Source organism: Nostoc sp. NZL, from assembly GCF_015714705.1.
GTDB lineage: Bacteria > Cyanobacteriota > Cyanobacteriia > Cyanobacteriales > Nostocaceae > Nostoc > Nostoc foliaceum_A.
Window position 1 is genome coordinate 1 of record NZ_WBKL01000001.1, and the last position, 57,671, is coordinate 57,671.

Below are 57,671 nucleotides of genomic sequence, written 5' to 3' on the forward strand. Positions count from 1 at the left end.
CCTTTCATGAGGATGAGTCCCGAATTCGTTCTCTGCACAGCCCACAAAACTTTGCTTTACTACGTCGTATTGCCCTGAATGCATTAGAGCGAGAATCATCTTTTCGTCGCAGTATTCGCCAAAAATCACGACGAGCAGCTATGAACGATCGCTATATGCTTTCTGTGTTGGCTGCGGCTCTCTCAAACTCAGTACCTCTGCCATAATCCCCCTGTCAATAGGGTTTGAGACGCGCTAACCCTGCTTGCTATTGGAGGTGAAAAATACTCTTGATGTAGAGATTGGTGGAGTAATAAGTGACGGACAGCAGTTAATTCGTAAAGCTGTTGAAGTCGCATTACCGGGAATTGCTCATGGTTTATGCCACTTTCACTATTTGAAGGAAGCAGCTAAGGTTATTTATGAAGCAGATAGGCACGCAAAAAAGGAATTAAAAAAGCAGGTTCGGGGCATACGCCAGATTGAGCGTAGTATTAGTGAGTGTGACCAAGCTACGTCTGAAGTTCTACGTGGATATTGTTTAGCTGTACGTGCTTCCTTGACCAATGATGGTCGTCCACCGCTAGATGCTTCTGGATTAAAACTACAAGAACGTCTAAGTTTAATTGAAGCAAGTCTAGAACGGGTGGCTAAAAAAGGGGCTTACCAAAACCCTTGATCAAGCTCAAACAAATTTTGAACAAAGGGCTTGAACAAACAGCATCTTTATTCACTCCAATTACTGTTGCTTATCACTGGGTTCATCAAGCCGCTGAGATTCTTGACAACAAAACAGGTCTTGATGCAATTGAAGTTAAACGAAGTTTCCAAACTTTGATTGATTTAATGTCACATAAGAAACATGAAGCTTACAAACGTAGTCTCCGACAAAAAATGAAACGGACTGGTATGGATAACGATTACATGATTCGAATTCTCATGGTATGGATAACGATTACATGATTCGAATTCTCAGTTCCGGTTTCATTGACTCTACATTAAATTCCTCTCAGCCCTTATGTCAAGCCTAATTGAGATGCTCTTACCCTGTTTAATTACCCAGTCGCCCAAAAATAGTAACCTTTATCTACGAAGCTACAAGATTTTTCTCCAGAATCTTAATAGGACTAAGGTACTAAAGCCCAATAAACCTAGCTCATTAGTGGGTTCAGGAACAGAGGTTAATTTAAAATTGTCAACTAAAAGTCCAGAATCAAAATCGTTATCTCCCACATCTATAACCCCAAGTCCTAAGGTGTATGTTGCTGTGGTGGGCAACTTTAAGGAAAAAGTGCCAAAACCAGTCTCTTGAAAAAAATCTGTCAGAGAAAATTCCGATGTGGTATCAGTTACATCAGATAATTCTAATAATGAACTAACTGAATTATCTGAGGAACTGATTGAAACAAAAGAGAAGTCTGAAAAAGTAACTGGTGGTAAGACCTCATTGGTCAAGAAATTCCAATCAAAGCTCAAAACATCTCCAGATTTAGCTGTGAATTGTTGTTGAATAGCGGAGCCTTTAATAACTTCTTGTTCGTCAAAATTATTCAACGAATTATCTTCTAATACTAGAAATTTTTCTATAATTGAACCATCAAATGTAGCACCACCAGTTGACAATAAAGCTTGGAAATTTCCCTCTGTTGAACCACTACCAAATGTTGTGGTTTCAATACTAGTAGATCCTAGTGTTGTCCATCCCGTAAAATTGCCACTTTCAAAGCCACTGTTGGCCAGTGTTACATTCGTTGAAGGGCTGGGAAAAGGAAATGTTTTTAATGATAATGTATATGAACCAGATTCAAAGTGGTCTCCTCTAAGGAAAATGTCTCTCAAACCAGATACGGCAAAGTTCAGGCTGCTGCTAGTGGGTATCTCTCCGGTTAGTATCGGTAGAACATTGCTATCAGATTGATCATCATTGATTACGATGATATTACCAAAATCATCCAACTGGCCTAGAAGTGGATCGAATGATTGTGAATCTACCTCTACAGTAAATAAATTTCCAGTATCCAAATTTGAAAAATTGTAAAAGTCAACGTTTTCATTTTCTAGTTGTCCTTCTACACTACTGATAGCAGATGAGAGAGTGTTTTCGGTAGTAAGATAATTATCAGTTTTGCTTAGGGATACTGCATAAACAGGTGAGACAATACCAAGAAAACAGACGGAAATAGAATAACTATTAATAGCTAGCGTGGAGAGTAATTTCATGAAATTTACCTGGAAGCTAAATGCTGTTATACATAAGAAGATATACACTTTCACAACTTTTTTCTAGAACTCTGATTCAGCATTTAAAATACGGATTAAAAACCTGGCTTTCTTGAAATTTAAGTCAGCAATTTTCGCTCTTTTTAACCACATCCGCTTGGTTTTTGGGATTGTTGAATCAGTGTTCTAGAAGCTAGTACCGCTTTGCGTAATTCTTCAGGAGTGCTGAGTGCTGTTAGCAATCTTTAGGGCGTTGAACCAGTGCGATTTTTACTGTTTTTTACTCAGCACTCTAACTGGGCACTCAGCACTATTTCGGTAATTCGCAATTTTTAATTCATGCCCCATTAAGACTTTGAGACATTTAAAATGCGTAGCTTATTTACGCCGAATTTTACTACTTGATTTTTTGAATCAGTAGTGGTCTAAGCTATTACCTCGTAAGGCAACATCATCTCATTGTCCTCATGTCCAAGCATATGGCAGTGCCAAACGTAGGTTCCAACAAACGAGTTGCCGAACGGTAAGTTCTCTGCTGCTTGAGATCCAAATGGAACGATCAGGCGGGTGACCTCATAGGGATTGACTAGTACTGTATCTTTCCATCCGGCTTCGTTTGCTGCTGGCGGTCTTGCCGGCCCGATCGCAAAAGACGTAGGATCAGGTGGTGGATAACCACCTGGCATCGTGGAGCCACCCATTCCATGACTTGAAATGACTGTACGAGGCCCGGTAGCATAGTATGCTTTGAGATACTTGGTGGGATTAATCTTTTGTCGATTCAATATCTGGAATGGGACTAGATGCAAGTGCATTGGGTGGGCAACAGGCTGAAGATTGATGATGTTCCACTGCTCCACGGTGTCCACTTTCGGCCGCTCCATGAGTTCCGGGTTTTTGAGTGGCTCATCCCAGTAGAGATAGTTCATTAACAATACAATCGGTCCATCTGGCCCTGCAATCTCTACCAGTGTCAGGAACCTTTGCCGTGTAGGTTTAACAGCAATTGGTTTTATCGGTGGCTTATACAGTCGCAGTATATTAGGGACTGGCTTGGGAGCAGCAGCACCCGCGTTCACTGTGAATTGCATAATTTCGGGCAATTCGGGACTAAATATGATGAAATTTGCCCTGCCAAATGGATATGGTGAAATGGCATCATTTTCTAGGACAATTTTGTCTCCCGGCAGACTTTTGGAGAAATCGATCAACACATCAGCCCGTTCACCAGGAGAGAGCAGCAGACGGGATAAATACACCGGAGCATTGAGCATACCCTGGTCGGTACCGATTTGGATGATTGGCTGTTTTGATGACAGCTTGAGATTGTAAGTCCGTGCGCTTGAGCCATTGACAATCCGAAATCGGTATAAGGTACGGTCTACATTCAGATTCGGCCACGCTTTACCATTGACAGTAGCGACATCAACGACATACTCTACTAACCAGGGTGGCTGATTGGGGTGAGACACGGAGCCATCGCTGTTGAAAGAACGGTCTTGTATTACCAGCGGTATTTCATAGGGAGCGCCAGCTGGCAAGCCCAGTGGTCCATTGCCACCCACAGGATCGTCAATGTCCCTGATGAAGTAAAACCCAGCAAGACCGGCTAAGACATTCAAACCAGTAATTCCCATCGCATGGTCGTGATACCACAGTGTGGCTGCTTCCTGATTGTTGTTGAAGTTGTACAGGTAAGTCTGCCCTGGTGTAAAGGTATCCTTTGGGTATCCATCGCTTTTAGCTTCAGTGTTGCTACCATGCAGATGCAACGACATTCTTGGGCTGGTTTTGTCAGACTCTAGAGTACCATGCAACCCCGTGTCAACTGCTTGCAAAAACGGATGGTCTCCAACAACATTGTTAAATACGTTGATGCTAAGGGGTGTGTTTCTTGTAACTTCGATAGTTGGTCCAAGAATAGATAAACCACCATAAGCCAAGGTTGGGCCTGCCCCTAAGTTGCTGTGGAACGAGTGCGAACTCCGGGCGATGGTCAAAGTGCTGGGTGGAGAAGCTGCGAATGGGATGGGTAGAGGTTCGGTAAACTTTGTGATCTCCGCAGGGATGCTTGCATGAGTTCTATTTCCCTTAAGCATGGTAGTAGCAAGGAATGCTGTTCCACTAGCTGCACTTGCAAAGATAAACCGTCTTCTGGTTAATATTGGTACTTTTTTTGTATGGGGATACATAATATAGGACTCAGATTTTATTTTTGAAAAAATACTAAGACTGAAAAGCCTGGTTGATCAGAGTTTCATCTGAAATCCTGTCTTCAAAATAGGGAATAGGGAAAATAAATTTTCATTGCTCCAAGTGATTGCAACTCATGGAGTCTCTTGAGGAATCATGTAGGATTCCTAAAAAATGCCATTTTCTCAATAAGGTTCTATTTTTTCGCTATAAATACTACTAATTGAGAATACATGACATGATTTTTTTACCTTCCATATACGGTTAAAAAAATAAGATGAACGAAAAATCTGATTTCTGCGTTGAACGCACATAGAATTTACGCATTGTACATAAGTAATATAGACAATTTGGTTATTTCAGCCATTTTTAGCATCCAGCGATATCTAAGACGGGCTACGCCTACGCAAATATAAATATGCGAAGAAATTAGGGTTATGCAAAGCGCTTGAACAACCAAATACCGTAATACACATTATGGTTAATTTGTACAGCGCGTAAGTCACTACACAAACAAGGACTTTTGTGGATTTAGTTTTGTTAATTTTAGATGCGTTTGCCCTGTTAAAGGAGAAAAGGCGTTTTCAGTTCGCACCTGATGTGAATTAGATTTGAATATAGTTTTCACTTTCAAAAAATTTTTGACCAGATAAGATCCTGATTTTAGGGAAAAACTTAGCAGAGATTTTCACAAGTTAGTAGCGAATTTTGGCGTTGCATCTGGACTCTGGGAGGGCAGGATGAAGCTGACAAAACAGATTCAGTAGAGGGCGTTGCTGAATTCGGGTATAAATTTATCTGATGCAGAGCAGCCACTGCCTTGAGCGGGTTAAGAAACTTTTACCCCTATGGGGAAGCAAGGTAGCAAGAGCGTCTCGCCTTTGCGCAAGCAAGTAGCGTCGCGCAGAAACACAGAGAGTAAGAGTTTGAGATATCGAATTTTGAAATTTCATACTTCAATTCGGCAGCGTCCAGTATACTGAAAAATTTTCCAGAAGCCTGAAGAGTCATTCATTTTCTCTTGGGAATACAATCCTAAGAAATCAGCTTTGAATCTGGCTTTCAAGCACCTCTGTTTTGGATGGACTTTAAACAACCTCTTAAGTTAGTCCTTAAGTTATCGATCTTGATTTCACAAAATCTTGTACGACTGTAAGACTCAGTATCAACAAACTTCAGTTTATTTATCAAAGGTTATGAATCGTATTATCCTATCTTATAAATGGTGAGTTCTACCCTTCAAAAAGGTCATTATATTCTTATATTAACGTTAACAAAACATTAATTATTCAAGGTCTGTTTGAGATTTAGTAACTTTGCAGTTAAAGATTTGTTATTTTGCAATATCTTGAACAGCATAGATTTGCTTCGCAATGACGTAGCTAAAGTTGCAAAAAAATAAAATGTTTACAACTTACTTCCAGAAATTGTAAAGTTATGATAATATCAATAAGTGAGAGAGTACAAATCACAAACAAAGTTTACATCAACTTGAATTAAAATTTTAGTAGTTAAATCTCTTATGCTTAGTCTACAAAATTTTTTCAAGGTGGGAATAATCTCCTCAAAGTCCTCCTTTAATATGAGGATCTAGGAGAATCTAAAGTTTTGGATACCTCGGTTACCACTTTTAAAATAACCTCTAACAAGATTGAAAAGCTGTCCTGAAGCTCAGCTATTAATTTGCTGATTGCTGGAACATATTCTATTTTGCTATTGCAGATCAAGTTTGGTGTTCTAGACTTACTTGCAGATATGATGGCTAGTGCTTGCGGATATAAAAATTCGGGTGTTGGTGATTAACAGTATGAATTCAGCAACACCAAAATCCTTATCAAGAATTAAAATTCGCCCGATTTTGGAGGTATCTAGGGAAAATAGAGCCATCAAAGTCTCATAGTCAGTAGTAAAGTACTTTTGGACTAAAGACTTTAAAAAAGTACTTTTGGACTTTTGGGCTAAAACCCTTAGAAAGCAGCTAAAGTACTTTTTCAACAATTTTAGAAACTACCTCACCAAGATTGGTTTTAGAGTATGTTTAAAAAGCCACAAAGTATATTACAATTCCCTCTCCAAAACTCTCACGCTAATTGTTACAACGGGCGGAAAATAGGCAACGGACTGGCTCCCACACTTCTGAGAGGCTTTGAAACCTGCATTCCTTTGTAGGTCTCATAAAGTTGATCGGATAGGTTGGTTTTGGCTTCAGTTATACAAATGTTTGAAACTAACCAAAAATGCTTGCTGGAAGTCGATTTTAGCGATTATTCAGATAATTTGCTAACAACTTGACTATTGCTGGGAATAACTTTTTTTCATCCTATCTGTAGTAACCACAACAGAGGAAGCTAATCATGCGTAATGACTTTTTAATTAATACTGAATCGGGCTGTATTCTGCTTGAGGATCTGGCGGTAAAAAGTAGCAACGGCAATAGAATCTCTCAACGTGGTTTTGTGGGAAGTGGCGATCGCACCACCTCAAACATAAGTCATGCAGACAGCATAGCTAGAACCCAGAAGCTTTTAGATCGGGCGATCGCCTATGCTTGGCACACAGTCAAGAGCGATCGCAGACCACCAAAACTGACCCCTATACGTTGGGTATGGCGAATGGCAGGTGCATACCATTCAAGCCGCCATACTACACGACTGATGGAAGAAGCGGCTAGGCGCTTTGCTGCATCTGGTCGTCAGAATTTAGCAGAGTGGGCTGCACAGAAAGCCAAAGAAGAGGCTGGTCACGACCGACTCGCGTTGCTTGATATTCAATCGATGGGATATGACGCTGAAGCTGTCGTAAAAACTCTGGTTCCATCTGCTGCAACGGCTTTTGTAGATTACTTCACCCACTGTGTGCAGGCGATCGATCCAATTGATTGCGTTGGCTGTTCATATGCGAGTGAACGTCTAGGGACATTTAAAGGGGAGAAGTATATCCAGGGTGTAGAGGCTTTGTTACCACCTGCTACTCATACCACACGCTGGCTACGTATACACAGCGGTCTTGGTGCTGAAGTAAAGCACGTAGAGGAGATAGTTGATGTTGTTGCAGAGCTTACTCATAGGGAGCATATCCGCGTGGCAAAAGCCTGTTATGAAACCACATTATTATGCTTTACCCCACCTAAAGAGGGCTACATCTCAGACGAGGAACTTCAGAATATATTGAAACCGCTAAAGTTAAATACTTCCTTACGAGTGTGAACTAATTTTCAGAAGCTAAAGAAATGAACCTGTAAGGAAGAAGGGTTTTTTTCAGGCACTCTTAACCGTATGTTCAAAAAACTTCTTGCATAAATGGTCAACAAAAGGGTGATAAGTACTAACTGACATGTAAAAACTGACTTTTGCAAGAGACTCCATGAACTGCGTTCACAAGGAACAATGAAAATTTATTTTCCCTACTCCCTACTCCCCACTCCCTACTTCCTATTTTCAAGGCAGGTCTAAACTACAAGGAGAATAAAGATGCTATCTCAGATTTTAGATTTTGGATTTTCGATTGTGGCATCGCTAGGGTTGGGTTTTTCCAATGAGGCTGTTTTTTCACAGATATTTCCAAACGGAATGAAGACTGCTGGAATTATAGAGCAGCAGTCTTTAAGTCAGGAGTTTACCAACTACTTCCTTGAAAGCAGTTTCGACATGTTGAATGACATCGAATTTGATGATTTGGAAAGTATCATAACCAATGAATTCGCACAAGGATTGCGTAGCGACACCGAGATTGGTTTCTAGATTCAGCTTATCGTCAGTTTAATGGCTTCAACTTGAAACACTTTATATTTCTGATTGTCTAGCCCTGTGAAGTCAAGAGTCAAAAAGCTTTACAGCTAGTTATACTTGACCAGCTTACTAGCTAGGCATTCAGCGATTAATATTTACAGCAGATTGCAAGTTGGTGAGGTACAGATAATCGTAGGGGCGCACAGCTGTGCGCCCCTACCCGTGTACCTCATTTACCTGAAATACGCTGTAAATAGGTTGTTTCTCGTCAGTAACTGCTCCTAATACTTTAAGCGTAGCAATAGTTGCTGTAGTTAAACCTGTAACTCCCATAATATTCATACGCTCATAGGGTTGCTCCGGTTTCATAGTTTTTAAGCACTCACTTGTTGCAGTATCCCAAAGTCTAATTGTCTCATCATCACCACTGCTGGCTAGAATCTGATTATCAGGACTAAAGACGACTGACCAAACCCTAGCTATATGTCCTTGCAAAGACCTGAGTCCTTGACCTGTACTGACATCCCACAGTTTGACTGTATTACTTTCACTGCAACTAGCTAGTCTCTGGCTATCTGGACTAAAGGCAACTGACTTTAACCAACCTGTACTTGCTTGCAGATTTCTACAGCATTCACCAGTGCTGACATACCATAATTTAATTGTTCCATCATAACTGCTACTTGCGAGCAGTTCGCCATCTGGACTAAAGGCAACCGACAAAACCCAACTAGTATGCCCCTCAAGCGTTCGTTTGCACTCACCCGTGTAGGCATCCCACAATTTGATTGTCTGGTCTAAAGCACCACTCGCCAGCATTGTTCCTTGAGGACTAAAGGCAACAGACCAAACCGCAGCACCATGTCCGTGGAAAGTTTGCAACGCTTGACCTGTATTCGCATCCCACAACCTCACCGTTTGATCGTCACTGCAACTCGCCAACAGTTGCCCATCTGAACTGAAGGCAACAGACCAAACCGCAGCACCATGTCCGTGGAAAGTTTGCAACGCTTGACCTGTATTCGCATCCCACAACCTCACCGTTTGATCGTCACTGCAACTCGCCAACAGTTGCCCATCTGAACTGAAGGCAACAGACCAAACCGCAGCACCATGTCCGTGGAAAGTTTGCAACGCTTGACCTGTATTCACATCCCATAACTTTATCGAAGAGTCATGACTACAACTCGCCAGCGTTTGCCCATCTGGACTGAAGACAACAGACCTAACCGCAGCGCAATGTCCCTGGAAGATTTTCAGGCATTGACCTGTATTGACATCCCACAGCCTCATCAAAGAGTCATGGCTGCCACTTGCTAGCGTCTGCCCATCTGGACTGAAGGCAACTGAGAGTACCTGATTAGTATATCCCTGAAAATTTTTGAGACATTCACTAGTACTAACATCCCATACCCTCACTGTTTGGTCGTAACTGCCACTTACTAGGAGATCGCTCTGTCGACTAAAGGCAACCGAAAATACCCAACCGGAATGCCCGTGGAAAATTTTGAGGCATTCACCAGTGGGAACACTCCACAGCCTCACCGTCTGGTCAAAACTGCCACTAGCTAAAAAATCGCCCTGTGGACTAAAAGCAACTGAATATACTTCATTGGAATGTCCTTGAAAAGTTTTCAGGCATTCACCAGTGCTAACATCCCACAATTTAAGAGTATGGTCTTCACTACCACTAGCCAGCATCTGACCGTCAGTCCTGACGGCAATTGACCGTATTCCATCAAGATGACCTTGCAACGTTTTGAGGCATTCACCTGTGTTAATATCCCACAACCTAACAGTGTGGTCATCACTACCACTCATGAGCATCTGTCCATCAGGACTAAAGGTAACTGAGAGTACCCAACTCCTGTGTCCCAGGAAAGTTTTCAAACATTGCCCAGTGCGGACATTCCATAATTTTATCGTTTGGTCATCACTGGCACTAGCTATTGTGTTAGCATCTGGACTAAAAGCAACAGACCAAATCTCATGCTCATGTCCACACAAAGTTTTAAGGCATTGGCCTGTCCTAACATCCCATAATTTCACAGTATGGTCAATACTACCGCTAGCAAAGATACTGCTATCAGGACTGAAGGCAAGTGATAAAACCCAGTTGGTGTGACCCTTACAGATTAGAAGTTGTTGCCAATTTGAAACTTGATACAAGCGAATCTCACCATTGGTATCACCCAAAGCCAAAAGTTTGCCATCAGGGCTAAAGGCTACCGACAGAACACCACCGAAGGTTTCAGCAAAAACAGACCTATCAAAATTCGCGTTTTGAAAATTGACATCGTGCAATTTCATACACCGCAGGTCTACTTGCCAAATACTCAAATCAGAAAAATTATAGCCGCTGAGGTCAGTCCCCAGATGGCAAAGCAGATTCAGGACATTGCCAGCCTTATAACTTTGTTCTAAGGGTGATCTTTCTCGCAGATTGTCCAAAATTTTGCTTAGGTGACGTTCTAGATTTTTTTTGCTTCTAAAAATACCAAGCAACCCATCTATAACTGGTTGGACAATCAGGCGAATTTGAATATCCCTCACGTAGTCTTTCGCCGTTGCCTTCATCAGAGCATGACACCTGAACAAATCAATATTCTCAGTGGCAATTTCTTCACAAACTTGATCTATCAATCGCTGAGTCACATACTCCATCACTACAGGTTGTAGGGTGAATAGCCCTGCGCTTTTTTCGATGAGCGATCGCCTCACCAAAGACTCCAAAGATTCTAGCAATTTTTGTGGCGGTATTTGTGATACGATATCCTCTCGTATTTCTGACAGCGAAACTGGCTCACGATTAATCGCTAACCAGTACAGTGCATCCTTTTCTAAATTTGACAACCGTGTAAACTGCTGCTCTAAAAGCTCACGAATATCACCAAAAACACTTGTTTCTTGTTGTAAAAAATTCGGTATCTCACCACAAAATACATCTTGAATAGTCGTAGCAACCACCTTCAAAGCCAAAGGATTGCCTGCATAACGCTCTACCAGTTGCCCAGATTCTGACTCAGAAGCAAAAACTCCCTTGGCTTTTAAAATTTCTTGCCCATCCACCGCCTGCAAACCACCAAGAAGAAATGAACGTACACATAGCGTTTCTCCTTCTAATGCTGCTACTTCTTTCGGTTTTTCTCTACCTGTTAAAAGCAAGCAGCTTTGGTGAGTTACTTCTCCCACTCGTCTGAGCAGATCACCATATCCTTCATATCCTTCTCGGTAAAGTCCGGCTCGACTACCACTTTGCAGAATTGACTCGATATTATCTAATATTAAAAGACAGCGATGCTGCCGCAGATAATCAATCAGTCGGGATATTCTCTCACCTATACTTTCTGGTAAAGAAGCTTCTGTTTCTTGCTCATCGGATAAAAACTGGATCAGGCTAGCTAAAATATTTTTGATGGGCGGAGCTTCACGCAGCGATCGCCATATGATACACTCAAAATTACCTTTAATCTGCTCCGTCAACTTAATAGCTAAAGCCGATTTACCGATTCCTCCCATTCCTAAAACTGCCACTAACTTGCAACGCTCCTGAACAACCAACTGTTCTAATGTAGCTATTTCTTTTGTTCGACCATAAAAATTTGAAACATTAGTCGCTTCTCCCCAATCTTGGTGGTGACATTGGTCGGAATTTGTATAACAATCTTTATCCAATTTGAGATTAAAAGCTTGGAAGAAAAGCTCAATTGTTCGTTTGTCAACTCCGTCTTCACGAGACAGCACCTTGGAGATTGTCGCAGTGTTTATTCCAATCCGCTCACTTAAATCTTCAAGGGTATACCTGTTTCCATAATTTTCGTTGAATTCGGCAGTAAGTTTAGCGGATTGAAGTTTTTGTAATCCTTCTAGAGTTAGAATAAGACCACGTTTACGTTTCTGCTTTGTAAGTTTCATTAAAGCCACTTTTGAAGCCATCAAATTAACGACTTTGGTGTATGATTAATTCATTTACTTTCAATGCGTTTTTTTTAGAAATTACAATTTTTCAGTTGCTTTTTCACTACAACTGAATATCTTTAATACAGGAGCGGTAAAATCACGTAATTATGGATAATATATCAAAAATATATCACAAAAAGTACTTGCGGCTCTAAGGACTTAAACAAAAAAAGTTTAAGACGATCTTAAAAAGTTTAAGACGATCTTATGAGTAGGGGGCTGTTGTAATCTGAAACAATAGACCTGCCTTCAAAATAGGGAATAGGGAGTGGGTAGAGACGCGATTAATCGCGTCTCTACGGAGTGGGGAGTAGGGAAAAGAAATTTTTATTGCTTGTTGTGAGTGCAACTGATGGAGTCTCTTGCAAAAGTGAGTTTTTACATGTCATTTACTATTTATCACCCTTTCCTTTTGTTGACTATTTATGCAATAAGTCTTATGCAAGAAGTCTAATGAATAAAATTCGATGGAAGAATAATAATGCAATAGATGGAAAAGTTTTTTCCCTAAAGCCAAGGTTCAGAAATATTGTTGTCTGTAATACTTTTGATTTAGCCAATGTTAAATTAGCAGAGCATGTATTGAGTATGATAGCTTCAGAAATCTGCTGCTCATGCTGCGTTAAGGTACTTCCAGAAAATAAATTATCCCAAATTATTTGCACATTTGTAGGGGCGCACAACTGTCATTGGTGTCAACTTAAGCAAAAAGCCTTTTCAAATCTCGTTTCCAGCCTCTGGGCTGGAAATGCAACTCAAAAGCGGCTCTGCCGCCAGGACGGCATTCCCAGTCGGAGACTGGGAACGAGACAACACTCAATCTCTAAAAGCTTGTTAGAGACTGGCTTTTACGTTAAGTTGACACCAATACACAACTGTGCGCCCCTACTATGGAATATTTTTTTGTTGGAAGTCCCTTAATTACAAGATGAAAATCTTGCATTTGATTTGATCCACTTTACTTTAGAAATAATTGCCAATATGACGAATTTTCTCGAACCACCAAGATTACGGGTTGGTGAAGACATCGAAGAAGAACGACGCACCACCTGGCTAGAACTTTTTTATGATTTGGTATTTGTGGTTGCAGTTTCTCAACTCGCCCACAATCTCAAAGAAGATATTTCGCTATCAGGATTATTTGGCTTTGTAGTTCTATTTATACCGGTTTGGTGGTCATGGATTGGAACCACACTTTATGCCAACCGCTTTGATAGCGATGATGTGGGACATCGGCTATTAATTGGTCTACAAATGCTGACAGCAGCAGCAATGGCTATCAATATCCACCACGGTTTGACTGAGAGTTCTGCTGGTTTTGCTCTTTCCTATGCTCTTGGTCGTGCTGTCTTGGTGATAGAGTATGTCCGTGCTGGAATACATATCCCTTCAGCACGTCCTTTGACTACTCAATATGCCATAGGTTTTGCGATCGCAGCATTTTTCTGGTTAATATCAGCAGCTATACCAATTCCTTGGCGGTTCGGACTCTGGACATTGGGAATGATTATTGACTTTGTCACACCCTTAATCGGAAGTAAGTTCCAAATCAAGTTACTCCCCCACGCATCCCACTTACCTGAACGCTTTGGGCTATTTACCATTATTGTCTTAGGCGAAGCAATCATCGCGGTGGTCGATGGTATGTCTCAGCAGAAATGGGATGTTTTAACCGTGATTACCGCCGTGTTTGGTCTACTTATTGCTTTTAGCTGGTGGTGGGTCTATTTTGATAATCTGGGTGGCAGACCGATTGAGATAGCGCGGACACATGGAAGAATTGGTGTTGTCAATCTCTGGCTTTACACTCATTTACCCCTAGTAATTGGGATTGTTGCAGCTGGAGTTGGTGTAGAACAAATTTTGTTAAATAATCCAACTCTACCACTACCTGATTCCCTGCGATGGTTAATTTGTGGTTCAGTGGCATTATGCTCGCTATCTATCAGTATTCTCCATATATATGGGGTGCTACGCTATTGTCAAATTCGTTCCCAATATCGACTTGCGAGTGCGGGAGTACTACTAGCGATCGCTATTTTGGGTCAAGGTTTGTTACCTGTTGTAGTCATCAGTCTTGTAGCTGTAGTTTCTGCTGTGCAGGTCGTTCAGGATTTATATCAGGCACGTCCCAGTACCCGCTTAGTCGATCCAGAAATTTAATTTGACGGCGATTAAGATAACTTATTTTTAACAGAATGTGGCAAAAAATAGTAATTCGTCTGAAAATTTTATAGGTAATATTATGTTAGGTTAAATACTTATAATATCTCTAGGTTGGGTTGAGGAACGAAACCCAGCATTTTATCTAGATTAATGTTGGGTTTCACACACGGTAAGCCCAACCTACATTGATAGATTTTATGATACCCCTCTTCTGTCACTTTCCGAGAGGGCGATCTCTAGAAGCTATATCAGTCAATCAATACAAGCTATACTATTAGAAAAAAATCGGTCTTGTATTTTTTATTAGAAAATAATCGCGCGTAGGCGTAGCCCGTCGTAGACATCGCTTGCTATACAAAAGCTCTAGATTTTAGAAAAGGCAAATGTTTTCGGAGAGTGACAGAAGAGGGGTAAGTAATCACCCGAACTTGATATAAAACTTAAAACCTTAGACCAATTCTGCATGAACCAGGTGGTTTCTCCTTAATTCGGGATTCCAACTCGGTGATGCCTTCCAAATCACAAACTATTTTTTCTGTCAGCATTTATATAAAATTGAGATGCTACCTCCATTTGTAGCCATTGCTCGATGAGTACATGTAAAGTAGAACGTATCGTGATTCGTTTCTGAGTACAGAGCAATTTAAATTGATGTTTTAAAGATTTTGGTACATATGCTTTAACATCTTCCAATTCCTGATTCAACCAATCTACAGACAATTCAATAACAGGGGTATCTGTTTGTATCCAACGCTTGATTAAATTTTCCAATACTTCACTCATCTCCAACTCTTTTTGTACACAAACAACCTTAAATTGAAGCTTTAAAGCTTTCGGTATAGCTCCCTTAATAACTACAATTTCTTCACTATTATTTTTCGTCACGAAATTACCACTTATCTAAAAATTAATGTTTAAATAGTTGATTGTTATTTATCCGTAGTTTTCCCGAAGTTTGGGATTTACTGGAATTTTGATCATCGCACGGTTATCAATTTTATCTATGTTGAGATATTTAGAATATTTTGACAAGGGAAGAAAGAGAAATTAAGAATGAACTTAGTAGACCTCAGCGCAAAAAGCGGTCGGAAATCAAAATTGCGATCGCACCAGACACTGTAGATTTTAAAAGTTAATTTTGTAGCTGATTGATGGTAAGGTGTACTGAGAAATTTACTAGCCGCATAGCGAAAACCCCCAAAAAATGAGGGCTGTTCGCAACGATAGCAGTAGCGAAAACTAGAATCGAACACCGAAGGTGGAATTTTTATCTCCCACAAGCAGAAGCTTGCAATTAATCTGACAACACCTGTTCTGCACACTGCTGGATTAATTTGGCAATTAAACCTGTCCAACCAGTTTGATGACTAGCACCAATACCAGCGCCATTATCTCCGTGAAAGTATTCATTGAACAAAATCAGGTCGCGCCAATTCGGGTCAGTTTGGAATTTTTCGACTCCACCATAAAAAGGTCGTTTACCAGAAGCATCTGTGAGAAAAATTTGGATCAGCCTTTGAGCTAATTCAATTGCTACTTCCTTGAGTGTCATCATTTGTCCAGAACCAGTAGGACACTCAACTTTGAAATCGTCACCAAAGTAGCGATAAAACTTTTGCAGCGATTCTAACAATAAATAATTAATCGGAAACCAAATTGGTCCCCGCCAGTTGGAATTACCGCCAAACATAGCTGTGCTAGACTCAGCAGGTTCGTAATCTACTCGATACTGCTGACCATCTACGGTCAAAACGTAAGGATGGGACTCATGAACTTTAGAAACAGAACGAATACCATAAGGACTGAAAAATTCTGTTGCATCTAACATTTTCTCTAAGATGCGACGGAGTTTATCTGGATAAGCGATCGCTAACAGCCGACGCTCACCAATTCCTTGTTTCTGCATACAAGCGATATTTCGGGTCAAGTCAGGGCGATTTTGCAAAAACCATTGCGTCCGTTGTCTAAAGCCTGGTAGCTGATCCAAGATTTCTGGTTCTAAAATGCTCACAGCACATAATGGAATTAACCCCACCAGCGATCGCACTTTCATCGGGAATTGATGACCATCGGGTAAATGTAGAGCATCGTAGTAAAAGCCATCAGTTTCGTCCCAAAGTGCTATTTGGGCATCACCAACACCATTCATGGCATCAGCAATGTATAAAAAATGCTCGAAAAACTTGCTGGCGATGTCTTCATAGGTGGAATTTTCCTTTGCTAACTCTAGGGCGATGGTCAGCATATTCAGACAATACATTGCCATCCAACTTGTGCCATCTGCTTGTTGCAAATATCCACCAGTTGGTAGTTGAACACTACGGTCAAACACACCAATATTATCCATACCTAAAAAGCCACCTTGAAAGATATTTTTGCCCTCAAAATCTTTCCGGTTAACCCACCAAGTAAAATTCAGCAGTAATTTCTGGAAAACACTCTCCAGAAATTTTTTATCCGCACGACCATAGATTTTTTGCTCAATCTGATAAACTTGCCATGCAGCCCAAGCATGAACCGGTGGATTCACATCACCAAAAGCCCATTCATAAGCTGGTAGTTGACCGTTAGGATGCATATACCACTCCCGTGTCAAGCGGCTGAGTTGCAGTTTGGCAAAATCCGGGTCAATCATGGAGAGTGGAATTACGTGAAAAGCTAAATCCCAAGCCGCAAACCAAGGATATTCCCATTTGTCAGGCATGGAAAGTATGTCATCGTTAAATAGATGAACCCACTCATGATTTCTGCCATGAAGTCGTGATGCTGGCGGTTGCGGTCCAGCCGGATCGCCTTTGAGCCATTGGTCAGCTACATAGTAGTAAAATTGTTTGCTCCATAGCATTCCAGCAAATGCTTGCCGCTGCACATTCTGCCTATCTTCTAATAAAGGAAACGGGCAGATTCGCTGATAAAATTCATCTGCTTCACGCTGGCGTTCTTCGCAAATTGTGTCAAAATCACTTCCAAATGGTGCAATTAAATTTTGCACGTCACTTAAGCGCAATCGTACTATCTTAGTTTCGCCTGCACCGATATCCAATTTGTAAACAGCAGCAAACTTAGTGCCAATTCGATTGGGATTGACAGCATCTTTTTGCCCATTCACTACATAATTATTTATTCCATCTTTAACGTATGGCGAAGCATTGCTGACCCCAAACAATCTTTGATTATTAGTCTCATTTTCTGTAAATAGTAGTTCTGGAGTTTGATTACAATACAACCATTGGGTTTCTAAAGAAGGGTGATAAGCTTCGATGGTACTGAGTTCAGAGTTAGATTCGCTAATTTTCAACCACGGCTTTTCTTCACCAGAAGTCCAAGACCAGGTATTGCGAAACCAGAGCGTTGGTAGCAAATGCAGCGTTTTTGCTTCCGGTCCTCGATTAATTACACTGATTTGAATCAAAATGTCTTCGGGTGAAGCTTTAGCATACTCAACGAATACATCAAAGTAGCGGTCTTGGTCGAATATACCAGTATCGATTAATTCAAACTCCGGACTTTGGCGGCCTCTGCGTCGATTTTCTTCTACCAGTTGGGTGTAGGGGAAAGCACCTTGGGGATATTTATAAAGATATTTCATATAGGAATGAGTAGGGGTGTTATCCAGGTAGAAGTAGTATTCTTTAGCATCTTCTCCGTGATTACCCTCATTCCCTGTGAGACCGAAAAGTCTCTCTTTGAGAATTGCATCGTTACCATTCCAGAGAGCGATCGCAAAACACAATCGCTGATGATTATCAGAAATTCCAGCAATCCCATCCTCTCCCCAACGATAGGCGCGGGAGCGGGCATGGTCGTGGGGGAAAAAGTCCCAGGCGCTACCATCAGCGCTATAGTCTTCTCGCACCGTTCCCCACTGGCGTTCACTCAGATAGGAACCCCATCGTTTCCAGTAGGCAGTGCGATCGCTGTCTGCTGCTAATCTTGCTTCTTCTTGGGTCATAGCTATTTTGTGTATTGAATTTTGAGAGTTGAAAGAGTTTTGAGTGCCTTATCTTGAAGTAGATGAACAAAAATATGAAGCTATCCCACTATTCTCAAAATTCCTACTTCTTTTGGGAAAATGTGCTTGAAAATCTTGATTTTTTATTTTTAGCACAAATCTTATTAGAGGATGTTTGAAAAGTAGTTAGCTGTATCTTTGCACTTGTTGATCCCCCCTAGCCCCCCTTAAAAAGGGGGGAAATAGAATCAAAGTCCCCCAATTTATCGGGGGATTTAGGCGGATGTAAAACGTTTTGCTACCGACAAGAGGATTTTTCAAACATCCTCTTAGTGGGATAGGTTCCTAAATCAAATCGGACTGCTATATGGGATTTAAATGCGTAAAAGCTTACCTACTGTTCGTGATAGTTCCGGCTAAGCCCCCCATCTACATAAAAGGTTGCGCCTGTGATATAGTCGGCATCAGATGAGGCTAAAAAAGCAACTATCGGTGCGATATCCTCCGGCTTGCCTAAGCGAGCCAAGGGAATGTTCTTCAACAGCGCCCCTAACTTTTCAGGATCGTTTAATAGCTTACTATTGATTGGTGTCTCAATTGCTCCTGGAGCCACATTGTTGATTGTGATTCCCAAAGGCCCAAGTTCAACTGCTAAATTACGCATCATCATCTTCACACCACCCTTACTAGCACAGTAGGAAGTGAAGTGAGGAAACGCTATTTCCTCATGGGTAGAGCTAATGTTGATAATTTTGCCAGTTCGTTTGGTTTCGATCAAGTACTGTACTATCGCTTGAGTAGCAAAAAATGTGCCTTTCAGGTTGAGATTTAGCACCGCATCATAGTCAGCTTCAGTGATGTCCCAGAAATCTGCATTCTTGCCGTCAATACCGGCATTGTTTACTAAAATGTCGAGTTTACCAAAGTATTGAATACCTTCGTTTATCAGCTGGCGGATGTCGCTAATGACACTTAAGTCAGCTTTGACAATTAAACCTTTGCGTCCAGAAGCTTCTACTTTTGATAGAGTTTCTTCAGCCCCTTCGAGATGAGAGCGATAGTCAATCACAACATCTGCACCTTCTTGAGCGAGACGCACAGCAATAGCTTGACCAATTCCGCTGCTGCTGCCAGTTACTAAAGCTACCTTACCTTGAAGTTTATTCATTGACTTTCTCTTGATTTTGATATTTGTTTGACCTGAATCCTTGCATGAAAATAAAGTAAATTCTGTGAATAGGTGTAACGTTAAATCTAGTACTGTTTCTTCAGATGTGGCACTTTAACGTTTTTGAAAATGCAAGGATAATGGGGAACGTGAAAAAGTTTACCTGTTAAAACTTCGCGTTCACCCATAGCTATTAATCGAAATACTCCTACACCAATCAATGCCCCTAATGGTGGCGCAATGCAATAAAGCCACTGGTCTTGCCAGAACCATGAAATTAAAGCAGGCCCCATGCTGCGTGCCGTATTCAAACTAGTACCAGAAATTGGCGCTCCTAACCAAACCATAGTTGCTACAAGAAGCCACACCATTAAAGGTGTCCAGCGTAATAATCGAGTATGGCTTAAGAAAATAAATACACACAGCACTAACAGAAAGGTCATCAAAACCTCAGCCAAAAATACATACCAAAGGGGGTAAATTTTACCAGGCAAGGTGATGCAATTATTCACGCTTAGAGCATACTCACCCCACAATTTTGTTACTAAAAATGTGCCAATAATTGCACCTAAAAATTGACTAATTATGTATCCAATTAGGTCACGCCCATGCATTTTTCCTTGTATCCAAAAAGCCAGTGATACGCAAGGATTGAGATGAGCGCCACTTAGTTTTCCCAATGGGGAAATAGTAAACAGTGCCCCACTTCCAGCAAAGATTAAGCCATTAATCAGTAAACGAGGACTCTCTGGGGGGATGAGCCGCTCCATAGGTAAACCTTTACCAAAATTGAAAGTAATTATACTGAATCCAACCAACAGATTGAATGCAGTTCCAAGGAATTCTGCACCATATTCAGACCAATTAAAACTTTTCCAATTTATGAAGTTATTCATAAGTTTATAAGTTCAAAAATCAAAGTGGACTTAGAGGATGTTTGAAAAGTCTTATTGTTGGTAGCAAAAAGTTTTAGATCCCCCTAAATCCCCCTTCAAAAGGGGGACTTTAAGAAGTTTCCCCCCCCCTTTCTTGAAAGGCAGGGCTGATTCATTCGATCTCTTAGGGATTTTGTCAAGAGTATGAGTCAGAAATTTGCTTGAGTGGGAAAAAGAAAAACTACCACCTCAACCAGCAAATTTAAGTGCGTTCACCATTTTCTTGCCCAATCAGATTTTTTAGTCACCTGTTTTTTTTGCTTGAAACGCTTGTAAATCAGCGCCTTTTAGGGAATGAAACAGCCCTGCTTTTGAAAGGGGGATCAATAGGTGCAAAGATACAGCTAACCACTTTTCAAACAACCTCTTAATAAACCGCCACCAAATTGCTATCAAATTTAATTCAAATGATTAACACAGATAGATTTACAAAACCCAGATGCACAAAGCAATTCCCAATCCCAAATAGTATTAGTAGCCTTAGTGCATCTGGTTTAGAAAATTATCAAAAATTTAGTAAAGCTTCAGCAATATGTTTGCTACATTCTTACCTAGTTTCTCAATAGATTCTTGCTGTTGGGGATCTCTTAAGCTGCCATCGGTGTTGAAGGCTTCATAAGCTTTAGGTACGGCTACCTGAGCGGGAAGTACCAAAACTCCTATATTTTCCAGAATAGACCGCAGTTGAGACAACCCCCGCAAACCACCAAGACCGCCAGGTGAAGCACTCATAATTGCAGCAACCTTATCTACAAAAGCAGTCAATGGAGCTTCATTTGCAGATGGACGGGATGCCCAGTCAATGGCATTCTTCAAAACTGGTGTGAGTGAACTGTTGTATTCAGGCGAAGCAATCAGCAATCCTTGATGAGAAATCAGCAAATCCTTGAGAGTGCGGGCGTTTACAGGTAAACCTTCTTGAGCTTCCAAATCCTCATCAAAAAGAGGTAGTGGTAAATCGCGTAGGTCTAAATAAGTCACTTCTACTTCTGCTGCTTGAGCGCCAGCCGCCGCAATTTTGACCAATTTTTTGTTGTAGGAATCAACGCGGGTGCTGCCAGCAAAGGCCAGGATTTTAGGTGTAGATGTCATAAGTATTAGTTGTAACAGTGTGTTCGCGAATTATACGGTTCTTGCTACGACAAAAGCGATCGCAACAGTTTTGTTTTGTGAGTGCAGATATAGAGCTTTTAGAGAAATAGCCTCTATGATCAAGACTTATTATGCTTGTAAGGTGCTGTGAGAAACAGCTCGTCCATAAATTTCAGTCATGGTTTTCAGGCGATCGCGCAGCTGTTTTGTTAAAGCCGCAGATTCATAACGCCATCCCCAATTACCTACACTTTGGCCAGGTAAATTCATCCGAGCAGAAGTATTCAATCCCAAAATATCTTGTAGAGGAATAATCGCTTGATTAGCTACAGAACTATATGCTAAGCGAATTAAATCCCAGTGGATATCCGCAGAATTGGTACAACCTAAATAGTGAAAAACTGCTTTTGAATCTTGATCTGCTAGTTGATTAAACCAGCTTACTGTTGTGTCATTGTCGTGAGTGCCAGTATAAACCACACAGTTGCGGGGATAATTGAATGGTAAAAACGGATTATCAGCGCCAGAATCAAAAGCAAACTGCAAAATTTTCATCCCAGGAAATTCAAACTGGTCACGCAAAGCTTCTACATCGGGTGTGATTTCTCCCAAATCCTCGGCGATGATTGGTAACTTGCCTAACTTTTGGTTGAGTACTTCAAAGAAAATCTCTCCAGGAGCTTGAATCCACTCACCATTAACAGCCGTTGTTTCCCCTTGTTTTACCGCCCAGTATGCTTGGAAGCCCCGGAAATGGTCAATCCGAATCAAGTCTACATAATCAAGGATGGTTTGGAAACGCTGTACCCACCAATCAAAGTCTTGTTTTTGTAACTGCGCCCAATTATAGACCGGGTTACCCCATAATTGACCAGTGGTACTGAAGTAGTCTGGCGGTGTTCCTGCCATCAATGCAGGTGAACCTGTTTGTTCATCAAGACAAAAGATTTGGGGATGAGACCAAACATCAGCGCTATCGTAAGCCACATAAATTGCAATATCTCCGATGATTTGGATGCCACGTTGATTGGCATAACGCTTTAAGTTTGACCATTGATAGAAAAACTCAAACTGAAGATATTTGTAGTAAGAAATTTCATGGCTTAATCGTTGTTGCCATTGTTGGACTGTATCTGGTTCACGTTTGGCTAAAGCTGGTTCCCAACTATTCCATTTGGCATCCCCATGAACATACTTCAGCGCCATAAATAACGCATAGTCATTTAGCCAGTAAGCCCTAGTTTGACAAAACTGTTCAAATTCCTTGTGCTGAATAGATGAAGCATAGGCTTTAAAGTTCTTAAAGGCTTTTTGCAGCAAAGGCATCTTGGTTTGGATGACCCGCTCAAAATCTACTGTTACAGTGCTATATTCTGGCAGATCGAAAAGGTCTTCTTTAGCTAGCAAACCCTTTTCTACCAGGAGTTCGGGACTAAGTAACAATGGATTTCCTGCCATTGCTGAATAAGATGCATAGGGAGAATTACTATCTCCCGTAGGTCCTAATGGCAATATTTGCCAAAGCCGCTGTCCACTGTCTGCCAAAAAGTCAACAAACCAATAAGCTTCAAATCCCAAGTCACCAATACCAAACCGACTTGGAAAAGAAGTGGGGTGTAATAAAATACCGCTAGATCTAGGAAAAGGCATATCAAGACCCTATGGTTAAGCTAAATCTACGTTGATCAAATATTTCCTGGAACTGGGGAGTGGGGAGGGGACTGGCGACAACACCAAAGACTTCTTACAATTTGTCTCCCCATCTCCCCACCTCCCCACTCCTGTCTTAGGCAGTCTTGATTAACTTCAGCAGTTCACTGGGAGCAAAAACATCGCGGTAGAACGTCAATTGTTCTGTTTTGAGATAGCATCCGCCTCGATGGCCACGTCGAATCCAGGTAACATTTCCCTTGGCGAGTGTTTCGTTGGTTTCATCATCGACACACTTCCATTCAAAGTAGGTAACTTCACCATGAAACATGACAATTGGCCAGCACATGGTCACACCTGGTTGAGCAATTAATGCCCACCAATGCTGTTCGCGCTCTTTTTGTTGTTCTAAGCCTTGATAAGGTCCATCCTGACAGAAATAAACTAAATCATCTCGATATTCACCTGTTAATATATCGCCACGTCCCTGTCTCAATGCCTCACAATGGGTAGGCCACCATTCTTTATTTTCTTGTTCAATTTGTTCTAGAGTGTAATAAGGACTAATTTCTGGCAAAGTTCTTTCTTTCATTGCCACAATTTTTTCAGCATCCTCTATGAGTTTTTTTGCTACATAAGCACTCACAAGTCCTGGTCGAGAATAATCTGCGGCTAAATCTTTGTAGTAGTTAGTTCGTTTATTAATCAATGTGTTGGTTGTGTTGGTGTTTTGGTGACCATTCGACTGGCCATTTGAGTAAGAAATGAGTTTCTGCTCTAACATAAGACTAACTACGTCCTCCTTGAGTTGATTAGTTGCGCCAATATTTGCAATCAATTCTGCTACTGTAGAACTGCGCTGACCTGCTAGAGTCATTTTGCCGTCGTAAACAAAAGTGTAAGCACTTCGTTCGGGAAATGGTAAAAGCCGCTGCACATATTTAGCTTGGTCTTGAACAGCGATCGCATATTCTTTGGAAGCAAAAAATGTTTCCATTTCCAAAGGATTAGCAAAAGCAATTTCAAACGCAGCTTGATACTGTTTTTCTGGGGATTCGTAATGAGAAACTCCAGCCGCATCTGGGCGAGAATTATCTACTTGCTCAAACAAATGTAGGCGGAATTTGAGAACAGAATCACTCTGGATAACAGATGGTGCAAAGCTATTTGTGAGATATCGGCGAAAATCTTCCACACTCACGGCATCAGATTTTTTCACCATAACGTGAAACTTAATTACACCTAATTGACCGTTAGGATCTCCTGTGGGAATGCTATCAAAATAAGTTTGAGAATTACCAAAACTACTGTTGTAACCGATGGCTTTCCTGAATACATTATGCTCATCATCCATGAGGATGGCAGCAGATTTAAACCAGAGATCCCGTTCGGCTGCTGTCTCAAAGGTTAATTCGGCAATACCATTAAATTGATCTTCTTCTGGACAAGTGTATTCAATGCCGTTAATAGTTGGCCATAGACCACCTTCATTTGCAGCTACGTGAAACTGCCAGTATTGATTCTGTCCTGGTAGTCTGGCGCAAACTGGGCCGTGAACGTCTCTCCAATAGTCATCAAAAAGTTCTAGAGAAATTCCTTTACGTTTCCACAAGAGAACATAGAAGGATACTTTACCTTTTTGATCCCTGACTGCATAATCGAATTTTCTACTTGTTGCTAACATTACTGCTTTCCTTTGCTACATCTACTATTTTGGTTGAGATGAAAACTTAATCCTTAAACTTGTTTGATGTTTCAATTTTTCCAGAATAACCTTAATTGATTACATGCATGTGCAACGTTTAAAAACTAAAAGAGTGGCAAGGGAAAAGATTGCAGCCACATAAAAAACACTACTAATTCCAAACATGCCAAAAGCTATTCCCATTAATAGTGGTCCTAAAGTTTGCCCAAATCCTAAAAAGGTTCCATTTATCGACATAATTGCAGCTAGATATTCCTTGGGTGCCATCTCTGCTAAGAGAGTTTGAATACTAGGGAAGCCGATGCCAAGGCCTATGCCAAAAATCATTGTTGAAATTAACAGGAACCAAAGACTGTGAATCAAGGGAATTATTGCTAGAGCGATCGCAAAGAGTACAAATGATGCTCTCACCAAACTTTTTTGTGAGAACTTTTTTGTTAATTTTCCCAATTGCAGTGATGTGAGTGTAATTGTAACAGACATACTTGAGAGAATAATGCCAATCGTAAAAGCAGAGGCATTGAAGGAATTTTTCATCACAATTGGCAAATAGGTTACATAGGCTCCATAGAGGAGCATGAAAGTTGCAACCGTGCTGAAAAAAATTCCAAAAAATTGTCTATTTCTCACACTTCCCCATGCATTTCTCACATACTCAATAAAATTCTGCTTGCTTTTTGGTTCCGGATTTTTGAGTGAAAACAAAACAAGCAGTCCTATAGGTATGGCCAATATGGGAAGCATAAAGGGATAATTCCATCCCATCACCGCAGTTGCTCCGCCAATAGTTGGATAAGTTGCAGTACCTACACTACTGACACTGGCGTTGTAGCCCATAGCAGTGGTGCGTTCTTTACCTGAATATAAATCGCCAATCAGCGTCACATTCAGAGAATTTAAGGAAGCTGCACCCATACCCTCAATGAAACGTAATATTAATAACAGATTAAAATCACGAACAAAGGCACATGCTACTCCGGCAATTCCAAATAACATCAGTGAGGGAACAAGTATTTTTTTTCTGCCTAATCGGTCTGCCAGGACACCGAGAACAGGAGTTAGTAAGATACTAGGGAAGGTGAATACCGTCACCAGTAATCCAACATCTTGAGGTGGTACATTTAATTCTTGGGCTAGCTTTGGAAAAGCCGGAGTCACACTGGAAACTCCTAGTATACCCATCAAAGTAATACCGAAAATAATCAGAAGATTTTGATCAAGATAGACTGGACTACGGTTTTTACCGTGACTGATATGTTCAATTGAATCCATATTTAGGCTTCCTTATTATTAACAATGAAAAGTAAATAAGTGTTGTATTTCTCCCTATAGCTAAATACAAAATTTCATTAATTCGTAGCGAATTCTCTGCGTACCTTTGCGCTTACCTCTGCGCTCTTCTGCGTTTAAATTTCAACCCTAAATTTGCTACGATTTTACGCAAAGTTGTTCACGCAGAGGCGCAGAGTCCCTCCAGAGTAAGAGTTGAGAAGAGTTGATTTTTGAATTTCATATTCAAATTCAGCAACGCCAATTTTGAGGTTAATTTGTGGATATTTCTAATAGTAGGAGCGCAGATTCTAGAAGGAAAAGACAGTCCGCACTGTACCAGTGATAATCGTGCCGTTAATGTTCTGATTACCAGGGTCGATGATTACCTGTACCAATGGCGTAACTCTGATGTTGTCGCTAATTGGTAAGTTATAAAACGCTTCAATATTAGTTTGGGTGGCATTTCCTACTGTATTTTCAATGAACGGTTGACCAGCAGCAATACCAGCTAAACTTCCTGGTAGGAACAAATCCCGGAAAGCGATACCAGCCATCCAGTAGTTGGGGTTAATGTCACCTTGGAATGTGTTGCTATAGTCGCCATAACCATAACGACCAAAGATACCCATTGTTTGTGAGAGTGCTAGTTCAAAGTTGACTCCGAAAGCATTAAAGCGGCTATCTAATACTTCACCGCCAGCGTATTGGAGACGCACAGCAAAAGCTTTGCCCTCAGAGTACTCTAGTTCAATGATGCCTTGGTAAGGATCTGCGAACAAACCACCATCACCACCACGGTTAGGAAATATCAATATAGGAGCTGATGGTCCACCAATAAATCTCTGGCTATCAGAGTTTAAACTAGCTCCATTTGCAGCTACATACACTGCCCGTAGCTTAAATGCGCCTCCTCCCGGATTCCAGTTAATGACTGCACCAGATCCAGCCGGACGGGGGAATAGGATAAAGTTATTGATCAATGCTTGGGTTGAAAAGTCCAGAAAACTTGTATTAGCGTAGGCGTTTTTATCTACAAAGTCTGTAGCAACGATCGCTGCTCCCAGAGTTACACTCAGATCCTTAACAGGGGTGAAAGTGTAGAACAGACGACCGATACCTAACTGGTCGTTCCTACCAGGAACAGAAAAGTCTAGGACACTGCCAAAGTTGGGTTCCAAAAATCCGGCGGCGTTATCATTGGAACCATCGCTGCCTGAAAGTAAGCGGATTTGTAACAGATCGGTGCCGTTAAAACTGGTGTTCAGATTTAGAGAAGCCCGATAGATAAAGGTAGCATTCGGGTTTTCATCGGCAATCACTGCCCCTGTGGGAGCAATGATGCGATCGCCACTAAATCCGCCCATATTCACCGCAAAAATTGCTTGACCAATGAGCTTTGTAGTGGTAGAGAATTGATTAGCTGCCACCTCTGCCGTGCGTGCTTCTAAACTATCCACACGACCTCGCAAGGCGGCGAGTTCTGGTGAAAATTCAGTTTGCAAACGTTGCAAAGTAACTAATTCTTCTTGTGTTACTAAGTCTGCTGTCGCTGTAGCAATCTGCTGATTAACTCGCTCTAAACAAGCATTTAAATTAGCAGCAAATTCATAGCGGGTTAAAGCTTGGTTGCCACGATAAGTGCCATCGGCATAACCGGTGATACAACCATAGCGTTGAATTAAGGACTGCAATGCTTGAAAAGCCCAGTCAGTAGGCTGCACATCTGCAAACTGGGATACAGAGGTGACTGAATCCATTGAGGCAGGCGTGGAAACAGTTTCACCCTGGAGAGTAGCATCTGGGGCTAGTTGGGCTATGAAAGTGGTGGTAGGTGGAATGGTTGTAGCTGTCGTGGTTTTGTCTGTTGTTCCCCAAACGTCAAAGTTTGCAGCAGATACTGCCTCAGGAGTAATTAACCATTCTCGGCTAACAGCAGTAGACTCAGACATTCCAGCTAATGCAGAAGTACTCTGGGCAATTAGTCCCAGGATGCTGAGGCTACTGATCAAGTGGAAATAAATTCTTCTCACCACTGGTAATTTGTAAAATACTTTAACAAATCAATTTCTTTGCCCAAGCGTATGAATCTATACCGCTCCGCCGCCAGCTTGGATGTTTTGTCCTGTGAGCCAGCGTGCTTCTTCACTGACCAAGAACGCAACGACATCGGCTACGTCAGCAGGTTGCCCCAATCTACCCAAGGGAGACATCTTCAGTCCCTTTTCTTTCAATTGGGGATTGCTAGCGAGCATTTCCGTATCCGTAAATCCTGGTGAAACAGCGTTAACTGTAATACCCCGTTCTCCTATTTCCTTAGCAAGTACTTTTGTAAACTGCTCAACTGCTGCTTTACTTCCAGCGTAGATGGAAGCGGTAGGGCTAGGCGAAACAGTGCCACCTGTTGAAATGCTGACGATGCGACCGTTGTCCGCCATCCACCGCGCTGCTTCCTGCAAGGCGAAGAAAGTACCCCGAGTGTTGACCGTAAAGACCGTATCAAATTCTTCCTCCGTCAGTTGCACGAATGGCTTATAAATGGCAAGTCCTGCATTGTTGACTAAGATATCCAAGTGACCGAAGTGATCGATTGTTGCTTGGAACAAGTGGCGGATATCGTTAACTTTGCTGATGTCAGCTTGTAAGGCAAGGGCTTGTCCGCCTCTAGCTTCGATACCTGCGATCACTTCTTTAGCTTTGGCAGAATTGTTAGCATAGTTTACCACAACGGACGCACCGTCTTCAGCTAACCGTTCTGCGATCGCCCGTCCAATACCCCGTGATGCTCCAGTCACAATTGCGACTTTTCCGACAAGTGTTCCCATATTGTTATTCTCCTTGATTTCGCTGATCAGTTTAGCTGAATCTCTATAGATGACTGGAGTTTAGACTAAGCAACAAGAAACTACTTACCAACGCTGAGTTTCAAACAAAGAGGTTTCAGGCATCAGAGTTGGGCAAGTCCTCAAGTAATTAAGTTCGGTTCATCACAGATTCTTAGTTACTCTGGGTTTGAAAAACTGGCTAATTTCTGCTGTTTCTGCTTCTGTTTCAACACTAAAATCGTACCAAATCCCAATACACCCAACCAAGAAGATGGTTCGGGGACAGGAGTCGGGGTACGAAGGAACAGCGTCCTTGCCTGGGTGGTTCCAAGGTTTTGAAAGCTGTAAGGTGTGTCTTCGGGAAGATAAACAAAGGTTCCGGGTTTGGCAACAAAGCTTTGGTTTTCCAACTCGAATGTCAGCTCCCCTGCTAGCACATAGAACGATTCAGCATCCTTAGAGTTGCTCTGTAGCAGTCCACCCTCAGCTTCCGGTTGAACGGAAACATCAAATAGCGAGAACAGACCGCCAGTCTCGTTGCCAGTTGCTAAAGAAGTATACCTGTTACCCCCAAGTAAAAATGACTCACGATTTGGTGCCCCAGGCGGCACTACTACGAAATCTAAAAGTCCATCTGTTGGGGGGAGTGTGGTTCCAGGTGGTATAGGTTGTAGACCGTAATTCGGGCCTTCTTCGGCAAATCTTCGGAGATCCTCTTCAGTGATGGGAGGTGGCGGAACATTTCTGTCGGTAACTGGTATGCCTAAGTTAATGAATAAATTCTCAAGTCCGGCGGGAGTAGTGAGCGATAGCGTCCTCACCAGCGTTGATGTATTGTTTATAAATGAGTGAGGTCTACCTTTAGGAAGGTAAATGAAGGTTCCGGGGGTCGCAACCATGCTGTTGTTACGGTCTCCCATCTGAACCGTCAACTCTCCCTGTAGAATAAAGAACGACTCAGCTTCACGACCGTGGACGTGTAGATCAGGCCCGCCCCCAGGTGGAACGTCAAAATTGAATAGCGAGAACAGTTGCTTGGTTTCTTTGCCAGTTGCTAAAAAGGTATACAGGTCGCCCGATGCGTAGAATGCCTCACGACCTGGGGCTTCTGGTGGTACAACTAAAACATTCTCTGATTCTTCTTCATGCCCACTATGTTCCTGCCCACCGTGTGCGTATGCAGCTTGTAGCCCTAAACAAAAACCTGAAATCACTGCTCCAGCGACAAGCATTGATAACTTTTTTTTAGTAACCATATACAGGTGACTCTTTAACTAAAAATCTACAGTTTTGACATCCTAACAACGACTCTGTTAACTCACTGTTACCTGCTCAAAACAGCACTGGAAGAATCTTTATTTCTATTGCCATTTGTTTGGGTTGGTTGTTCTTGGGAGTTAGTTTGATAAAAAGGCAAAATATCTGCATAAACTCGCCATTCACTCACTTGGTTGCCTCTCAAGCGGTAAATATCACAACAGGCTATGGTCAAATGTCTTTTATCCTGCACAGTGATGTATTTGGCATCCATTTCTACAACAATAATGCCTGGTTCATTCCAAATTTTTCGGACGCTATGCCCTGTAAATTTGGCGGTATTTGTAAACATAGAAGATAAAAAATTCACCACAGCTTGTTTACCATAAACAGGTTCCGATGAACCAACTTTATAAAAGATGTCATCAGTGAGAAATCGCTTGGCTTGTTCCCAATTTTCATTAAGTACGAAGCTTGACAGTTGTACAACAGCTTCTAACTGTTCCGAAAGTAACTGTTCTGACATAATTACTCCTTTTTTGTCTATTAATTATTTGAAGCTAGCTATTGACGAAACAAAATCAGTTTCTACTTTGCTCGAAACAACTTTGAGGTTTCTGTCTGTCGCTGTCTGCGCTTTAACAGCGCAGCACTACTGAAAGCGCCAAAGGCGAGTATGCTCAATGTAGAACTCGGTTCAGGAATATTAACCTTCCGAATAAGCATTGGCGTAGGCGATCTGTCCGCCTATGTCGTGCCCGACGAGAGAGATATCATCAAAACCGAGATGCTGGACGATCTGGTAGATGTCTTCAGCCATTTGGCTATCTAGCTTTGTTTCACTACTGCTAAGTTAAGGTTGCACTGACAAAGGATGAACTGAACCATGTTTTTCAAGATGGGGCGTGGACACTTAGAGGCTTGCCCTTTGGCATTGCTGGGTTAAAAATCGAGGTTGTAAACACGATTTTTAACGATATTTTAAGCATGATTACTTATTGACAAGTTGTTGCTGACCTGAAAATGTCGCCCTTTCAGCCTCACAGGGTGTTCCACGGAGACATATCTGCATAAACCCGCCATTCACTCACCTGGTTTCCTCTCAGGCGATAGATGTCGCAGCAGGCAATAGTAACATGCTTTTTACTTCCAACTAACTGGTATTTGGCATCCATTTCTATGGTGATGATGTCTGGCTCTTGCCAAACTTTCCGGACCTCATGACCATAAAACACCGCAGTATTGTTAAATACTTGCTTAAAGAAATTTACAACAGCTTGAGGCCCATAAACAGGTTCACCTGAACCTACTTTGTAAAAGATGTCAGGAGTTAAGTAAGTTTTGACCTTTTCCCAATCTTGATTCATTACGGACTGAGCTAATTCACCCACAGCCTTTAACTGTTCTGATGATTTGTCATTAGCTTTATTTTCATAATCAATTTGCCATTTAGGCCCAGCGATTGACCATTTGGGGACAAATCCATTTTTGACTCTTTCTTTTCCTTCGGGATGTTCTGCGAAGTGCTTCCTCATTGTTCCAGGAGGTAATAATTGCTTTCCTTCTTTTGCAGTCAACACAGAAGCAGATTGAGGAACAGGAAGGGTAGGATCAAATACAGGATTCACATCCATGAAAATCCGCAGTTCACTGAACTTATCTCCTTCGACGCGGAAAATATCTGTGCAAGGAAGAGAAATCAGCGAGCCATCTTTGCGCCAGTAGAGAACATCCATTTCTACAAAGACCAAATCTCCTAGTTCCCATATCACCTTGATTTCGTGATACACCGCCGAGATTTGATTGAAGAAGTTGTCCGCCGATTTTTTAATCGATTCTTTATCTAAACAGACTTCAAAATTGCCGAACTGATATATTGGATTTTCGGTAAAAAAGGTAATGAATCCTTCTGAATCAAAAGCTTCACCTCTAGAAAACAAGCGCTTTACTAAGTCTACATTGGTTCCAGAAATTTTTTCTATTGTCGGGGTTTTATCGTTTGAAGCAGATGCTCCTGCCATTAACTCATCCATCATTGATAGAACGACTTCACCAAAAACCACATGTACTGTACCAAGTGATTTGGCTAATTCTTCTTTAGTAATTTCATAGCCATTTTCAGATGCTATTTTGACGAAGCTTTCGGGAGTATTAGCTGAGTGAAGTTTCTGTTGCAAGCTAGGATTTTCAAACGCAGATGCTAATAAACTAATTACTTTTTGTGACATGATCTAACCTCATTTTGTTTCTATAATTTGTGGAATTCATAGCCAATTTTCGAGAAAAATCTCTTTGGTTAAGCTTTCTATGAGCAGATGGTTGATTGAAACCTACACACCGATCAACTAAAAATATAGGACTCATATTTGATTGTGTGAAAAAACTGCGTACACTCAAACAGCCTTTTTTCCTACTCCCCACTTTGCACTCCGCACTCCCGGACTACGCAAATAATTTCACAAATCAAAGCGGATGACTATATATGTAGCGATCGCTGCATTCGCTGTCTAGAAAAATTAACCAAGGAGAACATAATTCATGACCCGAAAAATCTTCGCCTGATAGTGGAAATCAATTTGATGTGACTATTTCAATCCAACACTGGAAGTATATTTATTTCCATTACCATTGGTTGGAGTTGGTTGTTCTTGGGGGCTAGTTTGATAAAATGGCAGAATATCTGCATAAACCCGCCATTCACTCACCTGGTTGCCTCTCAAGCGATAAATATCACAACAGGCGATCGTCAAATGTCTTTTATCCTGGATAGTGATGTATTTTGCATCCATTTCTACAACAACAATGCCCGGCTCTTGCCAGATTTTTCTGACTTCATGATTGATAAATTTGGCAGTATTTGTAAACAAAGAAGACAAGAAGTTCACAACAGCTTGCTTCCCGTAAACTGGTTCAGATGAACCAACCTTATAAAAGATATCATCAGTTAGAAAATTCTTAGCTTGTTCCCAATTTTCCTTGAGTACGAACTCAGACAGTTGCACAACAGCTTGTAACTGTTCTGATAAATTTACTTCTTGCTGACCTATGGACCATTTCGGCCCATCTATTGACCATTTAGGAACAAATCCAGCTTCCACCCTTTTTTTACCTTCAGGATGTTCTGCAAAATGCTTCCTCATGATACCCGATCCAGCAAGTTTTTTGCCTTGGCTGATAGTAAATACCGAAGCTGTGGGAGGGACAAAAATTGTTGGGTTAAATACAGGATTTACATCCATAAAAATCCGCAGTTCCGAGAATTTATCGCCCTCTACGCGGAATATATCAGAGCAAGGTAGTGTGACTACAGAACCATCCTTGCGCCAGTAAATCACATCCATTTCCACAAATACCACATCTTCGATTTCCCGAATCATCTTGATATCGTGGTATACAGCAGAGATTTGGCTGAAGAAATTTTCCGCAGATTTCTTAATTGCAGCTTTATCCAAACACACTTCAAAGTTACCGAACTGATAAACTGGTGTGTCAGTAAAGAAAGTAATAAATCCTTCAGCATCAAACGCTTCGCCTCTTGAGAACAAGCGTTTTACCAAGTCTGTTGTTGTACCTGGGAGTCTTTCTATATTAGCTTGGTTCAAATTGGCGATCGCAGTTTCTGCTTTCCCATTGGAAACAGGGATAGATATTCCATTCGACATATTATATTCCTCCTGTGCTTTATCAAAATGTTCTTTAGCCTTACGGGTGACTTGATTGAATTCAAGCTGTTCTCCATTAGGGCCTTTACAATAAAACAATGCCCAGCCTTCAAATTCACCAAATTCTGTTTCTGCTTCACCCTCTGCTAATAAATCTGGCTCATTCCAAAATTTATTAGAATTGTATTTCAGGGCAATTTTTCTTCTTTCTTCTGCGGATTTTACTCGAATTACACGATTAAAAACAACATTAGTTAGCCCTCGTTTTTGACACTCTTCTTCCAACATTTTGGCGAAAACATTCAAATCGATCTCATCTTTAACATGGAAAGAGATATGCATTGCATTCACATTACCAATGTGAGAAGGAATGCTGTTTTTAGAAGAAACTAAAGCATTTGGTGTCGCAGCATCTCGGAAGTATATCAGTTCAATACAAGTGTTACCAAAAGAGATAAATTTAATATCCAATGCATCTTTTTCATCTCTGAGGTTGGGAATGTCAAAATTTTGCGGGTCAATTCCTTGAAAAATTGCATCTATCTCTTCTTTTTGAAAAAGAGTGTTTTGCATTCCATCACCCATCAAACCATTTTCTGAAAGAACTAATTTCCCTCCTAACACTTCTAAATAAAATTCGAGGGATTTTTCCATGTCTTGAACTGTAACCCCGACATGTTGCATTCCTTGCAGATAATGACCCAATTCAGACTTAACATTTTGCTTACCATTCATAAGAGAAACTATATTCTCCTGCAATTGATTGGTTGCTCCGACTTTTGCGATTAATTGTGCCACTTTAGAACTCCGCTGACCGGCTAAGGTCATCTGACCGTTGTAGACAAAAGTGTAAACACTCCGTTCTGCAAATGAATTGATTTGTCTAACATATTTTGCCTGTTCTTTGACTGCTATTGCATACTCTTTCGAGGCAAAGAATCTTTCCATTTCCAAAGGATTGGAGAATGCAATTTCAAAAGCCGCCTGATACTGTTGCTGTGGTGGTTCATTATGAACTACTCTTGCTGCATCAGGACGCGAATTATCTACTTCCTCAAATAAATGCAGTCTAAATTTGAGTACCAAATCATTCTTGACGATAGCTGAGGCAAAGCTATCTGTCATATATTTACGGAACTCCTCCACACTCACGTCATCAGATTTTTTCACCATGACGTGGAACTTTAGAATACCCAGTTCTCCGTTAGGGTCTCCTGTGGTAATGGTATCAACATAAGTTTTGGAATTACCAAAGCTAGTGTTATATCCAATTGCTTTGTGAAATAAGTTATGTTCATCATCCATTAACACAGCCGCAGCCTGAAACCATTTCTGCCGGTCTGCTTCTGTCTCAAAGGTTAATTCGGCAATACCATCAAATTGATCTTCTGGCTGGGAGTTGTAGTCTATACCATTACTCACTGCCCACAAATCACCCTGATTATGAGATAAATGAAACTGCCAGTATTGATGTTGGCCTGGTAGTCTAGCGCAGACTGGACCATGAACATTTCTCCAATAGTCATTAAAAAGGTCTAGCTTTATTCCCTTTTTTTTCCATAAAAGAACGTAAAATACTAATTTGCCTTTTTGATCGCGGATTGCATAATCGGCCTTTCTGATTGCTGAGATCATTTGTCCAACTCTACTTTGTTCAATAATTTGATTAAGAGTACCAAAACAACCTGCAACCTTATTGAATCCTGCATAAACGCACATGAATAAAAAAAGTTCTTCAATTTCTGCGGAAGTTGCTCCTTGCTTGAGAGCCATATTCACATGTGCTGAAAAAGGATTTCCTGAACCTACATGGTCTTGATTGGCTACATCAACTGCAAGTGTGATTAAAGCCTTAGTCTTTTGGTTAATTAATGGTAAACCCCATGCTTCTCCTGCTACACGAGTAACAAAATCACCAAACTTGGGATTGATACCTTTTAAACTCTCTTGGAGTTCTTGATCATCCAGAACTGCATTTTCGTACACCTTTTCATATGTCATTTTAGGCTGCAACCATTAACTTCAGTAATTAGTTAGGGGCAAAAATCTCACGAAATTAAGTCAGATATCTGGTTCTGAGATAGCAAACATTTCTTTGTCCATATCTAATTATGAATTACATTCATATTAGCGATCGCTTAGTGATTATATAGGTCTAAGTATTTATTTTTGCGAAATATACTTAGACTCAAAAGCCTGTTTGAAGAAAGTTTAGCCTCAAATCTTGTTCAAAAATCAGATAGAATTCCTATATCTTATTAAATTTATTTGTCAACACGAAGAAAGTGATAAACGCACATTTGCTAACCAGTTGTTAGTCTGAGTCTGTTCAAATATTTCAGTACGAAATAATTGTTTACTTTTTTTTAAGATTTGAGTATAGAAGATCGATAAATTAAGGATCAATTTAAGAGTATCACTGGAGAAAGTTTTAACATCCTCCCACGCCTTGAAGCTGTGGGATTCCAAAAATCACTTCTTGGGCTTCCTTTTTGGCATTGTAGGGCACACAGCTAGCTGTGCGCCCCTACTGCAAATTGCAATAAACGATTTTTATCAAGAAGGCTCAGGGGGAAGGGGAAAAGGTTTTAAGCGAGTAGAATTGTGGCCGCGTTGAGTTTATCCCTTTTCCCTTTTCCCTTCGGCTTTATACTTTAGATACGTTTGCCCTGCATGAATCATGCGGGTGGACTTGCTGACTTTGTTTTCTACAGTCATAAGTGCCTTAATTTGCTGAAAACAAGTACAGCTATAAGCCAGTGATTATATTTTACGGATAGTGCCTTGAGCAAGAGTATTTTTACAAAATTATCCCTGTAGGTAGTATAAAAGCTTAAGTTTAGTCTTAACTTAAAGATATTAGCTGGCTGATACTTTCTGGAATTGTTAAAAAGAAATAAAGAAACAAGTTTCCTTGATTCATCAGAATCCAGTACAAAGAAGAGTGCTTCTTAAGTACCTATAGGAATCCTATCTGATTTCTCAACAGGATTTGAGATGAAACCCTGATCAAACAGGCTTTTCAGTCTCAGTATTTTTTCAAAAATCAAATTGGAGTCCTATATTATGCTAATTATTAGCTTGTTGCGTCCTAAGGTTGTGTTGCTAATTAAGAGTATGAATCTAGTATCACACAAAGGCGAGACAACGCGTTCCAGAGAAATTAAGAGAGAATATTAGCTGAGACGCCTGCTATTAGTGCATTGTGAATAATGATGAAACAATTTAGCATAATTCGTACTGAACAACCAGAAAAATTATCAGTATAGTTGCATTGGTTCAATCGATGGAAATCTAAATTAAGCTATTCATCAAAGTTTTTGGTATTACAGCAATCCTCAATTTTCTGTGAACACTTCTCTGTTTTCTTTTTTCTCTACGAGACGCTGCGGGAATATATACTTTCGATACTTCACGGTTCATCCTGATTTTTTTTCGTTCACGATTTATCTATCTGGAACTGCTGTATTACACAAGCATAGCACTGAGTGGATCTTTGCATTCTCAAAAAAATTTTGCAGTACAAGAACAAAATCTGTGTAATAGATGGAGAAAAACTATGAGTACAACGAATCATACAGCATTGGAGCAAAACGGCAAGGCAACACTATATAAAAATGCTGTTTTAGATGATATAAAACTTCAAGATGCTTTAAATAGTATCAATCCGAAGTTTGGGGATTTTTGTACTCGTGTAGCAGGTGAAGCATGGGGTCTGCCGTTAATCGACCAAAAAACCAAGGCTTTAATCACAATTGCTATTGATGTTGTCAATCAAGATCAAGTCGGGACTGGTAGTCCTTTTGCAGCGCACGTCAAGATGGCTATGCAACAAGGCGCTACACGTGCAGAAATAGAAGAACTTTTTTTGTTCATGTGCGTTTACGCAGGATTTAATAAGGCCGCGGGCTGTTTTGGTACTCTAAACGATATTCTTAATTCCAATCAATAGCATACTGATGCAGTGCCAGACAATAACTTGAGCGCCAAATTACACTTTATTTCAGGTATTGAGTTTTTGATTAGCGAGTAGAAAGTGTACGTTGATTCTAACAGTACAACTTCTATGTCGTAAATATGTACAAATCAAATAAGAGGCAAAATCATGGTAACTACTGGTACTAAAAATCAGGGTAAAATAGGTGTACTCATTGAAGAACACTTTGATGAAATTGAGTTTCGAGCTTTTAATGATTTTTTTCCATCTCATGGATACGAGATCGAATATATTTCTCATCTTTGGAATCAAGAACAACTGACCTTTAAGGGGGTTGAGTTAACAGAAGAAGTCACTGTTACAGTAGAAGTAAACGATATTCAACCTACTGATTATCAAGGCATTATTCTCATTGGTGCATACGCTATGGATCGTCTGCGCTATGAAGAATATCCTCAACAGGGGGAATCCAATCAATCTCCTGCTGTCAAATTTCTCCGCAAAGCTGTAAAGGCTATGGATGCTGGAAAATTAAATATTGGAACTATTTGTCATAGCCTTTGGTTATTTTGTGCTGATCCAGAATTGTTGAAAAATCGGGAAGTAACTTGTGCCCATAACATCATTTGTGATGTCAAAAATGCAGGAGGCATTATTATCTTCGATGGCGATGGAACAACGAATCTACATATTCATGGCAATCTAATTACAGCAAAACATCCGAATGTAGTTGTCGAATTTATGGAAGTTTTCTTAAAAGCAATTAATGAGCAGAAATTGCAGCTAGCTACCAAGTAAGCAACTAGGATGAAAAATTCGAGTCTGTCATGTGGGAAAGAAAAGCGCTGCTAATTTCTGACCAGTCTGGTTGGATTGTCTGCAATTACGTTAACGCTACTAGCCAGATTCAGGTACTTCGGATCGCAAATATTCCTAATTGGTACTTTGAGCGAGTTCTTTTCCCAAAACAACGTTTTCGTTTTGAAGCACCTGCCGATGCCGATCTGGAAATTCATACGGGCACTATAGCTAGTGCAATTCTCTCAGATAAGATTCAGTGCGATCGCTTACGCATTAGCTAGAACATCAATTCATTTCTCAAGGCGAAGCTCAGTTACTCCTATTGGTAAAAACTAGGTTTCTATGATTAATGAATTTATGTTTTAGAACATATGCTTGTTCCTCACAAACTGTTGCGGAATTGTTCAGTCAATTATCAATTAATTTTTCAGGTGAGAAGAAAGAGAAAATGATTGCAACAACATTTCAATATCAAGCAGAAACTACAACCAATTACCAACTAGAGTTGGGACGCACATATCCTTTGGGTGCAAAACCCGACAAATATGGAGTCAATTTCTCAATCTTTTCAGAACATGCCACATCTGTAGAACTGTTATTATTTGAGACACCTGACGACGCAGAACCAATACAAATCATTGAGTTAGACCCAAAGCTGAATAAAACTTTCTTTTTGTGGCATATCTATGTCAGAGGCTTAAAACCTGGTGCTGCTTATGCTTATCGCATTGATGGACCTAAGGATTTACACGGCAAAGGACATCGCTTTAACAAAAATAAAGTACTGATTGATCCTTACTCAAAAGGAAATAGTACTACGCTGTGGAAGCGCACTGATGCTTTAGGGTCTATAGATAACTTGACTACTTCAATGCGTAGTGTAGTCATAGATATATCAGATTATGACTGGGAAGGCGATCGCCCTTTGAACCGACCCATGAATGAAACCATCATTTATGAGTTACACGTTCGCGGGTTTACTAAATCAGCTTCCTCTGGCTGCAAAAATCCTGGTACTTTTTCTGGAGTAATCGAAAAGATTCCTTACCTACAAGAATTAGGAATTACAGCAGTTGAATTATTACCAGTATTTGACTTTGATGAAACAGAAGTTTTGCGAGAAGTCAATGGTAAGCAACTCAAAGATTACTGGGGATATAACCCACACAGTTTTTTTGCTCCAGAAACTTCATATTGTGCTTCTCCTAATGATAAAAGCCCAATTACAGAGTTTCGGGATATGGTTAAAGCCTTGCATAAGGCAGGAATTGAAGTCATCCTAGATGTAGTCTTTAACCACACTAGTGAAGGAAACCATCAAGGCCCAACTATTAACTTTAAGGGATTTTTCAATAGCATCTTCTATCACCTTGTACCATTCGATAAACAATACTACATGGATTATTCAGGGTGTGGGAACACGATTAACTGCAACCATCCTTTAATCCAGAAGTTAATTGTTGATTGTTTAGAGTTTTGGGTGCAAGAGATGCACGTTGATGGCTTCCGGTTTGACGAAGCCTCTATCTTATCCCGCGACCAAAATGGAGTTCCGATGGTTCATCCGCCAGTAGTTTGGCAAATTGAAACATCCGAAGTCCTCGCGGAGACAAAAATTATTGCTGAAGCTTGGGATGCTGCTGGATTGTATCAGATTGGTTACTTTCCAGGCTATCGTTGGGCAGAATGGAATGGACGCTTCCGAGACGACGTTCGGCGCTTTATCAAAGGAGATCCAGGACTCGTAGGGGCAGTGGCTTGGCGCATGTCTGGAAGTGCTGACCTTTACCAATCAAGCGGACACTTACCAATTAATAGCGTCAACTTTATTACTTGCCACGATGGATTCACTCTCAATGATTTAGTTTCTTACGATCACAAGCACAATGACGCTAATGGCGAACACAATCGGGATGGAATTAATGACAATTTGAGTTGGAATTGTGGTGTTGAAGGAGAAACTGACAACTTACATATTGATGCACTGCGGCGGCGACAAATTAAGAATTTTACAACTATTCTTTTGCTCTCCCAGGGTGTGCCGATGATTACATATGGTGATGAAGTCAGGCGTACTCAAAAGGGCAATAACAATGCCTACTGCCAAGATAACGAAATCAGTTGGTTTGATTGGAATCTTGTAGACAAGAATATTGATATATACAGGTTCTACAAACTGTTAATTAGTTTTCGTAAATGCTATTGTCATGAATCCTTGCACCGCCGGCACTTCTTCAATGGTGAAGTTAATGAGCGGGGTTTGGCAGACATCTCTTGGCATGGCTTACATCTGCATAAACCTGCTTGGGGAGATTCTCATGCTAGAGTTCTCGCTTTTACATTAGCAGGCTTTAAAGGAGCAGCAGATATCCACGTCATGTTTAACATGTACTGGGATACTCTGAAATTTGAAATTCCTTCTCTTTCAGATAGAAAATGGTACAAAGTTATCGACACTGCTCAACCTTCTCCTATGGATATTATGGAACCTGGGCAAGAGATTTTAATTCCAGAGAATTTCTCTTTAGTTCAAGGTCGTAGTAGTGTTGTTTTGATTTCCAAATAGTTTCCTGGTCAACGAAATTAAATTTTTGGAGATAATTCCATGAACCAAGTAAGTTTTCCATTTTCAGATTTAATCGCTGGGTATGTTACTAAATTTAATTCTCAAAAGGGAGCTTTTGGAAGTTTCAATCTAAAAACCACCGATGGCAGAAAATTTGAGGTAGCACTGTCTGCAAACACCTATGCAGAACTAGTGCGGAACTTGGGTGAGCCTTACTATGATTGCACTCTGCAAATGAGAGAAATGTTAGTTGCAGATCGCTACCTTTTTGTATATGGCACTTTTTATCCAGAGGATGGTGAACACAATTTTGAAGGTAAACATATTGTGTTCCTTGGTAAAACCGAAAGTGAGTATGCATTTGAAAAGCAAGACTGGTGGGTGAATCAAGTACGAAATCTCGCCAATTTTTACTTAAAAGTGCAGTTTGAAGATGGAGAAATTGACTATGGAAAATATCGCACTAATTTAGGCTTAGTTGGTACAAAAGAAATCAGTACTAGACAAGAAACTGACACGATTTCGCGTCTGGTTTATGGTTTTGCTACAGCCTTTTTGATGACTGGGGATGACCGTTACCTAGAAGCTGCTGAAAAAGGCACTGAATACTTGCGCGACCACTTGCGTTTTCTGGATGAAGGTGAAGGAATTTGCTATTGGTATCACGCAATTGATGTTCAACCAGATGGTAGAGAACAAAAAATATTTTCCTCAGAATTTGGGGATGATTATGATGCCATACCAGCTTATGAACAGATTTATGCACTAGCTGGCCCAACCCAGACTTATCGGGTGACAGGCGATCCCAGTATCTTGAATGACATTGAATTGACTTTAAATCTGTTCAATCGCTATTTTCTAGACAAAACAGACAAAGGAGGATTTTACTCACACATTGATCCGATTACTCTGAGTCCCCACAGTAGTACCTTGGGCCATAACCGGGCGAAAAAGAATTGGAATTCGGTAGGTGACCATGCCCCAGCATACTTAATCAATCTTTGGCTGGCGAGTGGTAAGAAAGAGTATGCTGATTTACTTGAGTATACTTTTGACACAATTGAAAAGCATTTTCCTGACTACGACTCTAGTTCATTTGTGCAAGAGCGTTTTCATGAAGATTGGAGTCATGATACAACATGGGGATGGCAACAGAACCGAGCAGTTGTAGGTCACAACCTCAAAATCTCTTGGAACCTGATGCGGATGCACCACCTCAAACCAAAAGAGAAGTATGTTGCCTTAGCTGAAAAAATTGCAGACATCATGCCTGCTGTTGGCAGTGACCAACAACGTGGAGGGTGGTATGATGTTGTAGAGCGGATATTAGAACCAGGCCAAAAAACACACCGCTTTGTTTGGCACGATCGCAAAGCTTGGTGGCAGCAAGAACAAGCCATACTAGCCTACCTGATCCTGGCTGGTTCACTTAACAAATCTGAGTATCAAAAACTAGCGCGGGAATCAGCAGCTTTCTATAACGCTTGGTTCCTCGATTACGCAGATGGCGGTATCTACTTCAATGTTTTGGCTAATGGAATTCCCTATTTGCTAGGAACTGAAAGGGGCAAGGGTAGTCACTCCATGAGTGGTTACCACTCATTTGAACTGGCGTATTTAGCTTGTGTGTATACTAATTTATTGGTGACTAAGAAGCCAATGGATTTGTATTTCAAGCCAAAACCAGGAGCTTTTAAAGATAACATCCTCCGGGTTCAGCCAGATATCTTACCACCAGGCAGTGTCCAAATTGGCGAAGTTTGGATTAATGGCCAGCCTTATGCCGATTTTGATGCCGAAAACCTAACAGTCAAACTGCCATCAACTCAGGACGAAATCAAAATTAGAGTTCGACTGCTTCCCACGCAAGTATTTTTCAATGCAACTTTGTTAGAAGTCAGCGGAGGTACTGCCAAACTATCTTTAAGTGGTTTACTTGACGCTAATGCTATAGGACTACTTGAGGAAGAATTGCAAAAAGCAACAGCCCAATCTATCAAACGCCTAGTGTTGCAACTAGACGATTTGAAATGTATAAGTGCGGCTGGTCTACGATATCTCATTTTCACCAAGCAAAAACTGGGTAGTAACGTTGATATCTATTTAGTTGGCGCGAATGAGAATGTATTGGGTTTCTTGAAGAAAGGCGCATTCTGTGAAGGTGTCACTGTTTTAGAACAGTATGAGGCTGTTGAATTAGCCACTGTCTAGGTAAGCACAAAACCTTTTTTAGCTTGCCAATAGTGGACTATCGCCAAACTTTTGATAGGTTTGTAGTAAGAAAATTAAGGTTGAAATTGAGAATATTTCAGAACTAAAATTTTTACTACAAACGCACTTTTACTTAATAATTAGTGCGATAGTTCACTAGCTGACACCTTTAATTTGCATATTGTATTCAAACAAAAGTTTTGTGGATTTGGTTTTAGAACTTGTTTATCCTATGCAACTTAAAAGTTCATAAACTTAAACTCACATAAATAACTGTGAGGAGACCCAATAAACACGAACTATAAAAAACAATTGTGTCGTTTGCTGGATGTTGCTAGAAGCAGCATTTTGAAGAAATTATGGCTAAACCTGTGATAGTGGCATTAGATGATGACTTGGAAGTTTTGCAAGCGATCGAGCTTGACTTACGTAAAGAGTATGGCGATCGCTTCCGGGTGGTACGATCCAACTCGCCTAAGACGGCTTTAGAGGTACTGCAAAAGTTAAAGTTGCGTAACGAGTCAGCAGCGCTGTTTCTTGTAGATCAGCGAATGCCACAAATGAGCGGTGTGGAATTTCTAGAACAGGCAATTGAAATCTTTCCTTTGACCAAACGTGTCTTACTCACAGCATATGCGGACACTAACGCAGCTATCCATGCTATCAACAAGGCAAAGATTGATTATTACCTGTTGAAGCCTTGGAATCCCCCTCAAGAGCGTTTATATCCCATACTTAACGATTTGCTAGAGGTTTGGCAAGCTTCTTTCCGTCCACCTTTTGAAGGTGTGCGCGTTGTTGGTTCTCGTTGGTCACCTAGATTGCATCAAATCAAAGATTTCTTAGCCCGCAATCATGTTCCTTATCAGTGGCTAAATATTGAGTCAGATGAGGGCGATCGCCTTGTTAGTTGCGCTATTAGTTCTGATACTAGATGTCAGGCGTTAGTTATTTTCCCTGACGGTTCACATCTTGTAGAGCCGACAAATATAGAAATTGCCGAAAAAGTAGGGCTAAAAACACGCCCCAAGATGCCGTTTTATGACTTAACTATTGTGGGTGCTGGGCCTGCTGGTTTGGCAGCAGCTGTTTATGGGGCCTCTGAAGGACTTCGCACCGTGTTGATTGAACGAGAGGCTCCAGGAGGGCAAGCAGGTACTAGTTCTCGGATCGAAAATTATCTTGGTTTTCCGGGTGGTGTGCATGGGGGAGATTTAGCTAAACGCGCTGTCACACAAGCTCAAAAGTTTGGAACAGAAATTCTTTCACCCCAAGAAGTGACTAATATTCGTGTGAATGGTCAATATCGATTGATCACGCTAGCAGACGGTTCCGAACTTAGCACCCACACCTTGATTATTGCAACAGGCGTATCTTATCGCAAGTTCAACATACCTGGAAGCGAAAAACTCACAGGTGCAGGTATCTACTATGGCGCTGCTATGACCGAAGCACTGACTTGCAAAGGAGAAGATGTGTTTATTGTGGGTGCGGGTAACTCGGCTGGACAAGCAGCTGTTTATCTTTCTAAGTACGCAGGCTCCGTTAACGTGATAGTTCGGGGCGACTCACTGAAAAAAAGTATGTCTCAATATTTGATTGCTCAGATTGAAGAGATTGATAATATCAACGTCAAGGTATTGACTCAGGTGAAGGAATTTATCGGAGAAGATAAGTTGGAGGCGATAACCATTTTTAACTCAGAAACAGGTGAAATTGAAACTATTCCCACCAATGCTTTGTTTAGCTTTATTGGTGCTAAGCCGCGTACTGATTGGTTACAAGATATTGTAGAGCGTGATGAACACGGCTTTATTCTTACCGGAACTCACACCATCCGAAATGGAATGTCACCGAAAGGATGGACAATAGAGCGCGATCCTTTCTTTTTGGAGACTAACGTGCCCGGTATTTTTGCTATCGGCGATGTGCGTTGTAACTCAGTTAAACGAGTCGCTTCCGCAGTGGGTGAGGGAGCGATCGCTGTTCAATTAATTCACCAATATTTAGCATCTGTGTAGCGATATTTCGGGTAATGACCATGTTTGAGACATTGCGTAAGATATCGGTTTTTGAACACTTGAATGAAAACGAACTCAAGTGTTTTCTCAATGGTAAGGAATTATGGCTCGATTCAGGACATATGCTGTTTCACCAAGGAGATCCTGTAGAGTATTTCTATATAGTATTTGAAGGAGCAATCCAGCTTTCACGAGAGATTGTTAACCAAAAAATCCTATTAGCTACATACGGTAGTAGTTCATTCTTTGGTGAAGTTCCTCTACTTGCAGGTACACCTCACCTTGCAAGCGGTGAAGTAGTGCGTAGAAGTCATATGTATTGTCTGCACGAGAATGATTTTTGGCAAATGATTACTATTTGCCCAAATATTAGAAAAATTGTTCTCGGCCATATGGCTTCTCGAATGCAAGAGTTACAGTTGTTATCTCAGCAACACGAAAAGCTCGTTGCTTTAGGTACTTTGTCTGCTGGTCTTGCCCATGAACTAAATAATCCAGTATCCGCAGCACATAGAGCTGCAAGTCAATTGCAAGACACAGTTAAGTCATTGGATGATGTTACTTTCAAAATGATTGGGCAAAATCTCACAGAAAGTCAACTCAAACATCTCTTAAGCTTTAGGCAAGATGCTATTGAACACATTGCACACACTGAGACACAAAATTCTTCCGACACACTGTTTCAGATTGATCAAGAAGATGAATTAACGCAATGGTTGGAGTTACATAATGTGACTGACGGGTGGAAACTTGTTCCTACCCTCGTTGCTGCGGGAGTCAACGATCAGAAGTTAGAAGCCATTAGTGAGCATTTAACAACTAAGACCTTTACTGATGTGCTGGTTTGGCTGGAAGCAACGCTGTCAATAATCGGGCAGTTGAACGTACTGGAACAGGGTACTACTCGTGTCTCCGAAATAGTCAAGGCGATTAAAGACTACTCGTACATGGATCGGGCTTCACTATTGAAGATAGATGTACATGAGGGTCTGGAAAATACTTTGACAATTCTGCACTATAAATTGCGGAAGCACAATATTGTGGTGACACGCGAGTATGACAAAAATCTACCATCAATTCAAGCTCATGGCAGTGCATTGAATCAAGTGTGGACTAATCTGATTGATAATGCGATCGATGCCTTAGGTGAACAAGGCGACATTTTAATACGTACTTGCAAAGACAAAGACTATATTGTTGTCGAGATTATAGATAACGGGCCAGGAATTCCCCTTGCAATTCAATCTCGAATTTTTGAGCCATTTTTTACAACCAAGGAGGTTGGTTCTGGTACTGGGTTAGGTTTGGAAATTTCATATCGAATTGTAGTGACTCAGCATCACGGAGAAATTCGCTGTTTTTCTGAACCTGGCCAGACACGCTTTCAGATTCGTTTGCCTATCATTCATTCGTAAAGTACTGACCGAATAATTACTAAGTAAGTCGGGGAGGAAATTTATAAGTATGTAACAAAAAATTAAGCAGAAGAATTAGAGTTAAATCTTACACGTTGCGTACTGTAGTTTCCTTTTTCTCCTCTTGTTTGAATTCCATCGATGACAGCATAAGCAAGGTCTAATTCATCCTCAAAAGTTTTCGAGGCTAGTACAGCACGGCGTAGATAAACCGAGTATTAAACAGCCAAAACTTTACCCTTATATGTCCACTTTAAAGGTTTAGCCATTGTTTGATTAAAGTAGTCAATAAAAGCAAGAATTCTAGTTTTGAGATCATCCTGACTCTTGAAACTGGCTCTTCTGACATAAATTCAACTTTCCTTAATTGTTACCCAGTCAGTTAAAACAGCCATACAGCAAGCGGTTAAGGTTGCTCTTCTTAAGGTTTTACTTTCATGTTTAGCGATGTAACCGCCCTCTAATTCGTTCTGCTCAAAAGAAACTCCAATTACGTCAAAAAGCTTGTTAGCAACATCAAGAGAAATAGATTTCGACCAAGACATATTTACTCCAATTAATCCAAAAGTTCAGCTAAACAATTAAAACCAATCTTCAACTACTTCGACTTATTCCCCTTTTTGAACCAACAATTTCCCAGACACCCCAGCCGTAAAACCCAACCCAATCGCTGCCAAAGTCACATTAGGCTTGAAAAACAACGTCGCAATTCCAATAACTGCGCCCCAAAGACAGCCATAGCAGCAAAGGATAATCAACTGATTTTTTGGTTTAGCACTTTCGTCTGATATGGATTGATAGACTATGGCATAATCTTCGAGTTCACCAACGATTTCTGATAAAGAAGCGCCGTACTCTTTTTCCAATCTACAAATAGCCAGCCTATCTGCTTTAACTGGACTTATGGCTAATTTTTGTAATGCTGTGGTTAATTTATCGCTCATTTTTAAACTTCCCGATGCTTCCACACTCTGGAAAATGTTTAGAAAAAATTAAAACTTACTGGAGAGACAAAAAGACTCTATTTTTCAGCCGTACTTGGAAATGTAAGAATACCGGAACTTGACCGGAACTTGACCGGAACTGTGACGAATATTAGTAAGTATTGGGTGTTCAATCCGGGGTCAAGTGCAGTTGATAATGTTGCTAAGATTGCTGCTAAGGTTCCCTTGCCACCTCGCTGAGTACCAGCGATCGCTATCACTTGAGAACTCATCATATCTTCTACTTGAAAACCACTTTTCGTTAAAGCAGCGATGAGTGCGTTTGCCCTATTAATTAGAGGGAGATTAATTATAGTGTCTGGTACAAGCCCATCAGCTGATGACTGTAACTCTGTCGGTCTAGCTCCGCAGCTTGGTTCATCTTCCCAATATCTACCTGTGGCGATTGAAATTGCTTGATATCTACGGTCGGTGGTAACTGGACGTTGGACTGTGCGATGGCACTGATCTCCGACCGATTCACCCGCCTGTCAATCGTCACATCCTGTAAATGGAGAGCCATGCTTTCATAAGTCGGTAGCTGACGACCCTTGAGCTTGCCAAACCAGCCAAACATCCAGCGATAAGCATAAAAACGTTTTCCTGGTTCAACTTGCGTTAAATACTGGACAATATTTTCAAACTCAGCATGAAGAAAGGCGTACTCTTCTGCTGAATTGTCGTTCTAGGAATTTAACAGTATTGGCAAGATGATCCGCTTGATAATTGCTCCTAGCATCATAATCTCCCAAAAGAGCTAGAGCATCTACAAAGTTACCACGTACAAAAAGCAAGGGGGCGATCTCCTTGGTTCTGTTGGAATGTTCGACAACAAACCATAACCACGCAGCACCGCCGATTAAACCACCAACTAGTGCCAAAGGGTTAACCGCATAACAAACCGCTCCAATCCCAGAAGCCAACAAACCAAGTACACGGGTCATGTCTGCTTCATTCTCAGATGCCCGTGCCATTTCAAATAATCCATCTTTTCTCTCTTGCAGCCATTGGGCGATATTTCCAGCTTCCAAGTGAGACAAGCTAGGATATTGCGATCGCAAATGTTCAGTTTCTTTAGTTGTAATTTTTGGGATATTATTACTTTGCATAAAAGAAATGCCCTGTTGAGTAGTGAGTGCCGCTCAATGGAGAGGCTCTTGGTTGGGGGCAGGGAGCGGGGGGGGGGAAATGACCCCAACCAAGAGCCGTGAAATGAAGAGGGAAACACGGGTTTGAGCAGGGCAAACGCATCTAAATATTGACGAGATCGAATCAGAGTAGAAATTACCAAAACCCAAATCAAATAAGGCTTTCAGTAAATTAAACATTCATCCAGATGGTAATGATAATCATTGTGTAGGGGGAATTAGAGGCAGCCGACGGCTATCCTTCATTGAACATGGTATTCTAATAGTTGCTCCAAAGAAGAATACATTCTTATCCTCCCTTCTATGAAGCTCAAACCAAAAATCACGATTGCTGACCATTTTTTGGAAATAGAAGATCCACGAATAGATCGCACCAAACGGCATAAATTAATCGATATTATGACCATTGCTGTATGTGCAGTGATTTGTGGAGCAGATGGATGGGTAGGAATCGAGACTTATGGTTGTGGAAAATATGAATGGTTAAAAACATTTTTAGAATTACCAAATGGGATTCCGTCCCACGATGCATTCGCGCGAGTATTTGCACAAATAAATCCTCAAGAGTTTCAATCATGTTTCCTTAATTGGATGAAATCAATACAGAAAATAACGTCCGGTGAAGTTGTTGCAATTGATGGGAAAACTTTGCGTAGTTCTTATGATAAAAATAGTGACCAAAGTGCAATTCAAATGGTAAGTGCCTGGGCAACGACCAATAAATTAGTACTAGGACAAGTAAAAGTAGATGAGAAATCGAATGAAATTACAGCTATTCCAGAATTATTAAAGGTTTTAGAACTGTCTGGATGTATTGTGACAATTGATGCAATTGGTTGTCAGAAAGAGATTGTGAAGCTAATTACACAGCAAAATGCAGATTATGTAATTGCGTTAAAGAAGAACCAAGGCAACCTTTATGATGAAGTTGAAAAACTATTCTCTTCAGGCATAGCTACAGGTTTTGAGGGGATTGTAAATAGCACATATAAAACAGAAGAAACAGAGCACGGTCGTCATGAAATCCGCAATTACGTAATGTTATCTCAAATGGAATCTCGGCTTAATCCAGATTCAGTTTGGTCAAAATTTAATAGTGTTGAAATGGTAGAATCTGTCCGTTCATTAGATGGTAAGACAACGGTTGAAATTCGTTATTTTATCAGTAGCCTTGAGTCAAATGCTAAACAGTTTGGTAATTCTATTCGCAGTCATTGGGGAATTGAGAACTCACTACATTGGATATTAGATGTTGCTTTAAGAGAAGATGACTGTCGGATTAGAACAAATAATGCTCCACAGAATTTTGCAATTCTCAGACATATTGCAATCAATCTTTTAGACCAAGAAAAGCGTGTCAAACGTGGAATAAAAAATAAACAGTTTCTTGCTGGGCTGGATAATAATTATTTAGCAAGAGTTTTAGCATTAGCATAAACTAATATATCAGAAATTAAATTTGAATATTTAGGAAGAGTTTCACTTTTCCTCTAGATAAACATAGTTTTATAAACTCGAATCTTGAGTTATTTTAGTATCAATAAATAATGATTTAGCATCAGATAAGCTAAATCATATTCTTCCGAGATAATTCATTTATTTTATTTATTACCTCACCGATTTTTGCAATTATCTATGTCATTTTGAAATCTCTCTTAGATTTTATTAGTCAATAAGGTGCGTTTCCCCTAACCTCTCCCTGCCTTGAACTAAAATTCAAAGCTGTCCCTCTCCGAGCCGGAGAGGGACGATTTTGCGTAGTAAAATCAGGGAGAGGTCTTTTTGATTGAGCTTCAGCAAAGACTTTGGGTTAGAAAGTAAAAGTAGTACGCACTACTCCCAGATAGATATTAGAGTTGTTGCTGTTACCTTCAGGATTAAAGATGGTGATTAATCCTGGGGTAATAGCAATATTGTCATTCAGCTTATATCTATAAAAAGCCTCTAAATGATAGGATATATCATCGTCTTGACGGCGATTATTATCACTGACGAATTGATTGTCAGCAACATAAGGCGGTACACCAAAGACAAGACCACCAAAATTTCCTTTCCTACCAAAATCAGGAAAGCCTAGCTGAACGGCCCAGTTCCAAATATCTGCATTACTCCTAGCAACGGCTGTATTCTCAGCTTGGGCATTGGCGTAGCTGCCCCAAGCAGTGATGGTAAACTTAGGACTAAGTTTGTAATTTGCAGTCACACTATAGTTATTTACCGAAGTTCGCGCCCCGTTGAATGGGTTGTTGGCAAAACCAGTGCCAGTGCTACCAGTGACTCCGCTACCATCAGTGTAATAGGCGTTGACATAAGTAAAAGCCAAACTTAATTCTGAGGTTGGTTGGAAAGTCAGTTGACCTAATGCAGAGTAACTACCATTAAACATGCCTCTACCGTTACTGGGATCATTACCAACACCCGATGGCACAACGTAACCAGCAGTTAGTGTGAGAGCATCATTAAATTTTTGATTAATTATGATACCTGGTCCCTCTGCTGCCCGGTAAATTGGGTTGTAACGCCCAAAACGAGATAGCGCACCAGAACCACTAGAATCGAAGTTGCGACTGAGAGCAGGTACTTCATCAATGTATTCCAACCCTTCGGTTGCGATGTTGAAGGTTGTGGAGTTGCCTACAGGGAAACGGTAAAACAGAGCTGATACGCTGACATTGTTGGATTCATTGCCATCAAACCCTAAACGAGTTTGGTTAGTGCCAGTTACGGCTGTATTGAATGAAGTGATATTTCTCCCTTGTAACCTAACTCTGAGGCGGTCTTTACCAGTGAAGCTACTATCAAAGTTTAACCGGACGCGATCGGCAAAAATCACATTTTCATCGAGTTCTGGTCTGGTATCACCACGATTTTGAGCATCGGTGTTGATTGCTCTATCGGAGCCAAATGCACCAGCCAGTGCAAAAACTGCTTCTCCCCGCAATTGAGTAGTTGTGGAGAATTGTTGCGACTCTAAAGTGGCGCTACGAGCTTCTAGAGCATCTACTCGACCTCGCACAGTTTGCAACTCAGCAGTATACTCTTCTTGCAGCTTTTGCAGCGTTGCTAGGTCTTCTTTGTTCACCAGATCAGCGGTACTAGTAGCTATAAGTTGGTTGATCTGATCTAAACAAGCATTCAAACCAGCAGCAAACTCATAGCGAGTCAAAGCACGATTACCCCGATAAGTTTGGTTAGGATAACCTGCAATGCAGCCGTATCGCTCAACCAAGGATTGCAAAGCTTGAAAAGCCCAGTCTGTAGGTTTGACATCAGAAAGCTGTGAAACTGAAGTTACTTGTCTGATATTCTCAGCACTGCTAAAACTGGACGGTTGATTTCTTGCAGGTGCTTGATTTAAAGGTACTTCAGAACCCATCGCTGGTAGCGCAACTATAAATAAGCCCAAAATCGCTGGACTAAATAACAAAGAATTCAACCAAAACTTCTGCACGAATGTACCCTCACACCTGATAGAAATTAGTGAAAAATCAAAGTTTTTCTAACATTAAAAGTCTGCTAATTGTTAAATCACAAATATTAGCAAGATTGATTTAATTAAGGCGTGATTTTAACCCTTGTATCAGAAAAGCTAATGTTAGATATAGAAAAAATGAATCTTTTATAAGAAAAATTTTTCAAATCAACTTTAACAATATCAAAGCACAAATATGTACCACAATCTAGAGATTATTTTGAAATAAAAACAATTGCTATTTGTTTACCTATTCTTAACTCAATGGATATTGATATATTAAAGATTGTCTGTGTTTCTTAGCTCAATCAATAACCAATATTTAAAATCCAGCTAATAACATATTATTAATGTTTTTTATAGCAACAAAGCTTATTTACTAGGACTTACGTATTGACAACAAATGCCAAATATAGATGCTTTAAAAAAGTACATATGTGGTAAGGGCAATACCTGCGGGTGACGCTCCTTCGTCGCTACCGCTGCGCTAGCGCTGAAAGCGTTCTCGTAAGAGTAGCCGCTTTGCGTTGCGTACACATGAATTGTCCCTACCAAAATTCAAACAGGTATACAGTAGAAGCATTTTATTGATTTGGAATGGGTGGTTTATTTACGCCGTGCTGTACTAATTCCTAGCGGGTTAATTGCATTTTTACCAAAAATTAGCTTTTTGTTAATTAAATCTTAATAAAAAAATGGATGTCAGTCTATGTATTATAAGCTTTACATTATATTGACGTATATCTAGAATTAGCTCATTCATTAGGCTGATAACTTAAAAATTAAATCAGTAATTATCCTTTTCTTAATTAGTTCTTAACTAAAAAATATTATTCAAGTTAATCATAGACATCTCAATGTCAAAAAATGGCAAATACAGTGGCTATCGAAGTTAGTAATCTCTCGAAGGCTTTCAAAGGTAAGACAGCACTTAAAAACGTATCTTGCACAATTCATGAGGGAGAACTGGTTGCGCTAATAGGTGCATCTGGCTCAGGCAAATCTACCCTTTTACGGCATATTAATGGCTTGCATATTGCAGATGCAGGAACTGTTTATATTTTTGGCTCAATACTACAGAGCGAGGGCAAAACACACTCTAAAATTAGGTCTTTACGAAGCCAGATAGGTTGTATTTTTCAACAGTTTAATTTAGTCAATCGGCTAACAGTTATCGAAAATGTACTCGTTGGTAACTTATCAAGATTGTCTATCTTACGTTCAACATTCCATTTATTCACCAAAAAAGAAAAAATCCAAGCTCTTGCTGCATTAGAGCGAGTAGGCATTCTTGAACACGCTTATAAACGGGCATCTATGCTTTCTGGAGGGCAACAACAACGAGTTGCGATCGCTCGTTGTTTAGTGCAAGGAGCGAAAATCATCCTCGCAGACGAACCAATCGCCTCTCTCGATCCTGAATCGGCACGTAAAGTCATGGAATTGCTCGTGCAGTTGAATCGCCAAAGCGGTATTACTGTAGTCGCTTCTTTACATCAGGTTCAAATGGTGCGTAGTTACTTTGATCGAGCGATCGCTCTCAAAGATGGAGAAGTGATGTTTGATGGTGCAACCACAGAGATGAATGATACAAAGCTCAATGAACTTTATGGCACAGCTGTCGAAGAACTCATTATGAGAGGACACGGTGAACTGGTAGTGTAACCCCAAAATACAAAATTTTTACTTACATCTCACAATTAAACTTATGGACAGAAGGTTATTTATTCAGCAGGCTTCTTTATTTACTATAACTTTGGCAAGCGCCAAGATCCTTTCAGCTTGTACTTCTAATGCTGATAATAGTAACGCAGCGATTAAAGAAATTAACTTTGGTGTTCTGTCTACAGAATCTCAAGCTAATCAAAAACCAATTTGGGAACCTTTTGCTGCTGCTATGTCTCAGCAAACTGGGATTACCATTAAACCCTTCTATGTTACACAGTATGCAGCAGTCATAGAAGCTATGCGCTTTGGTAAAGTTCAAGCAGCTTGGCTAGGTGGTAAATCTTATATTGAAGCAGCAAAAATTGCTAACGTAGAAGCTTTTGCTCAAGTTGTGAGTGCAGATGGTGGTAGAGGCTACTATTCTCATTTAATTACTAATAAAGATAATCCCATCACTGCGGAAGCTATAGCAGCAGGTGGTGATAAATATGTGGTTAAAAATGCAGCCAAGCTTACCTTTGCTTTTAATGAGCCTAATTCTACCTCTGGGTTTTTAGTTCCCAGCTACTATGTTTTTACTAAAAATAATGTTGATCCGAAGAAGGTTTTTAAACGCTTGATTTTTGCTGGCAATCATGAAGCTTGTGCTTTAGCTGTAGCTAATAATCAGGTAGATGTAGCTACTGTCAGTAATGAAGCATTAAGTCGTCTAGAAAACACCAATCCTAAAGCCAGACAGAAAATTGAAATTATTTGGAAATCACCTCTAATTCCCAGCGATCCAATTGTTTATCGTCGGGATTTATCAGATGATATCAAAAAGAAGTTGCAAACTTTTTTCTACAACTACAAAGATACTCAAGTTTTAGGAGAATTTAAAATTTCTGGTTTTGTACAGGCTGAAGATAAAAATTGGCATACAATTCGAGAACTAGAAATCGCTAAAAAAATCCAAGAGACTCAAGATAAAGAAAATCTTAGTGAGCAAGAAAAACAGCAAACAATAGCAGAACTAAATCAGCAACTCAAAGGAATTAAATAAAATTATATTTATAGGTAGTAAAAAGTGCGCCCACGAAATCAGATAATTACTTACGCATCTCCTAATGTAGCAGCAATGTTAGAGAAAGAAGCAAAGCTTGTGAATACCCAAAAAGTTTTGTTTCTTTTATTTATTGCTGCTGTATTGATTTTCGCCTATACTCAAAGTGAGTTAAATTTCCCTGTACTTCTGCAACGGGGAGACAACATGGTGGAATATATACGTTCATATTTTCCGCCAGACTTTAGCGATTGGAATTATTATTTCTCAGAAACACTGGTTACTATATCGATGGGAATTTGGGGAACTTTAATGGCTGCGATCGCAGCTGTTCCTTTATCTATTTTAGCATCTAATAATATTTGTCCAATATGGGTTGTTCAACCAACACGTCGCTTATTAGATGCTATGCGTGCGATTAACGAAATCGTCTTTGCACTAATCTTTGTAGTTGCTGTTGGGTTGGGGCCATTTGCTGGAGTTTTGGCATTATTTATTCATACTGCCGGTATTCTGGGTAAGCTGTTCTCAGAAGCAGTAGAATCAATTGAGTCAGGCCCGGTAGAAGGAATTAGAGCTACTGGTGCAAGCCAGATTCAAGAAGTAATTTATGGAGTGATTCCCCAAGTAATGCCTTTGTGGACCTCTTTCACTCTCTACAGATTTGAGTCAAATGTGCGTTCTGCTTCTGTATTAGGAATTGTTGGGGCTGGCGGTATTGGCGTTTCACTATATCAGAGTTTTGGTGCATTTGAATACCAAAAAGTCTGTACAATTCTGATTATTTTGATTGCTACTACTGGTGCTATTGATTTATTGTCTGCAAAGGTAAGAGAGTGGCTAATTTAGTCATTAGTTACTAGTCATTAGTTGTAACTCCACCCTCTTTCAAGTCATTTTCAAAAAATAACTCCATACGATCGCCCCGCAGTCGAGTTACCCCATATTCAATAACATTACCTGTTTCATCGACGTTCACCGACTCCGCTAACAGGATGGGTTGATTGAGGGATAGTTGTAGCCACTTTGCATCTTGAGGCTGGACTAGACGAGCAGAAACGCAGGTACTTCGGCGGATATGATCGCATCCATATAGCTGCTGTAAAAACTGAGATATTGATTGCTGTTCTTGCAAAATTTTGATATTTTTTGGCTCCAAGAAATCTGGAAATCGCTTGAGGGGAAAATACCCAGTACCCACACTAATAGGTTCTTCATTCGCTAAACCTAAACGTTCAATTAACGCTACAGGCTCACCATAAGGAATCTCTAATTCTTTGGCGATCGCATCATCCGCAGGTACTTCCAATATACGTAGCAGTTGAAACCTTACTTGCCAACCCTGAGCTTTCAACGTTTGGTTGTAACGCACTCGCTTACCAATCGCATAGCGGATGGTTTTAGCCGCTACAAAAGTTCCGCGTCCTCGGTCAACTCGTAACAATCCCTCGTTTTTTAGTAGAGCGATCGCTTGTCTGAGGGTATGGCGATTAACTGAAAATTGTTCTGCTAACTTGGTTTCCGTTGGTAGTCGTTCTCCAAGCTGATAAACCCCTTGATGAATGTTTTGTCGCAGTTGATCAGCAATCTGGGCATAAATCGGCATTATTTCCTTCATGTATCAATATTAGATTGTCAACTTGTCATAATTGCGTTAATCTACTTTTATCTAGATGTCTAGACAAGTTAAAAAGAGTTTAAAACAAAATACCACAAACCAACTTATGCCTACTGTGACGCAGCGACAAGCATGGATGGCAACATTAGCTAAAGCCGAGTTAGAGCTATTAGAAAAACTGGTAAAAAAATTGGTTACTTTGCCCAACTATAGCTTTTTACGCTGCCCAGAAATTGGTCTAACAATGGTGCGGGGACGCGCTGGGGGTACAGGAGAGCCATTTAACTTAGGAGAAATCACCATGACTCGCTGTGTTGTGCAGTTAGAGAGCCAAGGAGATGAAGCAATCGCTGGATTCGGTTATGTCGCGGGGCGATCGCACCGTCATGCAGAACTAGCTGCTCTCTGTGATGCGTTACTACAAACCCCAAATTGGCACGATCAGATTCAGGCTGAAGTAATTCAACCCTTACAAATAGAACACCAAAAGCAGCAGGAACTCAAGCAGCGTCAAGCAGCTGCTACTAAGGTTAATTTCTTCACGATGGTAAGGGGCGAATAGATTACTGTTGACTGTTGACTGTTGACTGATAACCGATGACTGATGAATGATGACTAAAGTTAAATATTTACAGGGCTTTCAAGACTCAATTCATGATGCTCAGAGGACATTTCGGGCGTTGCTTGATGCTAATGCTCGACCGGGGACACCTTATTTGATAACTGCTGATATGAGTGTGCCTTTGGGTTTAACGCCTGCTTGTGGGGCTGCTTGTTTGACGTTGCTGGATTTGGATGTTGTGGTATGGCTTCAGCCGAGTTTTGCAGATCAAGTGAGAGCTTGGTTGTTGTTTCATACTGGCTGTCGGTTCACGCAGTACCCAGAGAAAGCTGACTTTGCCTTAATTCAAGATTTGGCAGGGTTGGAAGAATTATCTATTTTTAGCTGGGGTACAGGAGAAAACCCTGAAGCCTCAACAACACTATTAGTACAGGTGGAAAGTTTTGAGATGGGACAACCTGTGATG

At 40.6% G+C, this 57,671-nt stretch carries 44 protein-coding genes and 1 pseudogene (1 of these 45 running past the window's edge); 19 read left to right on the top strand and 26 right to left on the bottom strand.

Going from position 1 to position 57,671, the window contains the following annotated elements; translation table 11 throughout:
- The 3 genes from F8R90_RS00005 to F8R90_RS00015 form a co-directional block, all read left to right on the top strand.
- The coding region (locus F8R90_RS00005; protein WP_442946728.1) for a transposase at positions 1-206 on the top strand (206 nt) is incomplete at its 5' end.
- Between the two features lie 50 nt (positions 207-256).
- Complete coding sequence (locus tag F8R90_RS00010; RefSeq protein WP_196508490.1) at positions 257-658, top strand: hypothetical protein; 402 nt, start codon at positions 257-259, stop codon at positions 656-658.
- Positions 655-942 carry a hypothetical protein gene (locus F8R90_RS00015; protein ID WP_196508492.1) on the top strand — a complete coding sequence of 96 codons (288 nt, stop codon included), beginning with the start codon at positions 655-657 and terminating at the stop codon, positions 940-942. Before F8R90_RS00010 ends, F8R90_RS00015 begins: the two co-directional genes overlap by 4 nt.
- A gap of 132 nt (positions 943-1,074) precedes the next feature.
- Here F8R90_RS00015 and F8R90_RS00020 read toward each other — a convergent pair whose 3' ends face one another.
- Together F8R90_RS00020 and F8R90_RS00025 are read right to left on the bottom strand one after the other, a co-directional pair.
- The gene (locus tag F8R90_RS00020; RefSeq protein WP_196508494.1) at positions 1,075-2,199 is read right to left on the bottom strand and encodes a hypothetical protein; all 1,125 of its coding nucleotides are present in this window, start codon (positions 2,197-2,199) and stop codon (positions 1,075-1,077) included.
- Positions 2,200-2,624: 425 nt separating this feature from the next.
- Positions 2,625-4,391 carry a multicopper oxidase family protein gene (locus F8R90_RS00025; RefSeq protein WP_230966001.1) on the bottom strand — a complete coding sequence of 589 codons (1,767 nt, stop codon included), beginning with the start codon at positions 4,389-4,391 and terminating at the stop codon, positions 2,625-2,627.
- A gap of 2,355 nt (positions 4,392-6,746) precedes the next feature.
- Between F8R90_RS00025 and F8R90_RS00030 the strand changes: the two genes are divergently transcribed.
- Positions 6,747-7,598, top strand: coding sequence for a hypothetical protein (locus F8R90_RS00030; protein ID WP_196508496.1), 852 nt, complete (start codon positions 6,747-6,749; stop codon positions 7,596-7,598).
- Between the two features lie 264 nt (positions 7,599-7,862).
- Entirely contained in the window at positions 7,863-8,132 is a 270-nt protein-coding gene (locus tag F8R90_RS00035; RefSeq protein WP_196508498.1) for a hypothetical protein, read from the top strand.
- Between the two features lie 204 nt (positions 8,133-8,336).
- Here the strand turns inward: F8R90_RS00035 and F8R90_RS00040 are convergent, their stop codons facing one another.
- Positions 8,337-12,035: an NB-ARC domain-containing protein gene (locus F8R90_RS00040; protein WP_196508500.1), complete on the bottom strand. Its 3,699-nt coding sequence runs from the start codon at positions 12,033-12,035 to the stop codon at positions 8,337-8,339.
- A gap of 1,026 nt (positions 12,036-13,061) precedes the next feature.
- On the opposite strand from F8R90_RS00040, the gene F8R90_RS00045 reads away from it, so the two are divergent.
- On the top strand, positions 13,062-14,243 hold the full coding sequence (locus tag F8R90_RS00045) for a low temperature requirement protein A (protein WP_196508502.1): 1,182 nt from the start codon (positions 13,062-13,064) through the stop codon (positions 14,241-14,243).
- Between the two features lie 522 nt (positions 14,244-14,765).
- Here F8R90_RS00045 and F8R90_RS00050 read toward each other — a convergent pair.
- The 16 genes from F8R90_RS00050 to F8R90_RS00125 form a co-directional block, all read right to left on the bottom strand.
- Entirely contained in the window at positions 14,766-15,131 is a 366-nt protein-coding gene (locus F8R90_RS00050) for a hypothetical protein (RefSeq protein WP_196508504.1), read from the bottom strand.
- A gap of 409 nt (positions 15,132-15,540) precedes the next feature.
- The gene (locus tag F8R90_RS00055) at positions 15,541-18,198 is read right to left on the bottom strand and encodes an MGH1-like glycoside hydrolase domain-containing protein (protein ID WP_196508506.1); all 2,658 of its coding nucleotides are present in this window, start codon (positions 18,196-18,198) and stop codon (positions 15,541-15,543) included.
- A 394-nt stretch (positions 18,199-18,592) separates the two neighbouring features.
- A complete protein-coding gene (locus tag F8R90_RS00060; RefSeq protein ID WP_196508508.1) occupies positions 18,593-19,366 on the bottom strand; it encodes a glucose 1-dehydrogenase in 774 nt (257 codons plus the stop codon).
- 86 nt (positions 19,367-19,452) lie between these two features.
- Entirely contained in the window at positions 19,453-20,262 is an 810-nt protein-coding gene (locus tag F8R90_RS00065; protein ID WP_196508510.1) for an MIP/aquaporin family protein, read from the bottom strand.
- Between the two features lie 552 nt (positions 20,263-20,814).
- A complete protein-coding gene (locus F8R90_RS00070) occupies positions 20,815-21,393 on the bottom strand; it encodes an NADPH-dependent FMN reductase (RefSeq protein ID WP_196508512.1) in 579 nt (192 codons plus the stop codon).
- A gap of 129 nt (positions 21,394-21,522) precedes the next feature.
- Positions 21,523-23,043 carry a 4-alpha-glucanotransferase gene (malQ, locus tag F8R90_RS00075; RefSeq protein WP_196508515.1) on the bottom strand — a complete coding sequence of 507 codons (1,521 nt, stop codon included), beginning with the start codon at positions 23,041-23,043 and terminating at the stop codon, positions 21,523-21,525.
- Between the two features lie 136 nt (positions 23,044-23,179).
- Positions 23,180-24,727 (bottom strand): EthD domain-containing protein, encoded by a 1,548-nt coding sequence (locus tag F8R90_RS00080; RefSeq protein WP_196508517.1) that lies wholly within the window; start codon positions 24,725-24,727, stop codon positions 23,180-23,182.
- Between the two features lie 99 nt (positions 24,728-24,826).
- Positions 24,827-26,020: an MFS transporter gene (locus F8R90_RS00085; RefSeq protein WP_196508519.1), complete on the bottom strand. Its 1,194-nt coding sequence runs from the start codon at positions 26,018-26,020 to the stop codon at positions 24,827-24,829.
- 308 nt (positions 26,021-26,328) lie between these two features.
- Positions 26,329-28,053, bottom strand: coding sequence for an iron uptake porin (locus F8R90_RS00090; RefSeq protein WP_331000576.1), 1,725 nt, complete (start codon positions 28,051-28,053; stop codon positions 26,329-26,331).
- A 54-nt stretch (positions 28,054-28,107) separates the two neighbouring features.
- A complete protein-coding gene (locus F8R90_RS00095; RefSeq protein ID WP_196508521.1) occupies positions 28,108-28,842 on the bottom strand; it encodes an SDR family oxidoreductase in 735 nt (244 codons plus the stop codon).
- 176 nt (positions 28,843-29,018) lie between these two features.
- Positions 29,019-30,098: a cupin domain-containing protein gene (locus F8R90_RS00100; protein ID WP_196508523.1), complete on the bottom strand. Its 1,080-nt coding sequence runs from the start codon at positions 30,096-30,098 to the stop codon at positions 29,019-29,021.
- 68 nt (positions 30,099-30,166) lie between these two features.
- Positions 30,167-30,625 (bottom strand): nuclear transport factor 2 family protein, encoded by a 459-nt coding sequence (locus tag F8R90_RS00105; protein ID WP_196508525.1) that lies wholly within the window; start codon positions 30,623-30,625, stop codon positions 30,167-30,169.
- Positions 30,626-30,687: 62 nt separating this feature from the next.
- Positions 30,688-30,825 (bottom strand): PEP-CTERM sorting domain-containing protein, encoded by a 138-nt coding sequence (locus F8R90_RS33765; RefSeq protein ID WP_196508527.1) that lies wholly within the window; start codon positions 30,823-30,825, stop codon positions 30,688-30,690.
- Entirely contained in the window at positions 30,806-30,919 is a 114-nt protein-coding gene (locus tag F8R90_RS00115) for an alpha/beta fold hydrolase (protein ID WP_196508529.1), read from the bottom strand. Before F8R90_RS00115 ends, F8R90_RS33765 begins: the two co-directional genes overlap by 20 nt.
- Positions 30,920-31,139: 220 nt before the next feature.
- Entirely contained in the window at positions 31,140-32,327 is a 1,188-nt protein-coding gene (locus F8R90_RS00120) for a Nif11-like leader peptide family RiPP precursor (protein WP_196508531.1), read from the bottom strand.
- Positions 32,328-32,684: 357 nt separating this feature from the next.
- Positions 32,685-35,762, bottom strand: coding sequence for a nuclear transport factor 2 family protein (locus F8R90_RS00125; protein ID WP_230966002.1), 3,078 nt, complete (start codon positions 35,760-35,762; stop codon positions 32,685-32,687).
- A 1,558-nt stretch (positions 35,763-37,320) separates the two neighbouring features.
- Between F8R90_RS00125 and F8R90_RS00135 the strand changes: the two genes are divergently transcribed.
- The 7 genes and pseudogenes from F8R90_RS00135 to F8R90_RS33635 all read left to right on the top strand — a co-directional run bounded on the left by F8R90_RS00135 (position 37,321) and on the right by F8R90_RS33635 (position 46,712).
- Entirely contained in the window at positions 37,321-37,713 is a 393-nt protein-coding gene (locus tag F8R90_RS00135) for a carboxymuconolactone decarboxylase family protein (RefSeq protein WP_196508532.1), read from the top strand.
- 153 nt (positions 37,714-37,866) lie between these two features.
- Positions 37,867-38,496, top strand: a complete 630-nt coding sequence (locus F8R90_RS00140; protein WP_196508534.1) for a DJ-1/PfpI family protein — start codon at positions 37,867-37,869, stop codon at positions 38,494-38,496.
- 29 nt (positions 38,497-38,525) lie between these two features.
- A pseudogene (locus F8R90_RS00145) lies at positions 38,526-38,777 on the top strand (DUF1830 domain-containing protein); the annotation flags it as partial.
- A gap of 170 nt (positions 38,778-38,947) precedes the next feature.
- Entirely contained in the window at positions 38,948-41,065 is a 2,118-nt protein-coding gene (gene glgX / locus F8R90_RS00150; RefSeq protein WP_196508535.1) for a glycogen debranching protein GlgX, read from the top strand.
- 39 nt (positions 41,066-41,104) lie between these two features.
- Positions 41,105-43,276, top strand: coding sequence for an STAS domain-containing protein (locus F8R90_RS00155; protein WP_196508537.1), 2,172 nt, complete (start codon positions 41,105-41,107; stop codon positions 43,274-43,276).
- Positions 43,277-43,635: 359 nt separating this feature from the next.
- The gene (locus F8R90_RS00160; RefSeq protein WP_196508539.1) at positions 43,636-45,297 is read left to right on the top strand and encodes an FAD-dependent oxidoreductase; all 1,662 of its coding nucleotides are present in this window, start codon (positions 43,636-43,638) and stop codon (positions 45,295-45,297) included.
- Between the two features lie 20 nt (positions 45,298-45,317).
- Positions 45,318-46,712, top strand: coding sequence for an ATP-binding protein (locus tag F8R90_RS33635; RefSeq protein WP_196508550.1), 1,395 nt, complete (start codon positions 45,318-45,320; stop codon positions 46,710-46,712).
- A gap of 353 nt (positions 46,713-47,065) precedes the next feature.
- On the opposite strand, the gene F8R90_RS00170 is transcribed toward F8R90_RS33635, so the two are convergent.
- The 5 genes from F8R90_RS00170 to F8R90_RS00190 all read right to left on the bottom strand — a co-directional run bounded on the left by F8R90_RS00170 (position 47,066) and on the right by F8R90_RS00190 (position 48,804).
- On the bottom strand, positions 47,066-47,257 hold the full coding sequence (locus F8R90_RS00170) for a hypothetical protein (protein ID WP_190894504.1): 192 nt from the start codon (positions 47,255-47,257) through the stop codon (positions 47,066-47,068).
- Between the two features lie 63 nt (positions 47,258-47,320).
- Positions 47,321-47,656 (bottom strand): hypothetical protein, encoded by a 336-nt coding sequence (locus F8R90_RS00175; RefSeq protein WP_196508551.1) that lies wholly within the window; start codon positions 47,654-47,656, stop codon positions 47,321-47,323.
- Positions 47,657-47,733: 77 nt separating this feature from the next.
- Complete coding sequence (locus F8R90_RS00180; protein ID WP_196508552.1) at positions 47,734-47,931, bottom strand: hypothetical protein; 198 nt, start codon at positions 47,929-47,931, stop codon at positions 47,734-47,736.
- A 74-nt stretch (positions 47,932-48,005) separates the two neighbouring features.
- A complete protein-coding gene (locus F8R90_RS00185) occupies positions 48,006-48,272 on the bottom strand; it encodes a hypothetical protein (RefSeq protein ID WP_196508553.1) in 267 nt (88 codons plus the stop codon).
- Positions 48,273-48,339: 67 nt separating this feature from the next.
- The gene (locus tag F8R90_RS00190; protein ID WP_196508554.1) at positions 48,340-48,804 is read right to left on the bottom strand and encodes a hypothetical protein; all 465 of its coding nucleotides are present in this window, start codon (positions 48,802-48,804) and stop codon (positions 48,340-48,342) included.
- A 342-nt stretch (positions 48,805-49,146) separates the two neighbouring features.
- Here F8R90_RS00190 and F8R90_RS00195 point away from each other — a divergent pair, with 342 nt between their 5' ends.
- A complete protein-coding gene (locus tag F8R90_RS00195) occupies positions 49,147-50,280 on the top strand; it encodes an ISAs1 family transposase (RefSeq protein WP_196508555.1) in 1,134 nt (377 codons plus the stop codon).
- Positions 50,281-50,653: 373 nt separating this feature from the next.
- Here F8R90_RS00195 and F8R90_RS00200 read toward each other — a convergent pair whose 3' ends face one another.
- Positions 50,654-52,294, bottom strand: a complete 1,641-nt coding sequence (locus F8R90_RS00200; RefSeq protein ID WP_196508557.1) for an iron uptake porin — start codon at positions 52,292-52,294, stop codon at positions 50,654-50,656.
- Between the two features lie 888 nt (positions 52,295-53,182).
- On the opposite strand from F8R90_RS00200, the gene phnC reads away from it, so the two are divergent.
- The 3 genes from phnC to phnE all read left to right on the top strand — a co-directional run bounded on the left by phnC (position 53,183) and on the right by phnE (position 55,874).
- A complete protein-coding gene (gene phnC, locus F8R90_RS00205) occupies positions 53,183-53,980 on the top strand; it encodes a phosphonate ABC transporter ATP-binding protein (RefSeq protein ID WP_196508559.1) in 798 nt (265 codons plus the stop codon).
- A gap of 43 nt (positions 53,981-54,023) precedes the next feature.
- Positions 54,024-55,025 carry a phosphonate ABC transporter substrate-binding protein gene (phnD, locus tag F8R90_RS00210; RefSeq protein WP_196508561.1) on the top strand — a complete coding sequence of 334 codons (1,002 nt, stop codon included), beginning with the start codon at positions 54,024-54,026 and terminating at the stop codon, positions 55,023-55,025.
- Positions 55,026-55,100: 75 nt separating this feature from the next.
- Entirely contained in the window at positions 55,101-55,874 is a 774-nt protein-coding gene (phnE, locus tag F8R90_RS00215; protein ID WP_196508653.1) for a phosphonate ABC transporter, permease protein PhnE, read from the top strand.
- Between the two features lie 10 nt (positions 55,875-55,884).
- On the opposite strand, the gene phnF is transcribed toward phnE, so the two are convergent.
- Positions 55,885-56,643: a phosphonate metabolism transcriptional regulator PhnF gene (gene phnF / locus F8R90_RS00220; RefSeq protein ID WP_196508563.1), complete on the bottom strand. Its 759-nt coding sequence runs from the start codon at positions 56,641-56,643 to the stop codon at positions 55,885-55,887.
- Between the two features lie 106 nt (positions 56,644-56,749).
- Between phnF and phnG the strand changes: the two genes are divergently transcribed.
- Positions 56,750-57,205 (top strand): phosphonate C-P lyase system protein PhnG, encoded by a 456-nt coding sequence (gene phnG, locus F8R90_RS00225; RefSeq protein ID WP_196508565.1) that lies wholly within the window; start codon positions 56,750-56,752, stop codon positions 57,203-57,205.
- A gap of 46 nt (positions 57,206-57,251) precedes the next feature.
- Positions 57,252-57,671 carry the 5' portion of a phosphonate C-P lyase system protein PhnH gene (gene phnH / locus F8R90_RS00230; RefSeq protein WP_442946729.1) on the top strand. It continues 183 nt past the right edge of the window, so only the first 420 of its 603 coding nucleotides appear in the window; its start codon is at positions 57,252-57,254; its stop codon lies beyond the right edge, outside the window.

Coding starts and splice junctions, on each gene's coding strand:
- F8R90_RS00020 (WP_196508494.1), bottom strand. CDS start 2,199: ATGAAATTACTCTCCACGCTAGCTATTAATAGTTATTCTATTTCCGTC.
- F8R90_RS00025 (WP_230966001.1), bottom strand. CDS start 4,391: ATGTATCCCCATACAAAAAAAGTACCAATATTAACCAGAAGACGGTTT.
- F8R90_RS00030 (WP_196508496.1), top strand. CDS start 6,747: ATGCGTAATGACTTTTTAATTAATACTGAATCGGGCTGTATTCTGCTT.
- F8R90_RS00035 (WP_196508498.1), top strand. CDS start 7,863: ATGCTATCTCAGATTTTAGATTTTGGATTTTCGATTGTGGCATCGCTA.
- F8R90_RS00040 (WP_196508500.1), bottom strand. CDS start 12,035: ATGAAACTTACAAAGCAGAAACGTAAACGTGGTCTTATTCTAACTCTA.
- F8R90_RS00045 (WP_196508502.1), top strand. CDS start 13,062: ATGACGAATTTTCTCGAACCACCAAGATTACGGGTTGGTGAAGACATC.
- F8R90_RS00055 (WP_196508506.1), bottom strand. CDS start 18,198: ATGACCCAAGAAGAAGCAAGATTAGCAGCAGACAGCGATCGCACTGCC.
- F8R90_RS00060 (WP_196508508.1), bottom strand. CDS start 19,366: ATGAATAAACTTCAAGGTAAGGTAGCTTTAGTAACTGGCAGCAGCAGC.
- F8R90_RS00065 (WP_196508510.1), bottom strand. CDS start 20,262: ATGAATAACTTCATAAATTGGAAAAGTTTTAATTGGTCTGAATATGGT.
- F8R90_RS00070 (WP_196508512.1), bottom strand. CDS start 21,393: ATGACATCTACACCTAAAATCCTGGCCTTTGCTGGCAGCACCCGCGTT.
- malQ (WP_196508515.1), bottom strand. CDS start 23,043: ATGCCTTTTCCTAGATCTAGCGGTATTTTATTACACCCCACTTCTTTT.
- F8R90_RS00080 (WP_196508517.1), bottom strand. CDS start 24,727: ATGTTAGCAACAAGTAGAAAATTCGATTATGCAGTCAGGGATCAAAAA.
- F8R90_RS00085 (WP_196508519.1), bottom strand. CDS start 26,020: ATGGATTCAATTGAACATATCAGTCACGGTAAAAACCGTAGTCCAGTC.
- F8R90_RS00095 (WP_196508521.1), bottom strand. CDS start 28,842: ATGGGAACACTTGTCGGAAAAGTCGCAATTGTGACTGGAGCATCACGG.
- F8R90_RS00100 (WP_196508523.1), bottom strand. CDS start 30,098: ATGGTTACTAAAAAAAAGTTATCAATGCTTGTCGCTGGAGCAGTGATT.
- F8R90_RS00105 (WP_196508525.1), bottom strand. CDS start 30,625: ATGTCAGAACAGTTACTTTCGGAACAGTTAGAAGCTGTTGTACAACTG.
- F8R90_RS33765 (WP_196508527.1), bottom strand. CDS start 30,825: ATGCTTATTCGGAAGGTTAATATTCCTGAACCGAGTTCTACATTGAGC.
- F8R90_RS00115 (WP_196508529.1), bottom strand. CDS start 30,919: ATGGCTGAAGACATCTACCAGATCGTCCAGCATCTCGGTTTTGATGAT.
- F8R90_RS00120 (WP_196508531.1), bottom strand. CDS start 32,327: ATGTCACAAAAAGTAATTAGTTTATTAGCATCTGCGTTTGAAAATCCT.
- F8R90_RS00125 (WP_230966002.1), bottom strand. CDS start 35,762: ATGACATATGAAAAGGTGTACGAAAATGCAGTTCTGGATGATCAAGAA.
- F8R90_RS00135 (WP_196508532.1), top strand. CDS start 37,321: ATGAGTACAACGAATCATACAGCATTGGAGCAAAACGGCAAGGCAACA.
- F8R90_RS00140 (WP_196508534.1), top strand. CDS start 37,867: ATGGTAACTACTGGTACTAAAAATCAGGGTAAAATAGGTGTACTCATT.
- glgX (WP_196508535.1), top strand. CDS start 38,948: ATGATTGCAACAACATTTCAATATCAAGCAGAAACTACAACCAATTAC.
- F8R90_RS00155 (WP_196508537.1), top strand. CDS start 41,105: ATGAACCAAGTAAGTTTTCCATTTTCAGATTTAATCGCTGGGTATGTT.
- F8R90_RS00160 (WP_196508539.1), top strand. CDS start 43,636: ATGGCTAAACCTGTGATAGTGGCATTAGATGATGACTTGGAAGTTTTG.
- F8R90_RS33635 (WP_196508550.1), top strand. CDS start 45,318: ATGTTTGAGACATTGCGTAAGATATCGGTTTTTGAACACTTGAATGAA.
- F8R90_RS00170 (WP_190894504.1), bottom strand. CDS start 47,257: ATGTCTTGGTCGAAATCTATTTCTCTTGATGTTGCTAACAAGCTTTTT.
- F8R90_RS00175 (WP_196508551.1), bottom strand. CDS start 47,656: ATGAGCGATAAATTAACCACAGCATTACAAAAATTAGCCATAAGTCCA.
- F8R90_RS00180 (WP_196508552.1), bottom strand. CDS start 47,931: ATGATGAGTTCTCAAGTGATAGCGATCGCTGGTACTCAGCGAGGTGGC.
- F8R90_RS00185 (WP_196508553.1), bottom strand. CDS start 48,272: ATGTTTGGCTGGTTTGGCAAGCTCAAGGGTCGTCAGCTACCGACTTAT.
- F8R90_RS00190 (WP_196508554.1), bottom strand. CDS start 48,804: ATGCAAAGTAATAATATCCCAAAAATTACAACTAAAGAAACTGAACAT.
- F8R90_RS00195 (WP_196508555.1), top strand. CDS start 49,147: ATGAAGCTCAAACCAAAAATCACGATTGCTGACCATTTTTTGGAAATA.
- phnC (WP_196508559.1), top strand. CDS start 53,183: ATGGCAAATACAGTGGCTATCGAAGTTAGTAATCTCTCGAAGGCTTTC.
- phnD (WP_196508561.1), top strand. CDS start 54,024: ATGGACAGAAGGTTATTTATTCAGCAGGCTTCTTTATTTACTATAACT.
- phnE (WP_196508653.1), top strand. CDS start 55,101: ATGTTAGAGAAAGAAGCAAAGCTTGTGAATACCCAAAAAGTTTTGTTT.
- phnF (WP_196508563.1), bottom strand. CDS start 56,643: ATGAAGGAAATAATGCCGATTTATGCCCAGATTGCTGATCAACTGCGA.
- phnG (WP_196508565.1), top strand. CDS start 56,750: ATGCCTACTGTGACGCAGCGACAAGCATGGATGGCAACATTAGCTAAA.